At 63.9% G+C, this 57,671-nt stretch carries 49 protein-coding genes and 1 pseudogene (2 of these 50 cut by a window edge); 27 read left to right on the top strand and 23 right to left on the bottom strand.

Going from position 1 to position 57,671, the window contains the following annotated elements; translation table 11 throughout:
* Together AC57B1_RS05885 and AC57B1_RS05880 are read right to left on the bottom strand one after the other, a co-directional pair.
* Positions 1-240 carry the beginning of a sodium:solute symporter family protein gene (locus AC57B1_RS05885; protein WP_091806949.1) on the bottom strand. 1,146 nt of this gene lie to the left of the window's left edge, so the window shows 240 of its 1,386 coding nt (coding positions 1-240); its start codon is at positions 238-240; the stop codon falls past the left edge of the window.
* A gap of 12 nt (positions 241-252) precedes the next feature.
* Complete coding sequence (locus tag AC57B1_RS05880; protein ID WP_091809144.1) at positions 253-462, bottom strand: DUF3311 domain-containing protein; 210 nt, start codon at positions 460-462, stop codon at positions 253-255.
* Between the two features lie 356 nt (positions 463-818).
* On the opposite strand from AC57B1_RS05880, the gene AC57B1_RS05875 reads away from it, so the two are divergent.
* The 5 genes from AC57B1_RS05875 (at position 819) to AC57B1_RS05855 (ending at position 7,183) form a co-directional block, all read left to right on the top strand.
* Positions 819-1,229 carry a nuclear transport factor 2 family protein gene (locus AC57B1_RS05875; RefSeq protein ID WP_091806951.1) on the top strand — a complete coding sequence of 137 codons (411 nt, stop codon included), beginning with the start codon at positions 819-821 and terminating at the stop codon, positions 1,227-1,229.
* Positions 1,230-1,242: 13 nt separating this feature from the next.
* The gene (locus tag AC57B1_RS05870; RefSeq protein ID WP_496416941.1) at positions 1,243-2,658 is read left to right on the top strand and encodes an NAD(P)/FAD-dependent oxidoreductase; all 1,416 of its coding nucleotides are present in this window, start codon (positions 1,243-1,245) and stop codon (positions 2,656-2,658) included.
* A 239-nt stretch (positions 2,659-2,897) separates the two neighbouring features.
* Positions 2,898-4,328 carry an amino acid permease gene (locus AC57B1_RS05865; protein WP_091806954.1) on the top strand — a complete coding sequence of 477 codons (1,431 nt, stop codon included), beginning with the start codon at positions 2,898-2,900 and terminating at the stop codon, positions 4,326-4,328.
* Positions 4,329-4,472: 144 nt separating this feature from the next.
* Positions 4,473-5,462: an AAA family ATPase gene (locus AC57B1_RS05860; RefSeq protein ID WP_496416940.1), complete on the top strand. Its 990-nt coding sequence runs from the start codon at positions 4,473-4,475 to the stop codon at positions 5,460-5,462.
* Entirely contained in the window at positions 5,459-7,183 is a 1,725-nt protein-coding gene (locus tag AC57B1_RS05855) for a cobaltochelatase CobT-related protein (protein WP_496416939.1), read from the top strand. The genes AC57B1_RS05860 and AC57B1_RS05855 overlap by 4 nt, the downstream gene beginning before the upstream one ends.
* A gap of 37 nt (positions 7,184-7,220) precedes the next feature.
* On the opposite strand, the gene AC57B1_RS05850 is transcribed toward AC57B1_RS05855, so the two are convergent.
* The 7 genes from AC57B1_RS05850 to tauA all read right to left on the bottom strand — a co-directional run bounded on the left by AC57B1_RS05850 (position 7,221) and on the right by tauA (position 15,661).
* Positions 7,221-7,982, bottom strand: a complete 762-nt coding sequence (locus AC57B1_RS05850) for a sulfite exporter TauE/SafE family protein (RefSeq protein ID WP_496416938.1) — start codon at positions 7,980-7,982, stop codon at positions 7,221-7,223.
* A complete protein-coding gene (pta, locus tag AC57B1_RS05845; protein ID WP_496416937.1) occupies positions 7,979-9,016 on the bottom strand; it encodes a phosphate acetyltransferase in 1,038 nt (345 codons plus the stop codon). The genes AC57B1_RS05850 and pta overlap by 4 nt, the downstream gene beginning before the upstream one ends.
* Before the next feature lie 141 nt (positions 9,017-9,157).
* Positions 9,158-10,990 carry a sulfoacetaldehyde acetyltransferase gene (xsc, locus tag AC57B1_RS05840; protein WP_496416936.1) on the bottom strand — a complete coding sequence of 611 codons (1,833 nt, stop codon included), beginning with the start codon at positions 10,988-10,990 and terminating at the stop codon, positions 9,158-9,160.
* Positions 10,991-11,193: 203 nt separating this feature from the next.
* Positions 11,194-12,627 carry a phosphonoacetaldehyde dehydrogenase gene (gene phnY, locus AC57B1_RS05835; protein WP_408342737.1) on the bottom strand — a complete coding sequence of 478 codons (1,434 nt, stop codon included), beginning with the start codon at positions 12,625-12,627 and terminating at the stop codon, positions 11,194-11,196.
* A gap of 216 nt (positions 12,628-12,843) precedes the next feature.
* Positions 12,844-13,764 (bottom strand): ABC transporter permease subunit, encoded by a 921-nt coding sequence (locus tag AC57B1_RS05830; protein ID WP_496416935.1) that lies wholly within the window; start codon positions 13,762-13,764, stop codon positions 12,844-12,846.
* Positions 13,757-14,572: a taurine ABC transporter ATP-binding protein gene (locus tag AC57B1_RS05825; RefSeq protein ID WP_408300119.1), complete on the bottom strand. Its 816-nt coding sequence runs from the start codon at positions 14,570-14,572 to the stop codon at positions 13,757-13,759. The genes AC57B1_RS05830 and AC57B1_RS05825 overlap by 8 nt, the downstream gene beginning before the upstream one ends.
* A gap of 30 nt (positions 14,573-14,602) precedes the next feature.
* Positions 14,603-15,661, bottom strand: coding sequence for a taurine ABC transporter substrate-binding protein (gene tauA / locus AC57B1_RS05820; RefSeq protein ID WP_177205152.1), 1,059 nt, complete (start codon positions 15,659-15,661; stop codon positions 14,603-14,605).
* A gap of 353 nt (positions 15,662-16,014) precedes the next feature.
* On the opposite strand from tauA, the gene pdxR reads away from it, so the two are divergent.
* Entirely contained in the window at positions 16,015-17,541 is a 1,527-nt protein-coding gene (pdxR, locus tag AC57B1_RS05815; protein WP_408300115.1) for a MocR-like pyridoxine biosynthesis transcription factor PdxR, read from the top strand.
* A gap of 40 nt (positions 17,542-17,581) precedes the next feature.
* On the opposite strand, the gene AC57B1_RS05810 is transcribed toward pdxR, so the two are convergent.
* Both AC57B1_RS05810 and AC57B1_RS05805 read right to left on the bottom strand, forming a co-directional pair.
* Complete coding sequence (locus AC57B1_RS05810; RefSeq protein ID WP_091809149.1) at positions 17,582-18,334, bottom strand: IclR family transcriptional regulator; 753 nt, start codon at positions 18,332-18,334, stop codon at positions 17,582-17,584.
* A gap of 130 nt (positions 18,335-18,464) precedes the next feature.
* On the bottom strand, positions 18,465-19,301 hold the full coding sequence (locus AC57B1_RS05805) for an IclR family transcriptional regulator (protein WP_408342304.1): 837 nt from the start codon (positions 19,299-19,301) through the stop codon (positions 18,465-18,467).
* A 205-nt stretch (positions 19,302-19,506) separates the two neighbouring features.
* On the opposite strand from AC57B1_RS05805, the gene AC57B1_RS05800 reads away from it, so the two are divergent.
* Positions 19,507-21,162 (top strand): GMC family oxidoreductase, encoded by a 1,656-nt coding sequence (locus AC57B1_RS05800; protein ID WP_408342306.1) that lies wholly within the window; start codon positions 19,507-19,509, stop codon positions 21,160-21,162.
* Between the two features lie 171 nt (positions 21,163-21,333).
* Entirely contained in the window at positions 21,334-22,644 is a 1,311-nt protein-coding gene (locus AC57B1_RS05795; RefSeq protein ID WP_091806976.1) for an MFS transporter, read from the top strand.
* An 11-nt stretch (positions 22,645-22,655) separates the two neighbouring features.
* Here the strand turns inward: AC57B1_RS05795 and AC57B1_RS05790 are convergent, their stop codons facing one another.
* Positions 22,656-23,420, bottom strand: a complete 765-nt coding sequence (locus tag AC57B1_RS05790; protein ID WP_091806977.1) for an IclR family transcriptional regulator — start codon at positions 23,418-23,420, stop codon at positions 22,656-22,658.
* 204 nt (positions 23,421-23,624) lie between these two features.
* Here AC57B1_RS05790 and sauS point away from each other — a divergent pair, with 204 nt between their 5' ends.
* From sauS to AC57B1_RS05775, 3 genes are all read left to right on the top strand, one after another.
* Positions 23,625-25,070, top strand: a complete 1,446-nt coding sequence (gene sauS / locus AC57B1_RS05785) for an acylating sulfoacetaldehyde dehydrogenase (RefSeq protein ID WP_496416934.1) — start codon at positions 23,625-23,627, stop codon at positions 25,068-25,070.
* Positions 25,067-26,728 (top strand): AMP-binding protein, encoded by a 1,662-nt coding sequence (locus AC57B1_RS05780; protein WP_496416933.1) that lies wholly within the window; start codon positions 25,067-25,069, stop codon positions 26,726-26,728. The genes sauS and AC57B1_RS05780 overlap by 4 nt, the downstream gene beginning before the upstream one ends.
* Positions 26,729-26,901: 173 nt before the next feature.
* A complete protein-coding gene (locus tag AC57B1_RS05775) occupies positions 26,902-28,284 on the top strand; it encodes an MFS transporter (RefSeq protein ID WP_496416932.1) in 1,383 nt (460 codons plus the stop codon).
* Positions 28,285-28,357: 73 nt separating this feature from the next.
* Here the strand turns inward: AC57B1_RS05775 and AC57B1_RS05770 are convergent, their stop codons facing one another.
* On the bottom strand, positions 28,358-29,275 hold the full coding sequence (locus AC57B1_RS05770; RefSeq protein WP_496416931.1) for an NAD(P)-dependent oxidoreductase: 918 nt from the start codon (positions 29,273-29,275) through the stop codon (positions 28,358-28,360).
* 161 nt (positions 29,276-29,436) lie between these two features.
* Here AC57B1_RS05770 and AC57B1_RS05765 point away from each other — a divergent pair, with 161 nt between their 5' ends.
* From AC57B1_RS05765 to AC57B1_RS05745, 5 genes and pseudogenes are all read left to right on the top strand, one after another.
* Complete coding sequence (locus AC57B1_RS05765) at positions 29,437-30,768, top strand: TolC family protein (RefSeq protein ID WP_496416930.1); 1,332 nt, start codon at positions 29,437-29,439, stop codon at positions 30,766-30,768.
* Positions 30,769-30,778: 10 nt separating this feature from the next.
* Positions 30,779-32,254, top strand: a complete 1,476-nt coding sequence (locus AC57B1_RS05760; protein WP_496416929.1) for an efflux RND transporter periplasmic adaptor subunit — start codon at positions 30,779-30,781, stop codon at positions 32,252-32,254.
* A 79-nt stretch (positions 32,255-32,333) separates the two neighbouring features.
* Positions 32,334-35,598: pseudogene (locus AC57B1_RS05755) on the top strand (efflux RND transporter permease subunit).
* 11 nt (positions 35,599-35,609) lie between these two features.
* On the top strand, positions 35,610-36,290 hold the full coding sequence (gene irlR, locus AC57B1_RS05750; RefSeq protein ID WP_091806989.1) for a heavy metal response regulator transcription factor IrlR: 681 nt from the start codon (positions 35,610-35,612) through the stop codon (positions 36,288-36,290).
* A complete protein-coding gene (locus tag AC57B1_RS05745) occupies positions 36,290-37,720 on the top strand; it encodes a heavy metal sensor histidine kinase (RefSeq protein ID WP_496416928.1) in 1,431 nt (476 codons plus the stop codon). Before irlR ends, AC57B1_RS05745 begins: the two co-directional genes overlap by 1 nt.
* Positions 37,721-37,790: 70 nt before the next feature.
* Here the strand turns inward: AC57B1_RS05745 and AC57B1_RS05740 are convergent, their stop codons facing one another.
* Positions 37,791-38,060 carry a DUF4148 domain-containing protein gene (locus tag AC57B1_RS05740; RefSeq protein WP_496416927.1) on the bottom strand — a complete coding sequence of 90 codons (270 nt, stop codon included), beginning with the start codon at positions 38,058-38,060 and terminating at the stop codon, positions 37,791-37,793.
* Positions 38,061-38,294: 234 nt separating this feature from the next.
* Here AC57B1_RS05740 and AC57B1_RS05735 point away from each other — a divergent pair, with 234 nt between their 5' ends.
* Both AC57B1_RS05735 and AC57B1_RS05730 read left to right on the top strand, forming a co-directional pair.
* Positions 38,295-38,525, top strand: a complete 231-nt coding sequence (locus AC57B1_RS05735; protein WP_408342322.1) for a hypothetical protein — start codon at positions 38,295-38,297, stop codon at positions 38,523-38,525.
* A 287-nt stretch (positions 38,526-38,812) separates the two neighbouring features.
* Entirely contained in the window at positions 38,813-39,121 is a 309-nt protein-coding gene (locus AC57B1_RS05730; RefSeq protein WP_408342324.1) for a DUF4148 domain-containing protein, read from the top strand.
* A 75-nt stretch (positions 39,122-39,196) separates the two neighbouring features.
* Here AC57B1_RS05730 and AC57B1_RS05725 read toward each other — a convergent pair whose 3' ends face one another.
* The 4 genes from AC57B1_RS05725 to AC57B1_RS05710 form a co-directional block, all read right to left on the bottom strand.
* Positions 39,197-39,781 (bottom strand): hypothetical protein, encoded by a 585-nt coding sequence (locus AC57B1_RS05725; RefSeq protein ID WP_496416926.1) that lies wholly within the window; start codon positions 39,779-39,781, stop codon positions 39,197-39,199.
* A gap of 33 nt (positions 39,782-39,814) precedes the next feature.
* Positions 39,815-40,579: a hypothetical protein gene (locus AC57B1_RS05720; protein WP_496416925.1), complete on the bottom strand. Its 765-nt coding sequence runs from the start codon at positions 40,577-40,579 to the stop codon at positions 39,815-39,817.
* 157 nt (positions 40,580-40,736) lie between these two features.
* The gene (locus AC57B1_RS05715) at positions 40,737-42,104 is read right to left on the bottom strand and encodes a sigma-54-dependent transcriptional regulator (protein ID WP_496416924.1); all 1,368 of its coding nucleotides are present in this window, start codon (positions 42,102-42,104) and stop codon (positions 40,737-40,739) included.
* Positions 42,089-43,636, bottom strand: coding sequence for a sensor histidine kinase (locus AC57B1_RS05710; RefSeq protein ID WP_496416923.1), 1,548 nt, complete (start codon positions 43,634-43,636; stop codon positions 42,089-42,091). Before AC57B1_RS05710 ends, AC57B1_RS05715 begins: the two co-directional genes overlap by 16 nt.
* Before the next feature lie 336 nt (positions 43,637-43,972).
* Between AC57B1_RS05710 and AC57B1_RS05705 the strand changes: the two genes are divergently transcribed.
* On the top strand, positions 43,973-45,232 hold the full coding sequence (locus AC57B1_RS05705; protein ID WP_408342334.1) for an MFS transporter: 1,260 nt from the start codon (positions 43,973-43,975) through the stop codon (positions 45,230-45,232).
* Between the two features lie 81 nt (positions 45,233-45,313).
* On the top strand, positions 45,314-45,745 hold the full coding sequence (locus AC57B1_RS05700; protein ID WP_177205154.1) for a response regulator: 432 nt from the start codon (positions 45,314-45,316) through the stop codon (positions 45,743-45,745).
* A gap of 161 nt (positions 45,746-45,906) precedes the next feature.
* On the opposite strand, the gene AC57B1_RS05695 is transcribed toward AC57B1_RS05700, so the two are convergent.
* Complete coding sequence (locus AC57B1_RS05695) at positions 45,907-46,236, bottom strand: ArsR/SmtB family transcription factor (RefSeq protein ID WP_408342336.1); 330 nt, start codon at positions 46,234-46,236, stop codon at positions 45,907-45,909.
* Between the two features lie 87 nt (positions 46,237-46,323).
* Between AC57B1_RS05695 and AC57B1_RS05690 the strand changes: the two genes are divergently transcribed.
* From AC57B1_RS05690 to AC57B1_RS05675, 4 genes are all read left to right on the top strand, one after another.
* Entirely contained in the window at positions 46,324-47,421 is a 1,098-nt protein-coding gene (locus tag AC57B1_RS05690) for an NADH:flavin oxidoreductase/NADH oxidase (RefSeq protein WP_408342338.1), read from the top strand.
* A 404-nt stretch (positions 47,422-47,825) separates the two neighbouring features.
* Positions 47,826-48,851 (top strand): MerR family transcriptional regulator, encoded by a 1,026-nt coding sequence (locus AC57B1_RS05685; protein WP_408342340.1) that lies wholly within the window; start codon positions 47,826-47,828, stop codon positions 48,849-48,851.
* Between the two features lie 29 nt (positions 48,852-48,880).
* Positions 48,881-49,504, top strand: coding sequence for an RNA polymerase sigma factor (locus tag AC57B1_RS05680; RefSeq protein WP_496416922.1), 624 nt, complete (start codon positions 48,881-48,883; stop codon positions 49,502-49,504).
* 71 nt (positions 49,505-49,575) lie between these two features.
* The gene (locus AC57B1_RS05675; RefSeq protein ID WP_408342344.1) at positions 49,576-50,253 is read left to right on the top strand and encodes a RibD family protein; all 678 of its coding nucleotides are present in this window, start codon (positions 49,576-49,578) and stop codon (positions 50,251-50,253) included.
* Between the two features lie 80 nt (positions 50,254-50,333).
* Here AC57B1_RS05675 and AC57B1_RS05670 read toward each other — a convergent pair whose 3' ends face one another.
* Positions 50,334-51,101: a DUF4410 domain-containing protein gene (locus tag AC57B1_RS05670; protein ID WP_496416921.1), complete on the bottom strand. Its 768-nt coding sequence runs from the start codon at positions 51,099-51,101 to the stop codon at positions 50,334-50,336.
* Between the two features lie 320 nt (positions 51,102-51,421).
* The gene (locus AC57B1_RS05665) at positions 51,422-51,577 is read right to left on the bottom strand and encodes a hypothetical protein (protein ID WP_408300075.1); all 156 of its coding nucleotides are present in this window, start codon (positions 51,575-51,577) and stop codon (positions 51,422-51,424) included.
* Between the two features lie 435 nt (positions 51,578-52,012).
* Here AC57B1_RS05665 and AC57B1_RS05660 point away from each other — a divergent pair, with 435 nt between their 5' ends.
* From AC57B1_RS05660 to AC57B1_RS05650, 3 genes are all read left to right on the top strand, one after another.
* On the top strand, positions 52,013-52,438 hold the full coding sequence (locus AC57B1_RS05660; protein WP_091807016.1) for a phasin family protein: 426 nt from the start codon (positions 52,013-52,015) through the stop codon (positions 52,436-52,438).
* 612 nt (positions 52,439-53,050) lie between these two features.
* Positions 53,051-53,500 (top strand): DUF2844 domain-containing protein, encoded by a 450-nt coding sequence (locus AC57B1_RS05655; RefSeq protein WP_496417038.1) that lies wholly within the window; start codon positions 53,051-53,053, stop codon positions 53,498-53,500.
* A gap of 11 nt (positions 53,501-53,511) precedes the next feature.
* Complete coding sequence (locus AC57B1_RS05650; protein WP_496416920.1) at positions 53,512-54,774, top strand: DUF3443 domain-containing protein; 1,263 nt, start codon at positions 53,512-53,514, stop codon at positions 54,772-54,774.
* Positions 54,775-54,900: 126 nt separating this feature from the next.
* Here the strand turns inward: AC57B1_RS05650 and AC57B1_RS05645 are convergent, their stop codons facing one another.
* The gene (locus AC57B1_RS05645) at positions 54,901-56,763 is read right to left on the bottom strand and encodes an adhesin (RefSeq protein ID WP_496416919.1); all 1,863 of its coding nucleotides are present in this window, start codon (positions 56,761-56,763) and stop codon (positions 54,901-54,903) included.
* 270 nt (positions 56,764-57,033) lie between these two features.
* Positions 57,034-57,671: the 3' portion of a zinc-binding metallopeptidase family protein gene (locus tag AC57B1_RS05640; RefSeq protein WP_408342352.1), read on the bottom strand. 598 nt of this gene lie beyond the right edge of the window; 638 of the gene's 1,236 nt are visible here — the last part of the coding sequence; its start codon lies off the right edge, out of view; its stop codon occupies positions 57,034-57,036.

The raw sequence follows: 57,671 nt of genomic DNA, 5'->3' as shown, positions 1-57,671 counted from the left end.
AATGTAGCCGAGAAACCAGACGCCGTATGTCGGCCCTTTCGCATAGATGCCGCCCGGAAAGCCGACCATCGTGCCGATGCTGTAGATCTCGCCGGCTGCGAGAAAGAAGACGAGGTACGCACCGAACTGCCGCGATGCGACGAAGAAATCATGCACGCTCTGCGGACCGCGTCCCTTGTTCGAACGGATCGCGAGGTAAAGCGAGAAAGCGAGGAAGCCGAGAAAGACTGCGGTGGCCATCCGGACACTCCTTTAGCGGTTTTGCGGGTGGGACTCGTCGTGGCGGCTGTCGAACACGCGCCAGCAGATCATCAGGCAGCCGGAGGTGAGGATGAACCACGCGAAGATCCACGCATAGATGAACGGCACGCCCAATACGAAGCGGTCGACGGAAGCCACCCACGGCAGCAGTCCGATCACGCCCAGATAGGGAATGCCGAGTCCGATAAATAGTTTGAGCACCTCAACTCCTAGCAGCGTGAAGTCATGGACACGCGCGGCCATCAGCTCTGGCAGTCGCGCAAGGACAGGCAATCGGTACAGGTAACGGCCAGTACCCGCAGTGTTGCCGAACAAAAAACCAGAACCATAGAGCCAGTTCACGGGAGTCGATGAGTCCAATTCAGCGGGCGCCGCAAAGAGGGCGCCGCGCGTGTCGAGATCCGCTTCATGGGCCACGTTTGCGCCTGCTGCACCAGGCGAAAGCACCGCACTGGACCTACCGGCCGGGCACCCCCCCTGCCTACAATTTCCTCACGGATCGCCAGCCGATGGCGGCGTCTCATGCCTTATCGAAAGTCATCCAGGAGGAGAGAGCAATGGCTCAAACACAGACCCCACTGCAGCACGTCACGGCCGACACGCTGGCCGCGTTTTCCGATGCGTTCAATCGTCATGACGCCAACGCGTTGATGACCTTCATGACCGACGATTGCGTGTTCGATGCAGCAGGCGGTCCGGAAGTCTTCGGCACGCGTTTCGTCGGCCGCGACGCCACACGTGCGGCGTTCGAAGCGGTGTTCAAGACCTTTCCCGACGCACATTGGGGCAAGGGACGCCACTACGTGAGCGGCGAACGCGGCGTGTCCGAGTGGGTGTTCACGGGAACGCACGCGGAGGGCTGGCGTATCGAGGCGGAAGGATGCGACCTGTTCGAGTTCCGCGACGGCCTCATCGCGGTGAAGCGGGCGTTTCGCAAGGAACGTCCGAAGCAGAACCTCGTACGCTGATCGGGAGCTTCACATGGAGCACAGTGAAATCGAACGCGTCGCGCAAGGCATGCCGTCCGCCCGCGAAGACGATACGCGCTACGATCCGGCGTACGACCCGCTGGTGTCGCCCGGACCGGGATGGGGCAAGCAATACGCGCCGACCTACTGGGTCGCGACCGCGGGCACGCCACCCGAAGACGACGGCCCGATCACGGCGGACGTCGACGTGGATGTGGCGATTATCGGCGGCGGCTATACCGGGCTCGCCACCGCGCTCTGTCTCGCACGGGAGCACGGCATCAAGGCGGTCGTGCTGGAAGCCAACAAGACGAGCTGGGGTTGCAGCAGCCGCAACGGTGGGCAAGGTCAGAACGCCTCGGGCCGTCTGTCGCGTTCCCAATGGATCGAGCGCTGGGGTAAAGATGTCGCGTTGAAAATGCACGACGAGATTCAGGAAGGGTTCGATAACTTCAAGTCGCTGATCGCGGAGATCGATTGCGATCCGCAACCCGGTGGCCATTTTCTGATCGCGCACCGTCCGCGCATCATGCAAAAGCTGGCCGCCGAGGCCAAGGTATGGAAGGACGTGTTCGGCTATCCGTCCGAACTGATCGACAAGCGCACCTTCCAGCGCGAGTATGTCAACGACGCGGAAGCGGCCGGCGCGCTTCACGAGCCGGAAGGGATCGGCATTCATGCGTTGAAGCTCGCCTTTGGTTATCTGCGGCTTGCCCGTGAAGCGGGCGCCAGGGTGCATCCGGCGAGCCCCGTGCTCGGGTGGGAAACCATCAATGGCGTGCATCATCTGCGCACACCCGGCGGCACCGTGCGCGCGCGTGCGGTCGGTATTGCGACCGGGGCGTATACGGCACAGACGCTGCACGCTTCGCTGCGCAGCCGCATCATGCCGATCCTGTCGAATTCGATGGTCACGCGTCCGCTCACGAAGCAGGAAATCGCCGCGTGCAACTTTCGCACGACCCAGGTGCTCACGGATACGCGCACGTTGCGCTTCTATTACCGTTTCCTGCCGGACAACCGCTTGCAGATCGGCAGCCGTTCCGCGATCACCGGCGCCGACGCGCCCAATTCGCGCCATTACGATCTGCTGGTGGAAGGCATGGTCCGCAAGTTTCCGGCCTTGCGTGGCGTCACGATCGACTACTCGTGGTGGGGCTGGGTGGACGTCAGTCACGACATGATGCCGCGCGTGTATCAGCCGGATCCGATGCAGACCGTGTACTACGCGCTCGGTTACGGCGGCAACGGCGTGTCGTATTCGCAGCAGGCGGGGCGCCGGCTCGCCGAACGCATTGCGGGAAAGGGCGCGAAGCAGACACTGCCGATTTTCACGTCGCCATTGCCCGGGCACCCGTTCGCGCCGTTCCGGCGGATCGGCCAGCGGATGCTGTATCAACTGTATTTCCGCCGCGACGAGAAACCCTGATACGGCGAGCGGCGGCTAGCCCTCGCTCATGCCGCCCTCGGCTCGAAACTTGCCGCCCGCAGGGCGCAAACGGTGCACACTGGCACCATGCGCCGGTGCAGTGCGGTGCTTCATAAAAAATCATATGGCGAGACGCCGAAGCGTCCTCGCCCCATCCGTGATTGAAGACGCCGGGACTCGGGCGGCTGCTCTTGCAGAGCCGTTCCGCCCGCGATCGGATGACGGAACGTGGAGGTGACATGCAGCAATCAACAGATACAACGGAATTGAAGGCGGGCCTCAAGCAGCGCCACATGACGATGATCGCGCTAGGCGGCGTGATCGGCGCAGGGCTCTTCGTCGGCAGCGGTGTGGTGGTGCAGCAGGCCGGCCCCGCGGCGGTGTTGTCGTTTCTGATCACCGGCGCACTGGTCGTGCTGGTCATGCGGATGCTTGGCGAAATGGCCTGCGCGATGCCGGCCGTCGGCTCGTTCTACGAATACGCGCGGCTGGCATTCGGCGGCAAGCGTGCCTCCGGCAACCTGGCCGGCTTTCTGACCGGCTGGATGTACTGGTATTTCTGGGTCATCGTCGTGGCGGTCGAGGCGGTTGCGGGTGCGAAGCTTGTGCAGTTCTGGTTGCCCGACGTGCCCGCATGGGCGATCAGTCTCGTGTTGCTGGTGACGCTCACGGCGACCAACCTCGTCTCGGTCGGCAGTTACGGTGAATTCGAGTTCTGGTTCGCATCGATCAAGGTCGCGGCGATCATGGTGTTTCTGTTTCTCGGCGGCATGTACGTGCTGGGGCTGTGGCCCGCGTCGAAGCACGTTACCGAAGTGCTGCCGACGCTGCTCTCGCACGGTGGGCTGATGCCCAAAGGCATTGGACCGGTGCTGAGCGGTGCGGTCGCCGCCACGGGTTTTTACTTCGGCGCGGAAATCGTCACCATCGCGGCGGCCGAAGCGCAGGAGCCCGCGAAGGCAGTCGCCAAAGCGACCAACTCGGTGATTACGCGCGTGCTGGTCTTTTATGTGGGCTCGATTCTGCTCGTCGTTGCGCTCGTGCCGTGGAACTCGCCGAAGATGGCGACGCCCTATGTCAGCGCGCTCGATGCGATGGGTATCCCGGCCGCCGCCAGCGTCATGAACGCCATCGTGCTCACGGCGGTACTGTCAGCGCTCAATTCCGGTCTCTACGCGGCGTCGCGGATGATCTTCGCGCTGACGCGCCACGGCGACGCGCCCGCCGCGCTCGCCAAGGTCAATCGCCGTGGCGTGCCGGTGCGCGCGATTCTGATCGGTACCGTATTCGGCTACGCGTCGGTCGTCATGTCGTACGTCTCGCCGGATACCGTGTTCGCGTTTCTCGTGAATTCGTACGGCACGGTGGCGATTTTCGTCTACGTGCTGATTGCGATCTCGCAACTGAAACTGCGTGCCCGCATCGAGCGGGATGCGCCGCAGAAGCTGCGAGTGAGGATGTGGTGCTATCCGTACCTCACGTGGGTCGCGATCCTCGGCATGGTGGGCATTCTGGTCGCGATGGCCTTTATTCCGGAGCAACGTCAGCCGCTCTGGTTCGGTGTCGCGAGTCTCGGCGTGCTGCTGCTCGCTTATCTGCTGCGCGTGCGCAAAACCGACGAACTCTTTCGCGAGCCGGAGACGGTCGAATACCGGCATCGTCACCGCTGATACTTACGGTCCAAAATCGCAGCTATAAAAAACGAGATGATTTGTATCGAAAAAAGAAAGTGCGTATGATGACCCGGCAAGGCCGTGTGCGGCTGCTGAGCGCCGCACCGCCCGCCGTTCAGACATAGCGCGAAGGAGACCGTAGTGACCGATATCGTGACAGGCAAACCGGACCGGATGGTCTCAGTGCGTACGTTGTTCGGCATCGATTCAGGCTTGATGGTGCCGGCTTTTAGCGACCGTGACGACCACGTTCCGGAAGTTGACGAGGCGTACCGCTTCAATGCTGAAGTGACACTGGCGATTCTCGCCGGCTTCATGCGCGAGCGCCGCGTGATGGTGCAGGGCCTGCATGGCACGGGTAAGTCGACCCACATCGAACAGGTCGCGGCCCGGCTGAACTGGCCGTGCGTGCGCGTGAATCTGGACGGGCATATCAGCCGTCTCGATCTGGTGGGCAAAGACGCCATCATCGTGCGCGACGACCTGCAGGTGACCGAGTTCCAGGAAGGCATCGTGCCTTGGGCACTGCAACGGCCCATGGCGCTGATCTTCGACGAATACGACGCCGGCCGTCCCGACGTCATGTTCGTGATCCAGCGCATTCTGGAGCGCGACGGCAAATTCACGCTGCTCGATCAGAATCGCGTGATTCACCCGCACCCGTATTTCCGGCTGTTCGCCACGACCAATACCGTCGGCCTGGGCAATCTGAACGGCATGTATCACGGCACGCAGTTGCTGAATCACGCGCAGATGGACCGCTGGAACGTCGTGGCCACGCTCAACTATCTGCCTCGCGCCGAGGAGGCCGGCATCGTGCTCGCACGTGTGCCGGAACTCGCCGACGCTGCCGGCCGCGCACTGATCGAGTCGATGATCAGTGTCGCGGAACTGACGCGCAAGGGCTTTGCCGCCGGCGATCTGTCCACGCTGATGTCGCCGCGCACGGTGATCGACTGGGCGGAGAACTGCCAGATTTTCCGCGATCCCGCCATGGCGTTTCGCCTCACCTTCGTCAACAAGTGCGACGAAGCGGAACGGCCCATCGTGGCCGAGTATTTCCAGCGCTGCTTCGACAGTGAGCTGGAAAGCGCGCCTGAGCGCGAGGCCCATTCGATGGTGGCGCAATGAGCGCTGCCGAGCGGCAAGCCACGCGCCGCGCGGAGCAGCGTCAGAACCTGTGTGCGGCGGCGGTGCGCGCGTTGACCGGCGACGCCGCGCTGCATTACCGTGCCGGCTGTCTGTATCGTGGCTTGCGTGCGCTGCCGCTTCATGCGCCGCATCTGCGCACTGACCCGCGGGTTGATGATCTGCTTTCCTTGCGTGGAGCAGCGGATGGCGCCGCGCTGCGTTTGACGCATTCCGATGCGGCTCTCCACGCGAGCCTGTGCCCCGTCGAGCCCGTTGAGCGCCTCATGTTCGAACTCTTCGAGCAGCTGCGTTGCGAAGCGCTCGCGCCTGCCGGCATGCCGGGGCTCGCGCGGAATCTGCGGCATCGCTTCGAAACATGGTCGAGGGCTTTTTATCGCACCGGACTTGCCGACGGCCACTTGGGCATTCTGCTTTATACGGTCTCCCAGATCGTCTGGTCGCGTTTGTCGGGCTGGCCCGTGCTGGAAGAGACCGAAGGCCTGATCGAAGCCACCCGCGCCGCGATCACGCCGACGCTGGGCGTGCCGCTCGCGGCGCTGCGGCGGTATCGGACGGAGCAGGGCACGTTCGCGATTCATGCGCTCGAACTAGCTCGTCTCGTCAGCCAGATGATGCGTGAAGCACGCGCGCAGTCCCTTGAAGAAAACGAGCAGGCGCCGGAAGACGACGAAGCCGTGCGCGCCATGTTCGCGCTGTGGTTCGATACCGACGAAGGCGAGCAGGTCGACATGGGTCTCGCGGCCACCGGCGACAGCCGTGTTCTGCGCGACGCCGGGCAACGCTACCTCGCGTACACCACGCGCTACGACCGCGAATTGATGCCCGGCTCGCGGATTCGGCGCGAGTTACTCGCCGAGTATCGCGACCGGCTCGACAAGCGGATCGCCGCGCAGCGCATCAACGTGCCGCGGCTCGCGTATGCGCTGAAGGCCGCGCTCGCCGTGCCGCAACGCGATGGCTGGTCGTTCGGTGAAGAGCACGGGCGTATCGACGGCCGGCGTCTCGCGCAACTGGTCTGCTCGCCGGCCGAGCGGCGCTTGTTCGTGCTGGAGCGGCACAAACCGCTCGCCGATTGCGTGGTGAGCTTTCTCATCGATTGTTCGGGGTCCATGCGAACCTATATCGAGCCGGTGGCGATGCTGGTGGATGTGCTCACGCGCGCGCTCGATCAGGCCGGTGTGTCCAGCGAGGTGCTGGGGTTTTCGACCGGCGCATGGAATGGCGGCCGCGCGCGGCTCGACTGGCTTGCCGGCGGCCGGCCGCATCATCCGGGGCGGCTCAACGAGGTCGCCCACCTGGTCTTCAAAGATGCCGCGACAAGCTGGCGGCGCGCTCGCGCCGACATCGCCGCACTGTTCAAGGCCGATCTGTTCCGCGAGGGCGTGGACGGCGAAGCGGTCGATTGGGCCTGCACGCGGCTGCGTGCGCGCGCCGAGGCGCGGCGCATCCTCGTCGTGATCTCGGACGGCAGTCCGATGGATACCGCGACCGCACAGGTCAACGATACCTATTACCTCGACAATCACCTGAAGCAGGTAGTGGCGCGCAATGAAGCCGCGCGCGACGTCGAATTGCTCGGTCTTGGCGTGGGACTCGATCTGAGTCCATATTACCGCCGTTGCCTTGCTGTCGATCTGTCCGCGCCGCCTGACATGTCGCTGTTCGCCGAACTCGTCGGCTGGATCGGCGCGCGGCGGTAACGGGACTGTGAAGCTCGGGAACGGTCTGGCTCGCGCGTCAGCGCACCAACTGCTGCAGCGCATGCAGGATCAACGAAGCGCCGATCACCATCAGAATCGCGAACGCGATGCGGCGCGTCATCACGCCCGATAGCGGCGGCGGGTACTGCCGCGCCACCATCGTCATGAGTGCGACGACCGGGACCGCGAAGGCGGCCTGCATCCAGAGGTCGGCGTCGAGTTGGCCCTCGTACGCGCTAAACAACGTGCGGGTGATCGAAGTCACCGTGAAGATCAGAATCAGCGCGTAGCGGATCTGCATGAGCGAGAGCGGCTGACGATAGAACTGAAAAATCAACGGTGGCCCGGATACGCCGAACATGCCGCTCAGCAGACCGCCGAACAGTCCGCTGACGAAGAAACTCCTATCGGCCGAGCGGCACGCGAGCGGCGCCGGACGCAGTGCCGCACTCAGGCCGCCGTACAGCACCACGGCGCCCAGCAGCAGTTGCAATACGCTGGAGGCCGCGTTGCTCAGCAGATTCAGCACCAGCACGCCCGCCACCACGGAGGGCAGGACGCCCAGCGTGGCGGCGCCCACCGCGCGCCAGTCGATGTGATGGAATTTGCCGGGCAAGGCGGTCGCGCTATTGGCGAGTGTCACGAGGCTGAGCAGGGCGGCGAGACTCGTGACCGGCGCCAGTTCGAAGCCGCTGGCCGCGCCGATGACGATCATGCTCAGGCCGAAGCCGGTGATGGTTTGAAAATAGCTCGCAAAGCCCATCAGCACGAGGAGAGGCAGCAACTTCTGAACGATCATGAAAGAGACGGTGTGAGGAGGACGTCGGGATGTGTGAGCGCGGCTTGCGCCTGGACCGCGGTGACGGCGGTCACGTAGTAGATGTCGTCCGCGCTGCAGCCGCGCGACAGGTCGTTGGCCGGCTTGCGCAGGCCTTGCAGCAGCGGGCCGATCGCCTTCGCACCGCCGATCCGCTCGGCCAGCTTGTAGCCGATGTTGCCCGCTTCCAGACTTGGAAACACCAGCACGTTGGCGTGGCCCTCCACCTGCGAGTGCTTGACTTTGCGCAGCGCGATTTCGGAAACGATGGCCGCGTCGAGTTGCACATCGCCGTCGATCGCGAGATGCGGGCGGCGTTCCTGCACGATGCGGGTCGCATTGACCACTTTGTCGACGGCCGCATGGTGAGCGCTGCCGCTGGTCGAAAACGACAGCATCGCCACGCGCGGCTCGTCCATCAGAAGGCTTTGCGCGCTGTCCGCGGCGGCGATCGCGATTTCGGCGAGCTGGCCGGCATCGGGCTCCACCACGAGTGCGCAGTCCGAGAAAATCAGGCCGCCCTTGAGCGTGTGGAACGGCTCGCACAGCATCATCAGGAAGAAGCTCGATACGAGCCTGAAGGAAGGCGCGATGCCGATGATCTGGATCGCGGTGCGCACCACGTCGGCGGTGGTGTTGACCGCGCCGGACACGGAGCCGTCCGCATGGCCGAGTCGCACCATCAGGTTCGCGAAGCAGAGTGGGTTGAGGATTTCTTTGCGTGCCTGTTCGAGCGTCATGCCTTTTTTGCCGCGCAGAGCGAACAGTTCCTCGGCATATAACGGTGCGAGCGCGGAAGCTACGGGGTCCACCAACTCCATTGCCGACAGATCGACGTCGAAGCGGGCTGCGGCCTCGCGAATGCGCGTGGCGTCGCCCACGAGCAGAATGCGGGCAATGCCTTCGCGGCTCGCGCGCTGTGCGGCCTGCAACACGCGCGGATCTTCGGCCTCGCTCAGCACGATACGCATGGGTGAACGACGCGCTTGTTCAATGATGCGGTTGATGGCTTTCATGGAAATGGCCGTTTGGAGAGACAGCGAGACGCGCAACGAAGAAGCCGGAGACAGAGCGCCCGCGAGGGCGCGCCTGTTTCCGGCCTGTGAGCACTGCGGGCTCCGTCTGCCTGTGCACGGTGCCCGCGCGCGCCCGAACCGTTAAACGTAGTCCTTGTACTTGTCGAGCATGCGCACAGGCTTGGAGAGCGCGTCGCGGCGGAACGGATCGCCCAGTTCACGGGTGCACATGATCTCGATGATGGTGGTCTTGCCGCTGTTCATCTGCGCGTCGATCGCTCGCTTGAGCGCGGGGCCGACATCTTCGAGACGATCCACCACGATGCCTTCGGCGCCCATCGCGCGGGCAATGGCCGCGAAGCTCTGGTTATCGAGTTCGCCCGCCACGAAGCGGCGATTGTAGAAGTCCACCTGGTTCTTCTTCTCTGCGCCCCATTGGCGGTTGTGGAACACCACTGCCGTCACCGGAATGTTATGACGCACGCAGGTCATGGTTTCCATCAGGCTCATGCCCCATGCGCCGTCGCCCGCATATGAAACGGCCGGGCGGTGCGGCGCGGCGACCTTGGCGCCGATGATGGTCGGAAACGCGTAGCCGCAATTGCCCCAGCTCATCGCCGCGAAGAAGCTGCGCGGCTTGTTGAAGCGCAGATAGCTGTTGGCCACCGAGTTGATGTTGCCAATGTCGGTCGACACCATCACGTCTTCCGGCATGGCCTTTTCCAGCTCGCGCAGCACCTGGCGCGGATGCAGATAGGTGCCGCCGCCAGGCGTGCGTTCGTGCTTCTGCTCTTCGATCATGTCGAGGCTGTAGGCGTCGCGCTCGTGTGTCCAATCGTCGAGCTCTTTCTCCCATGCCGCTTTTTCTGCGGCGATCTGAGCGCAGCGTTCTTCGCGCGTGGCGTCGCAGGCAATCTTGCGTCCGGCAAGGCGCTCGGTCAGCGCGACGGCGGCGGCCTTCGCGTCGCCGCAAATGCCGACCGAGATCTTCTTCACGAGACCGAGCATCTTGTGATCGGCATCGATCTGGATGATCTTCGCGTTGGTCGGCCAGTAGTCCAGGCCGTGCTGCGGCAGCGTGCCGAACGGTCCGAGACGCGAGCCGAGCGCGATCACGACGTCGGCGCGCGAAAGCAGCTTCATGGCGGCCTTCGAGCCCTGATAGCCGAGCGGGCCGCACCACAGCGGATGGCTGGCCGGGAACGAATCGTTGTGCAGGTAGCTGTTCACGACCGGCGCGTTCAGTCGCTCGGCGAGCGCCTTGCATTCTTCGATCGCGTCGGCCATCACCACGCCGCCGCCTGAAATGATCACCGGGAACTTCGCTTGCGCGAGCAGTTCTGCCGCTTCGTTCAGGCGTTGCTCACCGCCTGCGCCGCGATCGAGACGCTGCGGCTGGGGGATTTCCACTTTGACCTGGCCGTAGAAGTAATCGCGCGGGATATTGAGCTGGGTCGGTCCCATCTCCGCCATGGCGCGGTCGAAACAGCGGCCGGTGAATTCCGCCATGCGTGCCGGATGGGTGACATGGCCTTGATACTTGGTGAATTCCTGGAACATGGGCAGTTGCTTGGCTTCCTGGAAGCCGCCCAGACCGATCCCCATGGTGCCCGCTTCCGGTGTGACGATCACGACCGGGCTGTGCGCCCAGTAGGCTGCCGCAATGGCTGTGACGCAGTTGCTGATGCCAGGGCCGTTCTGGCCGATCACCACGCCGTGGCGTCCCGACACGCGCGAGTAGCCGTCGGCCATATGGCCGGCGCCTTGCTCATGCACCACCGGAATCAGACGGATGCCGGCGGGCGCAAAAATGTCCATGGCGTCCATGAACGCCGAACCCATGATGCCGAACATATCGGTCACGCCGTTGGCCGCCAGGGTTTCGACGAACGCTTCCGACGGCGTCATGGCCTGCGGGCCGCTGACACGGTTGTCGGCGGTAGCGTCGCGTTGGGAAGGATTCTGCTCGCTCATGGGTGTCTCCGATTCGTCGAAATAAATGGAACAAAAAATACCGAAAAATGATTGGTGTTTGAAATGTAGGTCAGTCGCTTCGGTGCGTCAACCTAAATTCAAATAAATGGAACGTTTTGTATCAAAATCGGTTGGCATTTGGTTTGGGGCGGCTGTTTGGCGGGTTGGGCTCGCGCCGGTGGCAAATGGCCGTGGCAGCGCTGTCACAGCCACGGCAACGAGTACGTCTTCACGTTGGTGAAGCTCTTGATCGCTTCCTGAACGCCTTCCTTGTAGCCGAGCCCCGAGTCCTTGATGCCGCCGAACGGCGTCAGTTCGAGGCGGTAGCCGGGCACCTCGCGCACGTTCACGCTGCCCACCTGCAACTCCGTGATAAATCGCGTGATGTAATCGAGCCGGTTCGTGCAGACGGAAGAGGACAGGCCGTAGTCCGTCGAGTTGGAAATCCGGATCGCTTCGTCGATATCGCGGAAGCGGATGACCGGCGAAACCGGACCGAAAGTTTCATATCGCACGAGCGGCATATCCGGCGTGACGCGATCGACCACGGTCGGCGAATAAAGCGCGCCGCGGCGCACGTTGCCGAGCAGCAGCTTCGCGCCGCGATTGACGGCGTCGTTGACCTGCGCTTCGAAGAAGATCGCGGCGTCCTCGTCGATCACGGTGCCCATGTCGGTAGTGGGATCGGCCGGATCGCCGTAACGTATCGCGCGACTCTTTTCCACCAGAAATTCAACGAAGCGATCCGCCACCGCTTCGTGCACGAGCATCCGCTTGATGGCGGTGCAGCGCTGCCCGGAGTTCTTGTACGAGCCGGAAACGGCCAACGTGCTCGCCTCGTCGAGGTCCGCGTCTTCCATCACGATGAGCGGATCGTTGCCGCCCAGTTCGAGCACCGCGCGCCGATAACCCATCCTGTTCGCGATGTGTTTGCCGATGGCGACCCCGCCCGTGAACGTAATGAGGTCGACGTGCCGGTTTGTAATGAGTTCGTCCGCAATGTCTTTCGGGTCGCCCGTGACCACCTGGAGCATCTGTGGCGGCAGGCCGGCGCTGTAGAGAATGTCGGCGAGCAGGCAGGTGGACAGCGGCACTTTCTCGGACGGTTTGACGACGATCCGGTTATTGGTGGCGATGGATGGCACGATCTTGTGCGCCACCTGGTTCATAGGATGATTGAACGGCGTGATCGCGCAGATCACGCCGAGCAGCGGCTCGCGCTGCGTATAGACGCGGCGCTGTTTGCCGTGCGGCGTCAGATCGCAGGAGAAAATCTGGCCGTCGTCCTTCAGCGCCTCGGCGGCGCCGAAGATCAATACGTCGCTGACGCGGCCCGCTTCGTATAGCGAATCTTTCTTGCAGAGCCCGGATTCGGCGGTGATCAGAGCGGCGATTTCGCCGGTCCGCTCGCGCACCATATCCGCCGCGCGCCGCAGGATCTGCGCGCGCTCATAGCGTGTGAGGCTGGCGCGATATGCGTGCGCGTAGTCGAAAGCGTGCCGCACGTCGTCTACCGTGGCTTTCGGAACCGTGCCGACGAGCTCGCGCGTATAGGGATTGAATACGTCGATGACTTCCGCGCGCGTGATCTTTTCACCGCCGATGCGCATGGTCTCGTGTCGAACCCCAAAAGACATGCCTGGTTTGACGATGGCGTTCACGTGGCCCCCTGACTGGATTAACGATCGCGGAAGACAACTGCCTTACCGTTGCGACCGATATTGCCGTTGCGCACGGCAACGGGGTAGAGCCAGCTTGGGGGAGTCGCTGAGTCCAGCGCCGTATCACTGCGACGCTGAAGCGAAAGAGAAAGGGCCCGCAGGCCCTTGTGAGTGAAGCACGGCGACGCCTTGTCAGACCCTGCCTTTCCAGGGCACCAGCACGCGCTCGATATAACGCATCAGCAGATCGAAGCAGAGCGCGAAGAAACCAATCACGATAATTCCCATGATGACCACGTCGCTCGCCAGAAATTCCGCTGCGTTGAGCACCATGAAGCCGAGGCCGCTGGTCGAAGCGACCATTTCGGCGGCCACCAGTGTCGTCCAGCCGACGCCGATGCCGATTCTCATGCCGGTGAAGATCTCCGGCATCGCCGACTTCAGGATCACGTACAGGACCACCTGTGTGCGCGAGGCGCCCATCGAATACGCGGCGTGAATCTGTTCGATCGAAACCGAGCGCACGCCTGCACGGGCCGCAATGGCGAGCGGCGCGAAAATGGCGAGGTAAATCAGCAGCACCTTCGAAAATTCGCCGATGCCGAACCAGATGATGATGAGCGGCAAATAGGCGAGAGGCGGCAACGGGCGGTAGAACTCGATCGGCGGATCGAACGCGCCGCGCGCGAAGCGCGACACGCCCATCATCACGCCGACGGGGATCGCGCTCACGCAGGCGAGCAGGAATGCGCCGAAGACCCGCAACAGGCTGATACCCGTGTGCTGCGCGAGCGTGGAATTGGCGAAACCTTCGGTGGCGACAAAGATGAACTTCGCGTAGACGGCCTGCGGCGACGGCAGAAAGAGCGGCTTGATCCAGTGCAGATTGGTCGCCGCGAACCAGAGTCCGACAAATGCGGCCACCGTGATGAGGCTCGTGGCGACGCTGCTGCCTTGCCCCGGCACGCCGAACGTATCGCCGGGCCGGGCGGGTTTCTTCGCGAGCATGCGAGGCCCGCGCCCCGGTTGCCGAGGCGGCCGTGCCGGCGTGTTCGTCTCCATGGGGGCGGCCTCGCCGTGCAGAACGGCCTGAGCGGATTTTGAACTAAACATGAGCGACTCCGGCCTCGGCGGCGTGCATCTTCTCGTCGCCGTAAATGATGTTGAGGACACGCTCGCGCATGGCGATGAAATCGGGACTCGATTTGATCGCCCGTGCGTCGCGCGTTTCGAGAAAACGGCGATTGAAGTCCAGTTCGTAGGTATGGGTGATACGGCCGGGACGCGGCGACATCACGATCAGACGGCTCGCTAGGAAGAGTGCCTCCTCCACGCTGTGCGTGATAAAGAAAAACATCTTGTTGGTCTTCTTCCAGACATCGAGCAGCAATTCCTGAATGGTTTCGCGGGTGAGCGCGTCGAGCGCGGCCATCGGCTCGTCCATCAGCAGCATTGCCGGATCGCAGGTGAGCGCGCGGGCAATGCCGACACGCTGCTGCATCCCGCCCGAGAGCTGATAGATCATGTGCTTGTGGAAGTCCTGCAAGCCGACCAGCGCGAGGTTGCGCACGGCGATTTCGCGCCGCTGCGCGCGCGGCACGCCTTGCAGTTTGAGACCGAATTCCGCGTTGTCGATCACGTTGAGCCACGGCAATAGCGCGTGCTTCTGGAACACCACGCCGCGGTCCGCGCCCGGCCCCGCAATCGGTTCGCCGCCGAGCAGCAACTCGCCCCGGCTCGGCGCGATGAAGCCGGCCATGAGCGACAACAGCGTGGTCTTGCCGCATCCGGACGCCCCCAGTGCGACGACGAAGTCGCCTGAGCGGATAGTCAGGTTGATATCGTCGAGCGCCTGCACGGTCTGACCTGGCCGGCGCCCCGGGAACACCACGCTCACGTTCCTGACAGTCATGTTTTCCATGTTGCCTCCTGATTCCGGATCACGGTTACGTCATTTGAGTTGCGCGGCGGCTTCGGCGTAAGCCGGCGTCACGAATTTCGAGTAGTCCGGCAGGACGGCGCCAATCTGCTTCTGGCTTTTCAGGAACTCCGAGGTGTCCTTCAGCGCGAGCGCGGCGCGGCTCGCCGTGCCGCCACCCAGCCATTGCGCGGACGCCTGCTCGCCGAGCGTGGGGAAGGCGTACAGCGACAGCGACCCCGGCACGTCCGCTGGCGAGCCGCCGATCATCTTCGCGATGGCGGCGGCTTGCGGCGAGGTCGCGCTCCATTGCGACGGATTGCTGCGGTACTGCTGGTCGGCGTCGGCGATTGCCTTGACGAGTTTGGCCATGAAGTCTTTATGGTCCTCGCCCCATTTGCGATCGACGGCAATGCCGTCGAAGGTCGGCTTGCCGAGTTTCGAGAGGTCGCCGGACGTGATCAGCACCTTGCCGCTTTTCTTCAGCTCCGCGAGTGCCGGATCCCACACGTAGGCGGCGTCGATGTCGCCGCGAGCCCAGGCCGCGACGATCTGATTGGGCTGCATGTTGAGAATCTTCAGGTCAGACGGATTGATGCCCCAGTGCTGCAGCGCGAACATGGTGTGATAGTGAGTCGTCGACACGAACGGCACGCCGATGGTCTTGCCCTTCAGATCCGCGGGTTTCGCCACGCCGGAGCCATTGCGCACCACCATCGCTTCAGCCTGGTTGATGTTGTCGAGAATCCAGAAGAGCTGCAGGTCGAGACCCTGGCTCACGGCGGCGGCAAGCGGGCTCGAACCGATCACGCCGACCTTGACGTCACCGGATGCCAGCGCGGTCGCGACTTTCGCGCCTGATTCGAATTGCCGCCAGTTGATCTTGTAGCCGGTGGCCTTTTCGATCGACCCGTTCGCGATGCCGACCACCCACGGGTCGACGATCTGCTGATAGGCGATCGTGATTTCCTTTTCTTGCGCATGGCTGGGCGTCGCCACGAGGCTCGCCGTGGCGGCGAAAACCAGCGACAGGACGCAGCGTGCCGTCCATTGGAACCACGGTCGTGAGGTCGGGCTTTTATGGCGTTTCATAATAGGTCTCAAAAGTGGCTGTCTATGGAGCATGGAAGTCGTGTGGATACGACCGGTGCTTGTCCCGATCGCGGTGGACGGGGTGAGTCGAGTATCGTCAGTAAAAAATCGGGCAAGTTAGTGCCAGACGGCGCCGATCGTTGAGTCCACATGGCAATCGGGGATCGCTCAGGGACTGCTCGGGGACCTCTCAGGACCCGATCGCAAGCCAGATCGGGAACCGACCCGGACCCAACGCGGACCCGATCCGAAGCCGCTCTGGCCGGCCCGCGCCATGACTGCTATCGCGACGGACGGCTATGCCGAAGAGCGACGCGATGGCCGGCGCGGCCTGTTCACTTTCAGGAGGAAGCATGTCTAGCCGTACAGCGACGGCCCTTTGGACGCAGCGTTTTCAGCGTCCCAGCGACTCGAACATGAGCCTGCAAGGGCAGATTCGCCAGATGCTGGTGGCCGCGATTCTGGACGGCCAACTGCCGCCGCAAACCGCGCTGCCGTCCAGCCGCGAACTGGCCGATCAATTGAGCGTCGCGAGAAATACGGTCGTGCTGGCGTACCAGCAACTCGTGGAAGAGGGCTATCTGATTTCGCGCGAGCGCAGCGGGCACTTCGTCAATCCGGCGATGCTGGAGGGGCGCCACGGTTTCAAGCCGTCGCAGTCGGTCCCCGGCGGCGAGCATGGCACCGCGCCCGCGCGGCCCGATTGGGCGCACCGTGTGCAGCGGCGGCCCTCCGCGCAGCGCAACATTGTCAAGCCGGGCAACTGGCAGGACTACGAATATCCATTTATCTACGGGCAGTTCGACCAGTCGCTCTTTCCGACCAACGACTGGCGCGAGTGCTGCATGAAGGCGCTTTCGGTGATGGAGATTCGCAACTGGGCGCCGGATCTGATCGGCCGCGACGACGACACGCTGATCCAGCAGATCCGCACGCGTGTGCTGCCGCGACGTGGCGTGTTCGCGATGCCGGATGAAATCGTCATCACGATCGGCTGTCAGCAGGCGTTATATCTGGTGGCCGATCTGCTTGCGCGCGAGCGCACCACGGTGGGATTCGAAAACCCCGGCTATCCGGACGCGCGCAATATCTTCGAGAACCGCAATGCGCAACTGGTGCCGTTGCCGGTCGATGCGGGCGGCGTGCGCCCCGTCGAGGACGCGCAGCTTTTTGCTCAATGCGATTACGTCTACGTGACGCCGAGCCACCAGTGCCCGACCACGGCCACCATGCCGATCGATCGCCGGCATGCGTTGCTCGAACTCGCGCAAGAGCACGATTTCGTGCTGATCGAAGACGACTACGAAAGCGAGAATAATTTTTCAGGCATGCCGCACCCGGCGCTCAAGAGTTTGGACAAGGCTGATCGCGTGATCTACATCGGCAGTCTGTCGAAGACGTTCGCGCCCGGCTTGCGGCTCGGCTATATCGTGGGTCCGCGCGAACTGGTGCATGAGTTGCGCGCGTTACGCCGTCTGATGGTGCGGCATCCGGCGGCATACATTCAGCGTGCGTTCGCGACGTTTCTCGCGCTCGGCCATCATGACGCGCTGCTGCGCAGGCTCGCCCACGCTTATCGCGAGCGTGCGCTGGCGTTGATGGCGGCGCTCGACACATACATGCCCGAAGCGCGCTACATCCCGATTACGGGCGGCGCGTCGTGCTGGGTGGAAGGGCCGCCGTGGCTCGACGCCGTGCGCCTCGCCGCCGACGCCGAACAGCACGGCATTCTGATCGAATCAGGCGGTGTGTTCTTCATGACCGGACTGGAGCAGAAGCACTGCTTCCGGATGGGCTTCTCGGCGATCAAGCTCGACAAGATCGAGGCGGGCGTGCGCCTGCTGGCCGAACTCGTGCGCCAGCAGAAGCCTGCGTCATGAACATACCCGGCAGCGGGTATGGCGCAGAAAGGGGCGCGCGTCAGAAGGTGGCCGCGAGTTCCCGAGCGGCTTCCTGAAGACGCGGCACGAATTCGAGCGCGCGCGACAGCGGCGCGCGCGAGACCGGCGCATGCACGGCGACCGCCGCGATACAGGTGCCGTTCTCATCGACGACCGGCGCCGCCACGCATACGATGCCGGCCAGAAACTCCTCGTTATCGATCGCAATGCGCTTGTGCGCGGTCCGGTCGAGTTCCGCCTCGAGCAGTTCCGGATCGGTGATGGTGTTCTGCGTGAAGCGTTCGAGTTTCAGTGCGCGCACGAGCGCCGAGCGCTGTTCGCGCGGCAGCATGGCCAGCAGCAGTTTGCCGCTCGCACTGCAATACGCGGGGACGTGCGAGCCGGGTTTGAGATCGAGGCGCAAGGGCCACGGCGCTTCCATCCGGTCGAGATACAGCACCTCGGTTTCATGCAGCATGGTGAGGTTGCAGGTCTCGCCGAGATCGGCCACCAGACGCGCGAGAATCGCGTGACGCAGGCGCCGCGCGCCGGAATGCATCACCACGCCTAACGCGAGCTGCGCGAGTCGTGGTCCGATTACATAGGCGTTTTTCTGGCCGGGCTCGCGGATCACGAGACCGCCGGCTTCCAGCGAAGCGAGCATGCGATGCAGCGACGCCTTGGGCAACGCGACGTCCTGCGCAATATCGGCGAGCGATACCGGGCCGTCCGAGTTGACGAGGTGTTCGAGCAGCGCAAACGCGCGCAGCGTCGGAGTATCCGCTTTGGTCATGCCTGCCGTTCCGGAAAATGGATCGGCGTCATTGTACAACTCCGCTTTGGGCCGCCCGGCCTTCACGCCGCCGGGCCGGACAGCTGCGGCGGAGTCCTGCGGATCGAATGGATCGCTCATGGGGAAAGCCTCAGCGCTCATGGTGCGCATGCTCCGCAGAAGGCCCTGCGGATAAGAGTGGGGCGAGCTTCAGCGCCGCGTCCTTGAGTCGGGGCACGGCCTTCAGCAGGTCGTTCAGACTCGCGCGCGCGGTCGGCGCGTGAATCGCCAGCGAAGCGAGCACGTGCCCGTCGGTGGTATCTCGCACCGGCACCGCGACCGCCACCATGCCGCGCACCAGTTCCTCGTTGTCGATGCCGATACCGCGCACGGCGAGGCGGTCGAGTTCCGCCTCCAGCAGATTCAATTCCGTCAGCGTGCCTTGCGTTCGTCGCTCCAGCGTCAGCCGCGCGAGCACGAGGCGGCGTTCGGCCGGCGGCATCTGCGAGAGGAACAGTTTGCCGCTGGCGGTGCAGTGCAACGGCACCCGCGTGCCGGGCTGCAAATGCAGCCGCAGCGGTTCAGTGGTCTCCACGCGCTCCAGATAGAGCACGGTGTCGCGATCGAGCGCGGTGAGGTTGCAGGTCTCGCCGAGCGCATCCACCAGCGAGCGCAGCAGCGAACGGCAGGCCCGCCCAAACGTGTTGTTGGACAGCGTGGTGAGCGCGAGTTGCGCCGCTTTCGGCCCCAGCGTGATGCCGCGATCCGTGCCGCGCGAGTCGGGCAGATGCGTGACGTAGCCTTGAGCTTCGAGCGATTCGATCAGCCGCATCAGCGTCGCTTTGGGAATGTGCAGGCGCAGCGAGAGTTGCGATAGCGAAAACGGCTGCCCCGCAGCCGCGAGTTGTTCGAGCACGGCCAAGGCGCGCAAAGCCCGTGAGTCCTCGGCCACGGATTCGCTGCGCGGCGACGGGCAGTGTGCTTGCATACGCTTCCTTGCTCCCGATCAGTAACTGTCCAGCGTCCGCGTGCGCTGCGCACGCCGGTCGGCAATTTCTAAAAGTGAAACAAAAACAGCTGTTTCTGTTTCACATGCGCCGATATTAGCGGGAATCTCTTGAACAGGAAACCGGCTGAACATAAATTTCAACGAAACATACCGGTTTTTATAAAAGATGCAGGAGACACTTCACATGGCAGACCGATTCGACTTTGTGGTCGTCGGCGCGGGATCGGCGGGTTGCGTGCTGGCCAACCGGCTTTCCGAAGGCGGCCGCTACTCGGTATGTCTACTCGAAGCCGGCCCCGCCGATCGCTTCATGTGGATTCATATCCCTATCGGTTATGGCAAGACGATGTTTCACCCGGTCTACAACTGGGGCTTCTATACCGATCCCGATCCGAACATGCACAATCGCCGGCTCTACTGGCCGCGCGGCCGCACGCTGGGCGGCAGCAGTTCGATCAATGGTCTGATCTATGTGCGCGGGCAGAAGGACGATTACGATCACTGGGCCAGGCTCGGCAATCGTGGCTGGAGTTGGAAAGACTGCCTGCCGTATTTCAGGCGGCTGGAACACAACGAATTGGGCGAAGGCCCGACGCGCGGTGTGGACGGCCCGCTGTGGGCCTCGACGATCAAGCAGCGGCACGAACTGGTCGACGCGTTTATCGCGGCCTCGAATTCGTTAGGCGTGGCAACCATCGACGACTTCAATACGGGCGATCAGGAAGGCGTCGGCTACTATCAGCTGACTACCCGTCGCGGCTTCAGGTGCTCGACCGCCGTGGCTTATCTGAAGCCCGCGCGGCAGCGCAAGAACCTGCGTGTGGAAACCGACGCGATGGCGTCGAAGATTCTGTTCGAGGGAACCCGCGCCTGTGGCGTGCAGTATCGGCAACACGGCGAGTTGCGGGAAGTGCGCGCCAGTCGCGAAGTCATCCTGACCGCGGGGGCGCTCCAATCTCCGCAATTGCTGCAACTGTCCGGCGTGGGACCGGCCGCGCTGCTGCGCGAGTTCGGCATTCCTGTGGTCGCGAATCGCGCGGGCGTCGGCGAGAACCTGCAGGACCATCTGCAAATCCGCCTGATCTATGAAGTGACGAAACCGATCACGACCAACGATCTACTGCGCTCGTGGACGGGGCGCGCCAGGATGGGGCTGCAATGGGCGCTGATGCGCGGCGGTCCGCTCGCGGTCGGCATCAACCAGGGTGGCATGTTCTGCCGGGCATTGCCGGAGGAATCGGCGACACCGGACATTCAGTTCCATTTCTCGACCTTGTCGGCTGATTCCGCCGGCGGCAATGTTCACGACTTTCCTGGCTGCACTTACTCGATCTGCCAGTTGCGCCCCGAATCGCGCGGCGTGGTGCGCATTCGCAGCGCGGATCCGCGCGAAGCGCCGTCCATCCAGCCGAACTATCTGGACACCGATCTGGACCGGCGCACGACGATCGCCGGCGTGCGTTTCGCGCGCCGCGTCGCGGCCGCGGAGCCGATGGCGTCGCTGATGAAACGCGAGGTGCGGCCGGGCGCGCACGCGCAGACCGACGATGAACTGCTGGACTTCTGCCGCGAGTACGGACAGACAATTTTCCATCCATCTGGTACAGCAAAGATGGGCGCGGCCGGCGATCCGCTCGCGGTGGTCGACGAGCGCCTGCGCGTGTACGGCACGCAGGGGCTGCGCGTGGTCGATTGCTCGATCATGCCGACGCTCGTATCGGGCAATACGAATGTGCCGATCGTGATGGTGGCCGAAAAAGCGTCGGACATGATTCTGCATGACGCAAGCGGCGTTGATCGTGGTGTGGCGACGACGCCGGCGGCGAAAGTGGCCGCGTAGCAGGTGCAACACGACGGCGGGCATGGTCCGCCGCAATACGCAGCCGCGAGCCGTCCGGTGAATGGGCGCTTTGCGGTCTGCACATAAACCGCCCCGGAGGAGACAACTGGGGTTATCGGCCGGCCGCCTGTCGACACAGGCGGGACGGCCCTCCATTGAGGAGCTGCTGCTATGGCAATCGATCCCCGTGCTATCCGCCGCGTTGCGTTCGCCAGCGTGATCGGCGCGACCGTCGAATGGTATGACTTTTTTCTTTACGGCGTTGTCGCCGGCATCGTTTTCAATAAGCTCTATTTTCCGGCTAACGATCCGCTGGTGTCGACGCTGCTTGCGTATTCGACGTTTGCGGTGGGATTCGTGACGCGGCCACTCGGCGGCGTGATATTCGGCCATTTCGGCGACCGCATCGGTCGCAAGTCGGCGCTGATCCTGACACTCATCATCATGGGCATCTCGACGGCAGGCGTCGCGTTCGTGCCGACCTACGCGCAGATCGGCATCTGGGCGCCGATCCTGCTATTGTCGCTGCGCGTGCTGCAAGGCATCGGGCTCGGCGGCGAATGGGGCGGCGCGGTCTTGATGGCGTATGAATATGCCCCTCCGGCACAGCGCGGGTTATACGCGAGTCTGCCGCAGATCGGTCTGTCGATCGGGTTATGCCTTGCATCGGGAATGGTGGCGAGCCTCTCGCGTTTGCTGCCCGAAGCGGCGTTCCTGTCGTGGGGCTGGCGGATCGCGTTCGGCGCGTCGCTCGGTCTGGTTCTGATCGGCCTTTATATTCGCGCCAAGGTGATGGAAACGCCCGAATTCATCGCGCTCAAACGCAATCGGCGCGAAGCGAAGATTCCGTTCGTCGACATGATGACGCGCTATCGCGGTTCCGTGATGCTCGGCATGGGCGCGCGTTATATCGACGGCGTGTTCTTCAATATCTTCGCCGTCTTTTCGATCGGCTACCTCACGCAACATGTCTCGATGAGCCGCACCGACGCGTTGCTCGGCGTAATGATCGCGGCCGGCGTGATGTGCTTTTTCATCCCGCTGTTCGGCAGCATGTCCGACAAGCTCGGCCGTACGCGCGTTTATTTCTGGGGTTCGCTGATTTGCGGCTTATCGGTGTTTCCGGCTTTCTGGCTTATCGAAATGCAGCCGGCCAACACGCTGTTGATCTGGGCTGCGATCGTGGTGCCGTTCGGCATCTTCTACGCGATGGTATACGGTCCGGAGGCGGCATTGTTTGCCGAACTATTCGACGCTGAAGTGCGCTATACGGGTATCTCGTTCGTGTATCAGTTCTCGGGCATTTTCGCGAGTGGGCTCACCCCGATCATTGCGACGATCCTGATGCGACTGAACGGCGGCAAGCCATGGACAGTGTGCGCGTATGTGCTGTTCTCGGCCTTGATATCAGCGCTTTCGGTGCGTGCGATCGAAAGAAAGCGGGCGGGCTCCTTCGACGCGGTCGTCCATGCAAGGTCATAACCCGCGCGGCGTCACTCCCGAAACGTCTTCGCGGTCTCTTCCGCCGCGTAGCGCAGATCGGGCACGAAGGCGAGCAGGTCGTCGAGCGTGACTCTTCCCACCGGCGCCTGCACGGCAATTGCCGCGCAGGCGCGATTGCGATCCAGCATCACGGGCACGGCAATCGCGATCAGCCCTTGCAGATGTTCCTGATTGTTGATTGCAAGCAGCCGGCGCCGGGTGGTGCTCAGTTCCTTGCGCAACGCGTCGCGATCGGTAATCGTTCGCTCGGAATAGCCGCGCAGCGGCAGCGTTTCAATGACGCGCTCGCGTCGGTCCTTCGGCAGAAAGCTGAGCAACAGCTTGCCGCTCGCCGAGCAATGCAGCGGCACATGTGAGCCCGGCTGCAGGTGCATGCGCAGCGGCCACTCGGTTTCGACGCGATCCACGTAGACGACATCGTTGCCGGAGAGCATGGTCAGATTGCAGGTCTCGCCGATTTTCGCCACCAGTTGTTCGAGCAGCACGTGGCGGGCGGCCGCCGGTCCCGCATGCATCAACACGTTGACGGCGAGCATGCGCACGCGCGGCGAACATTCGTAAAGACGGTCGCCCGCGCCACGCGTGACGAGCCACGCATCCATCAGTTGCACGAGGATCCGGTGGACGGTCTGCTTGGGCAGGCCGAGCGCGTTGACGAGTTCCGTCATCGAAAGCGGGCCGCCCGCTTCGGCAAGCGTTTCGAGAACGCGAAACGCGCGCACCGCAGCTGCATTCGACTGGTTTGACGTCGACATTCCACTTCCTCGTCCGCGTGTTCACAGGGTTGATTTTGCATCGACTTCATTGTTTTTCGGGACTATGGAAAGTACCGAATTTTGCGTTTTCCGATGCGGGCAAACGCACTGCAATGGATAGCTCGAAAAACGGGACTTCGCCCAAAGCACCGCTGGCTAGATTGATAGCACTGCGATCAATCTATTCACGCGGAGCGAACCCATATGAACGTCAGAGCCACAGGAATCGAAATCGCGGGGCACCATGCGGACGGCGAAGCCGAGCGCATCGTTGCAGCGCTCGTTGCGAGGGCACGCGCGGCGCAGCGCGCTTTCGAGAATGCGGGGCAACAGGTGCTCGACACCGCCGCCGCAGCCGCCGCATGGGCCATCATGGAGCCGGCGCGCAACCGGCAACTGGCGCAATGCGCCGTAGACGATACGGGTCTCGGCAATGCCGACGACAAATTCCGCAAGAACTATCGCAAAACGCTGGGCCTGCTGCGCGATCTGCACGCACAGAAGACCACCGGCGTGATTGCCGAGGACAAGGAAAACGGTATCGTCGAAATCGCGCGAGCCGTCGGCGTGGTGGCGGCGATCACGCCCTCGACCAATCCGGCGGCGACGCCCGCCAACAAGATCATCAACGCGCTCAAATGCGGCAATGCGGTAATCGTCGCGCCGTCGCCCAAAGGTTACTCCTCCTGCGCGCTGCTGGTTGGGTTCATTCATGCGCAATTCGCCAAAGCGGGTATCGACGCCGACCTCGTGCAGATGCTGCCCGCGCCGATCAGCAAGGCGGCGACGGCCGCGCTGATGCGGCAGTGCGATCTGGTCGTGGCGACCGGCTCGCAGGCGAACGTGCGTATGGCGTATGCAAGCGGGACGCCTGCGTTCGGCGTGGGCGCGGGCAACGTCGCTTCGATCGTGACCGCGTCTGCCGATCTGCATGATGCGGCGCGCAAGATTCTGCACTCGAAAACGTTCGACAACGCAACGAGCTGTTCGTCGGAAAACAGCATCGTGATCGAAGACGCCATCTATGCACCGATGCTCGCCGAACTCGCCGCGTGTGGCGGCGTGCTCCTCGACGCTGCCGGGAAGGCCCGTTTGCAAGCGGTGATGTGGGTCAACGGCAAGCTCTCCGAACAATGCACGGCGAAGTCCGCGGAGGTGATTGCGCGCGTAGCGGGCCTCGACGAAGTGGCGGCGCGCCACCCCAAATTTCTGATGGTGGAAGAAAGCGGCGCGGGCAGCGACTATCCGTTCTCCGGCGAAAAACTCTCGCCGGTTCTTGCGGTGTATCGTGCCGCCGGCTTCGATGCGGCGGCCGAAGTGGTGCGCGGCATCTATACGTATATGGGAGCCGGTCACTCGGTCGGACTGCATTCGAGCGATGCGGCGCAAGCGGTCCAGCTCGGGCTCACATTGCCCGTGGCGCGCGTGATCGTGAATCAGGCGCATTGCCTCGCCACGGGCGGCAACTTCGATAACGGCTTGCCGTTTTCGCTGTCGATGGGCTGCGGCACGTGGGGGCGCAATAACTTCTCCGGCAATCTGGGCTTTCGCCACTATCTGAACACCACGCGGGTCGCCTATCCGATCGAAGAGCGCGTGCCGGAAACGGACGAATTGCTCGGTGACTTCTTCGCGAGGTACGGCCGATGAACACGCCCGCCACGATTCGCGCACTGATCGACGAGCGCGCCGCGCAGCATCCGGACAAGCCATTCCTGCTGGCCGCACTCGACGACGATGAACCGACGGTCCCCGACCGGCGCGCGACTGTGCTGACGTTTCGCGAATTGCGCGACGACTGCCGCGTGCTGGAGACACGCTTCAGTGAAGCCGGACTGCGGCCGGGCGAAGTCATTTCCGTGTTCATGGGCAACGGCATCCAGACCGCCCGTCTTTTGCTCGCGGCCATGTACAGCGGGCTCGTCGCGAATCCGCTCAATCTGCTGTGCCAGCCCTCGCAAGTGCGCTATATCGTCGACCACTCCGATACGCGGATGATCTTCGCCGGACGCGACACGCACGCGGTAATCGATACGGCCGTCGCCGAGTTGCGCACCGCGGGGCTGACCCGCGAGATCGCGTTGATCGAGACCGACCCGGTGCAAGCCGAGCCGCCTTCTCTCGGCAGGCGCGAGCCCGCTCTGGCTGAAACGGGCGCGCCTATGGCGGCCAGGTCCGTTACAGCCGCGCTGGCACCCGCGTCCGCGACGCGCGGTCCACAGTACGCGCCGGACAGCGCGCCGGCGCATGAGCCGGCCGCTGACGACGTCGCGTTGCTGATGTACACCTCGGGCACCACGGGCACGCCCAAAGGCGTTCTGCTGACGCATCGCAACCTGGTTGCCAATGCCCGCAACATCAGCGTCGAACACCGCCTGAGCCCCGACGATCGCGTGCTTGCATCGTTGCCGCTTTATCACATCAACGGACTTGTCGTGACCTTGCTCGCGCCACTGTTCCATGGCGGCTCGGCAGTCATGACAGCGCGCTTCTCCGCGCGGACGTTCTGGCGCGATGTCGCGCTTCATGCCTGCACATGGATCAACGTGGTGCCGACCATCGTCGCCTATCTGCTCAATGCCGACGAAGCGTGCACCTACGATCTGTCGGCGCTGAAGTTTTGCCGCAGCGCGTCGGCGGCTTTGCCCGCCGATCATCATCGCGCGTTCGAAGCGCGCTTCGGGATCGGCGTGATCGAAACCATGGGTATGACGGAAACCGCCGCACCGGTTTTTAGCAATCCGTATGAAATGGCCCGGCGGCGTATCGGGAGCATCGGTCTGCCTTCGGGTGGCGAGGCGCGGGTGATCGACCGGGCAGGCCGTGAGTGCGCCGCCAACGAATGCGGCGAACTGGTGTTGCGCGGCGAGCAGGTGATGGGCGGCTATTACAAGCGGCCCGAGGAGACGGCGGCGGCATTTACCGCGGATGGCTGGCTGCGCACCGGCGACCTCGGTTATCGCGATGCGGACGGTTATTTCTACATCAACGGCCGCGCCAAGGAACTGATCATCAAGGGCGGCGAGAACATCGCGCCGCGCGAAATCGACGAAGCGTTGTTGCGGCATCCCGATGTGCTGGATGCCGCTGCGGTCGGTGTGCCCGATCCGGCCTACGGTCAGGAGATCGTCGCCTTCGTGGTGCCGCGTCTGAGCGGCGGACGGGCCGCACCTGATCCGGCGGACCTGCGCGAACACTGCGTGCGCGAGCTGGGTCGCTACAAGACGCCGAAGGAGTTCCGTTTCGTCGACGAACTGCCGCGCGGCCCTTCGGGCAAGGTGCAGCGCCTCAAGCTGGTGCCCACTTGACGGCGCGCCGCCGGTCGGCGGCGGCAAGCGCGGGCCGGGTCACGGCACCGGGCGCAACGCGGTAGATCGTATGGCCGGCAAGGCCGCGGTCGTTACACATAAAAGAGACAGCCAACCTTTGCATGGGATCAGGGTAAGCGCCCACGCGCCAGCTCTGGTCGACAGGAGACAGCATGGAAACCCGTATCCGGCGTGTCAAGACACGCCATATCATCCTGGCGGTCATGTGCCTGATGTATTTCATCTCGTACATCGATCGCGTGAACATTGCCGTGGCCGGTCCGTTGATCCGTCACGAGATGGGCCTCACGACCGTTCAGCTCGGCCTGGTGTTCTCGGCCTTCGCCTATCCGTATGCGGCGATGCAAATTGTTGGCGGTTGGCTCGCCGACAAGTTCGGTCCGAAACTGGTGCTCACGGTGCTGTCGTTGATCTGGGGCGTGGCCACGCTGGCTACGGGCTTCGCGGGCAGCGTCACGATGCTGGTCCTGATGCGCTTCGCGCTCGGTGTCGGCGAAGGCGGCGCGTTTCCTACCGCGACACGCGCCTTTACTTACTGGATGCCGGTCGCCGAGCGTGGCTTCGCGCAGGGCATTACCCACAGCTTCGCGCGTCTGGGCGGCGCGGTCACGCCGCCTCTCGTACTGGCCGTGGTGGCCACGGGCGGCTGGCGCGATGCGTTCATTCTGCTCGGCATCGCGAGCCTCGCGTGGACCGTACTTTATCTCTTCGTATTCACTAACTCGCCGGAGCAGAACCGGCGCATCACGCCCGAGGAAACTGCGGAAATCGGCTACCGCGCCGGCGATTGCGACCGCGCGAAGCACGCGGCTACACCGTGGCGCAAACTGGTGCGCCGGATGTGGCTCGTCACCTTTGTCGACTTCTGCTATGGCTGGCTGCTGTGGGTCTATCTGACCTGGCTGCCGTCCTATCTGCGCGAGTCGCGCGGATTCGATCTCAAGCAATTGGCGCTTTTCACCGCGCTGCCGCTGCTCGCGGGGGTGGTCGGCGACACGCTCGGCGGCGTGGTGTCGGACAAGCTCTACAAGATCACCGGCCGTTTGCGCTTCGCTCGCTGTGCGGTGCTGGTGGTGGGCATGGGCGGCTCGCTGGTGTTTCTGCTGCCGATGGTCTCCGCCACTGATCCGCTCACGGCCGTGTGGTTCCTGTCGGCTTCGTTCTTCTTCCTTGAAATCACCAACCCCGTGCTGTGGACTTTGCCGCTCGACATTGCCGGCAAGTATGCGGGCACGGCCGGCGGCATGATGAACACGGGCTTCGGCGTGGCGGGGATGGTGTCGCCCGTGGTATTCGGCTATCTGATCGAGAAGACCGGCAGCTACAACGTGCCGTTCAATATCTCTGCCGGCCTGCTGGCGGTCGGTATCGTGGCGGCGCTATTCATCGACACCGGCAAGACCGTCGAGGCCGACGAGGAGCGCGAGCGCGCCGCCGGCGGAGAACTCGGCGGCATGGCGTCGTTCCTGCCGGCGGGGGCGGCGGTGCGGCTGGAGCGCCATCACTTGCGCCGGCCGTTGCGGTGGCGCAAGTGAAGCAAGAAACTGAAGCAGGCAACTGAAGCAGGCAACCGAAGCAAGGCGGCGGCTAGAGGCGCGCCGGCCCGGATCATCTGGCCGGCTTGAGCGCGCGCAAGCGCCAGATCAGGCTCGACGTGTCGAAGCGGTTGCCGCCGAGCGATTGCACGTCGGCATAGAACTGGTCGACGAGCGCCGTCACCGGCAGCGACGCGCCGTTGCGCTTCGCTTCGTCGAGACAGAAGCCGAGGTCCTTGCGCATCCAGTCGACGGCAAAACCGTAGTCGAACTTGCCGTCGATCATGGTCTTGCCGCGATTGTCCATCTGCCAGCTGGCCGCCGCGCCCTTGCCGATCACCTGCAGCACGAGCGGCATGTCGAGGCCCGCGAGCTGGCCAAAGTTGATCGCTTCGGAGAGCCCCTGAACCATGCCGGCGATGCAGATCTGATTGACCATTTTCGCCAGTTGCCCGGCGCCGACGGCACCAATCAGCGTGACGGCCGCCGCGTAGTGCGCGAGCACCGGCGAGGCCTGCTTGAAGATGGCCGGCTCGCCGCCGCACATGATCGTCAGCTTGCCGTTCTGCGCGCCGGACTGACCGCCGGATACAGGCGCGTCGATGAAGTGCAGACCTTTCCGGCCCGCGATCTCAGCCAGTTCGCGCGCGACGTTCGCGGACGCTGTCGTGTGATCGACGAACGCGGACCCTGAGGCCATGCCGGCAAACGCGCCGTCGTCTCCGAGCGTGACGCTGCGCAGATCGTCGTCGTTGCCGACGCACGCGAGCACCAGTTCGGCGCCGTCCGCGGCTTCCCGTGGGGTGCCGGCCGCGCGGCCCCCGTACTCGGACACCCATTGTTGAGCTTTCGACGCGGTCCTGTTGTACACGGTCACGTCGAGGCCCGCTTTCGCGAGATGGCCGGCCATGGGGTAGCCCATTACGCCGAGGCCGAGAAACGCGACACGGCGAACGGTGGATGGGGCGGGCTGTGCGATGGGTTGATTCATTGGGGCTCCATAAGCTGGGCTGGGTTGGGGAGGGTGGGGTAATTATCAGGGTGCGGCCGTCCGGGCAGCCCCGAAGATGACAAAAATCTCATTTTTCCACCATGTTGGCACTGCGGCAGCGCCGTAGCATCGGTCGCACCTGGTCAACGGTTCACCTACCTATGCTCACGCGTCACCTTGCTGCCGTTCTTGCGCTTGCTGCGGTGAGCACGGCTTACGGAGAGCCGGCAACATCCCTTGCGCCGCCCAGTCCACCTGCGCCGTCGACTGCCCAGGCCGCGGCGCGCGAGAGCCCCGCCTTGCCGCTCGACGAGGCGCTCGGGATCGCGGCCGGGAACAACCCGTTGCTTCGCGGCGCGCGCGCCGACGCGGATGCGTCGAGCGGGACGTTCATGCAGGCGGGCGCCCGGCCCAACCCACAGATCTCGCTGCTGCAGGAGGGGTTCGGCGGCACCGATCGCACATCGACGGCGCTGTTCAACCAGACCGTCGAACTCGGCGGCAAGCGTCAGGCTCGGCTCGACGTCGCGTCCTATGGGCGCGAAGTGGCGCTGGCATCGCTCGACGCGCGCGGCGCGGCCCTGCGCGCGGACGTCATCGCCGCGTTTTACGGATTGCTCGCGGCTCAACGTCAGCTGCGGGTCGCGCAGGAGTCCGCCGAAATCGCGGCGCGCTCGGCGGAACTGGCGGAAAAACGCGCGCGGGCCGGCAAGGTGTCGCCGGTGGAGGCGACGAAGGCGCGGGTCGCCGCGACCGGCGTGCAGATCGAACAGGCCAACGCCGCCACGCGGCTGACGATCGCAGCGGAGAAGCTCGCGAACGTGACGGGCAGCCCGCTCGTGCGAGGACGCCCGGTGAGTGGCGACATTGAAAGCGTGCCGGCGATCGGGGCGCTTTCGCAACTCCTGCCTCACCTGTCCGACGCGCCGCTTGCGCGCGCCGCAAAGGCGGAGACGCTGCGGGCCAACGCCGCGATTTCCGTGGAGCGCGCAAAGCGCATCCCCGATGTCACGTTCAGCGTGGGCATGAAGCGCGTCGTCACGGGCGGCGTTCCCGGCAACCAGGCGGTGGTCGGCGTGTCGATTCCGCTTCCGATTTTCGACACCAACAAAGGCGCGCTGCTCGAATCGGTTCACAAAGCCGGGAAGGCGAGCGCCGACTTCGACAGCGAAACCGCCCGCTTGCAGCTGGAGCTGACGCAGGCCTACGCCAACTACGAGAGATCGAATCTGGAAGCACGGCGCCTGAAAACCGACGTGCTGCCAGCCGCGCGTGAGGCGCTCGACGCAATGTCGCGCGGCTACGAACTCGGCAAGTTCGCCTTTCTGGATGTGCTGGACGCGCAGCGCACGTTGTTCCAGAGCCAGTCGCAATACGTGCAGGCACTGGCCGACGCGCACTTTGCCTACGCCGACATCGGCCGGATTGTCGGCGTGCCGCTCGCCGACGTCTCCTCGCGCAACACCGCGGACCCATCGCCACGCTTACCGTGAAGGACTTGTCATGCCGCGCAGAAAACTCATCATCGCCATTGTGGCGACCTTCGGCAGTGTGAGCATCGCGCTCGCCGCCTTCGCGTTGACGCGCGAGTCGTCGAATGCTGAAGGCGCTTCGGGGGCCGCGCACACTTCAGCGGCAGCGCAGGCTTCGCCCGGCCGCAACGGAGGCACGGTTCTCGGCAACGGCGCACTATCCGTCGAAATCGTGCTCTCCGAGAAGCCGGGGGACGCGCGCCTCGTCGTCTATCCTCTTATCGACGGCCAGCCGGCGCACAAAGGCGTCGCCGTGTCGGGCTCCATCACTCGCTACGACGGCTCGAAGCTGCCACTCCCGTTCGTGCCGGCAGGCCAGAAGTGGACCTCCGCCGAACCGATCGGCAAGCCTCACGTATTCGACGCAACCATCGACCTGAAGTGGCGCGGGCAATCCGCGTCGTTCGTTTTTTCCCAGGCCGATGGCGCGATCGCGCTCAGTGCGGCGCAAATCGAGGCGGCCCAGATTCGCCTCGGCGAAGTCGGTCCTGCCCAGATTCTCACGACATTCCAGCTGCCCGGCGAAATCCGCTTCAACGAGGATCGCACCGCCCACGTCGTGCCGCGTGTGGCGGGCATCGTGGAACGGGTGGGTGTGTCGACCGGCGAGCAAGTCGTGCGAGGGCAAGTGCTGGCGGTCATTGCCAGCACCGATCTTGCCGATCGCAGAAGTGAGCTGCTCAGCGCGGAGCGCCGACTTGCCGCGGCGAGAACTTCGTACGCACGCGAAAAGACCTTGTGGCAAGAGCGTATCTCGGCCGAGCAGGACTATCTGCAGGCGCAGGTGCAATTGCGCGAAGCCGAGATCGCCACGCAGAACGCCCGCGCGAAACTCGCCGCGCTGAATGCGCCGGCGTCGGCGGACGCATTGAATCGCTACGAGTTGCGCGCGCCGTTTGCCGGCACCGTAGTCGAAAAGCATGCGACGCCCGGCGAAGCGATCGCGGCGGACGCCAGGCTCTTCGTTCTGTCCGACCTCTCCTCCGTGTGGGCCGAGATGGCGGTGCCGGCCCAGCGTTTGAACGATGTGCGCGTCGGTCGCGACGCCACCGTCAGCGCCACCGCATTCGAGTCGACATCGAGCGGTCCGGTGGCCTATGTCGGCGCGCTGCTCGGCGAGCAAACCCGTACCGCGCCGGCGCGCGTGGTACTGCCCAATCCCGACGGAGCGTGGCGGCCGGGCATGTTCGTCAATGTGTCGGTGGACGCCGGCCGGCAAAGCGTGCCGCTTGCCGTGGCGGCCGATGCGTTGCAAGACATCGACGGCTCGCCCGCCGTTTTCGTGCAATCGCGCGGTGGCTTCGTCGCTCAGACCGTTCAGACCGGACGCCGCGACGACAAGGTCGTCGAAGTCGTGAGCGGACTTCGGCCGGGTCAAAAGTACGCCGCTTCGAACAGTTTCGTCCTCAAGGCTGAACTCGGAAAAGGCAGTGTCGAGGGACATTGACGCCCTGACGCCATGATGCGCCTCGCACCCGCCCTGGGCAGGCCGCGCTCCCGTCACCCGGTTCCAAAGGACCATCTCCATGTTCGAGAGACTGATTCGCTTCGCCATCGCGCACCGTTGGTTAGTCATGCTGGCCATTGCCGCTGTTGCGGCGGTCGGCGTGTACAGCTATCAGAAGTTGCCTATCGACGCCGTGCCCGACATTACCAATGTTCAGGTTCAGATCAATACCTCCGCGCCGGGTTATTCGCCGCTCGAAGCCGAGCAACGCATCACGTACCCGGTGGAGACCGCGATGGCCGGTCTTCCCAATCTGGCGCAGACGCGTTCCATCTCGCGCTATGGGCTGTCGCAGGTCACCGTGATCTTCGAGGACGGCACCGACATTTACTTCGCACGTCAGCTCGTCAACGAAAGGATTCAGGAAGCCAAAGACAAGCTGCCGCCGGGAGCCACGCCAGCAATGGGTCCGACTTCCACGGGGCTCGGCGAGATCTATCTGTGGACAGTCGAGGCTGACGCGTCGGCTGTCAAGCCTGACGGAACCCGTTACACGCCCGCGGACCTGCGCGAGCTTCAGGACTGGGTCATCAAGCCACAACTGCGCAATGTGCCGGGTGTCACCGAGGTGAATTCCATCGGCGGTTTCGTGAAGGAGTTCCGGGTCGCGCCGAATCCCGCCAAGCTCATGTCCTATGGCTTGACGCTGGCGGACGTGGTGCGCTCGCTCGAGCGCAACAACGACAACGTCGGCGCCGGCTACATCGAAAAACGCGGTGAACAGTATCTCGTGCGGGTGCCAGGCCAGGCGCGCTCGGTGGACGACATTTCCAATGTCGTACTGACCAACGTGGGCGGCGTGCCGGTTCGCATCAAGGATGTCGGACAGGTGGATATCGGCCGTGAATTGCGGACGGGCGCCGCGACCTCGAACGGCGAAGAGGTGGTGCTCGGCACCGTATTCATGCTGATGGGAGAAAACAGCCGCACCGTTTCGAAGGCCGTCGCGAGCCGGATGGACGACGTGAATCGCACACTGCCCGCGGGTGTGCGCGCGATTCCGGTGTACGACCGCACCGTTCTCGTTGAGAAGGCGGTGCAGACGGTGAAGAAGAACCTGCTCGAAGGCGCGGTGCTCGTGATCGCCGTGCTGTTTCTTTTCCTCGGCAACCTGCGCGCCGCGCTGATTACAGCGCTCGTCATTCCGCTTTCCATGCTGATCACGTTCACCGGCATGGTCAACGCGAAGGTGAGTGCCAACCTCATGAGCCTGGGCGCGCTCGACTTCGGCATCATCGTCGACGGCGCGGTGGTGATCGTGGAAAACTGCGTCAGGCGGCTCGCGCATGCGCAGAAGCTCGCCGGCCGGCCGCTGACCCGCGAGGAGCGTTTCGCCGAAGTGTTCGGTGCGTCGCAGGAAGCGAGGCGCGCGTTGATATTCGGTCAACTGATCATCATGGTGGTCTACTTGCCCATCTTCGCGCTCACAGGCGTTGAAGCGAAAATGTTTCACCCCATGGCGATCACCGTCGTGATGGCGCTGGCCGCCGCGATGGTGTTGACAGTCACCTTCATTCCTGCTGCTATTGCACTGTTTATCGGCAAGCGCGTCGAAGAAAAGGAAAACCGCTTGATGGGCTGGGCGAGGCGGCTCTAACGAACCGCTGCTCGCCGCCTTCATGACGCGTCCGAAACGGGTGTTTGTCGGCGCGGTGGTGATCGTCACGTTGAGTACCGGGCTGGCGGTGCGCCTTGGCAGCGAATTCGTCCCGAGTCTGAACGAGGGCGACCTCGCCGTCGCCGCGCTGCGCATTCCGGGCACGAGTCTCTCCCAGTCGGTCAGCATGCAAAAGGCCATTGAGAACACGTTGAAGCAACGGTTTCCGGAAATCGAACGCGTGTTTGCCCGCACGGGCACGGCCGAAATCGCAGCGGACCCGATGCCGCCCAACCTGTCGGACGGCTACATCATGCTCAAGCCGACGGACCAGTGGCCCGATCCGAACAAGCCGCGCGAGAAGCTGGTGGAGGAGATCGAAGCGGTGCTCGCAGAGCTGCCAGGGAATGCGTATGAATTCTCTCAACCCATTCAGCTTCGCTTTAACGAATTGATCTCGGGGGTGCGCAGCGACTTGGCGGTGAAGCTCTTTGGCGACGAGATGGCGGTGCTCAACGGCACGGGCGAGCAGATCGCGGCGGCATTGCAGAAAGTGCCGGGCGCCGCCGAAGTCAAGGTGGAGCAAACCACAGGCTTGCCGGTTCTGACCATCAACGTCGAGCGCGACAAATTGGCGCGCTATGGCGTCACGGTCGGCGACATTCAGGACACGGTCGCGGCGGCGGTGGGCGGCAAGAAGGCCGGTACGCTGTTCCAGGGCGACCGGCGCTTTGATATCGTGGTGCGGTTGCCGGACGAACTGCGTTCGGACATCGCGGCGATCAAGCGGCTGCCGATTGCGTTGCCGTCTGCGTTGCCGTCTGCGTTCCCGTTTGCGTTCCCGTTTGCGCCGTCGTCCGCGTCGGCGGCAGGCGGTGGCGTGCCCGTCGTCCACGCGCCGTACGTGCCGCTCGCCGAACTGGCCACGGTCGAGCTCGCGCCGGGTCCGAACCAGATCAGCCGGGAAGACGGCAAGCGGCGCGTCGTGGTGAGTGCGAATGTCCGGGGCCGCGATGTCGGCTCGTTCGTGGCGGATGCGCGCGAGCAGATACGGCAGGACGTGCAGGTGCCGGCGGGCTACTGGTTGTCGTGGGGCGGACAGTTCGAGCAGTTGCAAAGTGCGAGCGAGCGCCTGAAGCTGGTCGTGCCGCTGTCGCTCTTCATGGTGTTTGTCCTGCTCTTCATCATGTTCAATAATGTTAAGGATGGCTTGCTGGTCTTCACCGGTATTCCATTTGCATTGAGTGGCGGCGTGCTGTCGCTCTGGTTAAGGGACATTCCGCTTTCCATTACCGCAGCGGTCGGGTTCATTGCGCTATCGGGCGTCGCGGTGCTGAACGGGCTCGTCATGATTGCCTTCATCAGAAATCTGCGGGAGCAGGGCGTGGAGCTGGACGCGGCGGTTCGTGAGGGCGCCGTGACGCGTCTGCGGCCCGTCTTGATGACGGCCCTCGTCGCCTCGCTCGGGTTCTTGCCCATGGCCTTCGCAACCGGCACGGGTTCGGAAGTGCAGCGCCCTCTGGCAACGGTGGTGATTGGCGGCATCCTGTCGTCCACGGCGCTGACACTGCTGGTTTTACCCGTGCTGTACCGAACCGCTCACGCGTCGTCGTGGCGCGCCGTTGCCGTGAGCCGGCTGGCGCAAGCCACGCCGGGTCGGATACTGCGCCGGCTTGGCTTTTTCTAGAGGTGGTTCGCATGCGGATTCTGTTAGTGGAAGACGAGCCGAAGACCGGCGCCTATCTTCGCAAAGGCTTGTCGGAGGCGGGATACGTCGTCGATTGGGCCGAAGACGGCGTCACGGGTCAGCACCAGGCGGAGTCGGAAGACTACGACCTGCTGATCCTCGACGTGATGCTGCCGGGACAGGACGGCTGGACGCTACTGAAGAATCTTCGCCGCACACGGTCCACGCCGGTGCTGTTTCTCACCGCACGCGACGACGTGGGGGACCGCGTCAAGGGGCTGGAACTCGGTGCCGACGACTATCTCGCGAAGCCGTTCGACTTCGTCGAACTGGTGGCGCGCGTCAGATCGATCCTCAGGCGCGGAAAGCCACGGGAATCCATGTCGCTGCAGGTCGCCGATCTTGAACTGGACCTGACGCGGCGCAAGGCGACCCGTCAGGGCGACGTGATCCTGCTGACCGCGAAGGAGTTCACGCTGCTGTGGCTGCTCATGCGCAAGGAAGGGGAGATCCTGCCCCGCGCGACGATCGCCTCGCAGGTGTGGGACATGAACTTCAACAGCGATACGAACGTGGTGGATTCGGCAATCAGGAGGCTGCGCTCCAAGGTCGACGACGCCTATGAACCCAAGCTCATTCATACGGTGAGAGGCATGGGATACGTGCTGGAAGTCAGAGGCGGTAGCAATTAATGAGAGGCGCGGTGTCAAGAACGCTCCAGTCGCGGCTGACTGTCCTGATCATTCTGTCGACATCGGTCATTCTCGCGTTGAGCGGCCTCGCGCTGTATGGCGCGCTGCGCAGCCGCCTGGAGTCCACCTCGACGGAGCTGATGTCCGGCACGTTGGCGGCGCTGGAGTCGCATCTGGCCGGCAGTCAGAACATCGAGGATATCGTCCGCGACGCACAGACGTGGATCGACTTGCTGCACGGCCACCAGAACATGGCGATCGCTGTCTACGATACGGCGGGCCAACGCCTCGTCAGCACGCCTGGGTTTCAGTCGTACGCGCCGATTCTCGCAACCCGCGCGAGCGAGGCCAGCACCGAACTGACACGCGCCGACCTGAATCTTCGCTACCTCGTCGCCATGGTGCCGCTCGACGCCGCGACGGGGCGGTGGGTGCGCATTGCCGTTCAGTACGATAGAACCAATGACCGGGCGCTGTTGCGGGCGCACGCCTATACGGCGGTCATCATCGAAGTGTTCGGTGTGATTCTCGCCGCCGGGTTCGCCTACGGGATCGCCACGCTGGGCTTGCTCCCGCTGCGCAGGCTGGCGGCCCAGGCGGAGGCGATGTCGACCAGCCGCCTCGCGCAGCCTTTGCCGGAACTCGATGCGTCGGGAGAATTGAAGGAGCTGGAGCAGGCCTTCAACGGCATGCTGGCGCGGCTCGACGAGTCGTTCACCCGGCTCAGTCAGTTCTCCTCCAATCTGGCGCACGATATGCGCACGCCGCTAACCAATCTGCTCGCCGCCGCTCAGGTGGCGCTGTCGCAACCTCGGACCGCGGAGGACTACCGCGACGTGATCGAATCGAGCGTGGATGAGTATCAACGACTGTCGCGCATGATCGAGGACATGCTGTTCCTCGCGCGCTCGGAGCAGGCTGATGCGGCCTTGTCCCTGCGCGCGCTCGACGCAGCCGCGGAAGCCGAACGCGTCGCCGGCTATTACGAGCCGATGGCCGAAGACGCGCAGGTGAGGATCGAGGTGACGGGGCAGGGTACGGTGCATGCCGATCTGCTTCTCTTTCAACGGGCGCTCAGCAATCTGCTGTCGAACGCGCTCGTGCAGGCGCCGAAGGGCAGCACCATCACTATCGACTGCAAGGAAGAGCCGAATTCAACCACGCTGACCGTGTCGGACTCGGGACCTGGTATCGAGGCGCATCATCTCAAGCGCATCTTCGAGCGGTTTTATCGTGTCGACCCTTCGCGGCAAGGCTCGGCCTCGGGTACGGGGCTTGGTCTTGCGATCGTGAAATCGATCATGAACAGTCACGCGGGACACTGCGGGTGCGAGAGCCAGCCCTACGTTCGAACCCGCTTCTGGTTGCGTTTTCCCCGGCGTCACGACCTGAGCATGCCGGTGACCCGCGGCGCCGTGCGCAAGGATTGAGAGAACGCGTTCGGCGGCACACTCGCAATCAGACGCGCCGCCGGGTCACTGCTCCCGGCGGCGCGCGCGGCTATCGGGCCGCGATGCTGTCGTGATGATCCACCGGCGGTGTCGTTTCGCCCGCATGCCAGGTGATGGCGTGCAACTCCTTGTTGCGGGCAATCCTGTCGGCACTGGGCGGATATTGGGTCTTGCTGTTTGGAATCACACCGTCATGCTGAGCCTGAACCAGTTCCTGGTTCACCTGAGCGCGGGACTTGCCTTGTGCCTGCGCAACCTGAGAGGCCGCGCCGATCATCGTCACGACGACGACGCATAGGGTGTAGAGCTTGGCGTTCATATTGAAAACCTCCTTAGTGATGACCACCGGTCGGCGATCCATGAGCGCAGTATGGATCGCAGGCGGTGTGCCATCGTGACCGCGACATGAGAAAACTGTCACGTGCCGGCATATCGAAGCAGTGATAACTGCTGCGGCCCGCATGAGATTTTTGTCATGTCGGCGTGAGACTGGCGGCGACCTTCGTGGAGCACGATGACACGTCTTCTGTCACGAGCGTCCGGGCGGCGAAACATGCGTGCATTCACGTTGAAGTATTCCCTCGCGGCCTTCCTTGCCGCGAGTCTCGCCGGATGTGCGAGTAACAGTGGCAAGTCGCCGGCATCCGCGAGCATATCGACCTCGACACAAACGGCGGAGCCGCCGAATCTCGCGCCGGGCGAGCAGATCGACTATGCGGGCCATCGCTGCGGCAATCCGAATCTGTATGTGAAGACGCATCTGTGTATCTTCCCGCGTCGATAGTGCTGTCGGCGTGACTGGCCTCGTATGGCAGCCGTCGCGTTCACGCACGCCGCCGTTTTCACGCATGCCGCGCGGATCTTGTCGGAGGAGTGCGGATACAGGCCTTCGGCAAATTCGCCGATCTCATGGCGCGAAACTCGACCCACCACCGTTTCTCCAGATTCGGAAACAATCCTCCCCACTGGCGGCCCTTACTCTCGAGGGCTCACCTTTCTAGACTGTCATCACCGAGTTGCGAACAGGGTTGTTCGTAGCAGGACAAAGCAAAGTCTGGAGGTAGAGTCATCATGAAGTCGCTTATTCAAGCCGTTGTAGTTGCCGCTGCTCTTGCCGCGCCGGTTGCCGTGTTCGCTCAATCGAACCAGCCGCTCACGCGTGCGCAGGTGCGCGCCGAACTGATCGAACTGGAGCAGGCGGGTTACAACCCGGCGCGCGGTGAAGATCCGACCTATCCGGCCGATATTCAGGCCGCTGAAGCCAAGGTGGCGGCACGTCATGCCGCGACAGGTTTCGGCGGTAGCACGAGCGGCTCGTCGGACGCGGGACGTCCGGCTGTTTCCAAAGCGGACTGGAATGCGATGTACGACCATCCGTGATGTGCGTGATGCGTGAGACTGCGAGCCCGCGCTGCTAACGGCGGGATCGCAGTCATGCCGAAACGCATGCTGTTTCTAGAGGCCTGCGTGCCCGGCAACTTCGTCGACCAGTTCGGCGATGTCGTGAACGTCCACCGTGCACCCATCCTTGTTTGTGACGCCACGCCCCCACGCCTGTACATGCACGCCCGGCGTCAGATACTCGACGAGTTCGCTGGCGGCATGCGGCGGCATACGCAGCGAGGTGCCGTCTTCCAGCAGCGCGCCGCGCAGTTCGCCCTTCGGCCCATAGAGCGGCATGATGACTTCGCCTTGCACGTCCATCGGTTCGCCGTGGTGTTCGTGGCCGTGTTCATGCTTCGGGCCATGATCGTGAGGCGCGGGGCCTTCGTCGACGATCTCGGCGCCTTGCCGGGTTGTCAGTGAGACCGCGGCGATCAGATCGGCGCCGCGCGGTTTCACGCCGCGTACGCGCACTGTGTCGCCCGGTGTGACGTGGCGTGTGATCTGTTTGCCGAGATGCGGCGGAAAATGCACCTGTTGTTGCACACCGTCCGCGTGCTGAAGAATGAAGCCGTCGGCATCGCCGTGCGGGTTGAGCAGAAACAGCACGACTTTGCCGCGCGTTTCGGGCAGGCAGGCGGGATCGATCCAATGCATGGTGAAGCTCCTCGTTCGAATGATGGATTGGGATTACCTGGGCAGGTCGCCGTAAAGCACCGTGAGATTGCCCGGCGTACCGAACGCGGTCGCCTGCAGCGATTCACCGTAGCGATTACGTGTGCCATAGCCTTGCGCCGCGACCATTGCGCCCGGTTGCAACAGGTTCGTGAATCGCGCGGCCGCGGCCGGCGTGAGCTTGATGACCGTACCGTCGATGAGAAGCACACCGTCGGGCTCGCCGCGCGGCGCGCTGGTGACGCGCAGCACGCGGCCCGCGGCGTCGAGCTTCACCAGTCCGACACCGGCGAGCGATTTCGGCAGCCGTTGCGCATCGGGCGGCGGCGGTTGATCGACAATGCTGCGGCCGCTTTTCGTGTCGGCGATCTGGCCGGCGCGCAGCGTTCCGCTCGCCTGCGCGAAGCCATTCACATTGACGCTCGCGCCGGGCGCGATCGCGGCAGCCACCTGAGTGCCCAGATGCGGCGGGAACCGGACGAGCGTGTTGTCAGCGAGCAGCATGCCGTCGACATCGCCCTCCGGATTGATCACGAAACGCCGCACTACGCCGCTTACTGTTGTGGGAACGCCATCACGCGGGCCGGCGAGTGGTGGCGGTGGCATGGGTGCGTCGGCGGCAGGCGCGGGTGGCGGCATCGGTGCGTCGGATCTCGGCGCGGGTGGCGGCATCGGCGCACCGTCCTGGGCTCGCGGCACGGGTTGGGCAGCGCAAGCTGCGGTCGCCGCAATGACAGCGAGCGCGGCCGCTGCGCGCGCGATCGGGTTGAGATGGTTCATCGTTGGCTCCTTCGACTGCAATGTCGTACAGGAGTATTCGCAACCACTGTGCCATGCCGCTAAGGCTTGTTGCATAAGGCTTTGCGCTGTGCCATGCCAGCGTTGCCGTCGTCTCGCTGGACAGCCGGTGTCAGCCGGCTGGACACCGGCGAGCGCTTCAGCCGAGCTTGTAGGCGGCGATCTTCGTATAGAGCGACTGACGGCTGATGCCGAGGCGGCGCGCCGCCTCAGCGCGATTGCCCACGGTCTGCTGCAATGCGCGTTCGATCGCGGCGCGCTCCAGCCATTCGATCGCCTGCGGCAGCGGCAAATCGAGCAGCGCGGTCGGAATCTCGCTCACGCCGGCGCGCGGCGCATTGAGAAAAGCCAGATCGTCCGCGGTGACGAGCGGACCGCGCGCGAGTGCGGCGACTCGCTCCATCGCGTTCTTCAACTCGCGGACGTTGCCGGGCCATGCATAGGCGAGAAGCCGCCGCTCGGCATCGCCGCTCAAGGTCCGCGCCGGACCGGCAAGATGCGCGGCGGCTACGAGAAAATGCGCGGCGAGCGGGAGAATGTCGTCGGGACGATCTCGCAACGGCGGCAGGTGAATCGGAATCACGTTGAGCCGGTAGAACAGGTCCTCGCGAAAGGTGCGCGCCGCCACTTCCGCTGCGAGGTCGCGGTGCGTCGCGGCTACGATCCGCACGTCGATAGCGACGCTTGCGTTGCTGCCGACCGGCGTGAGCGTGCGTTCCTGAATCACGCGCAACAGCTTGGCCTGCATCGGCAACGGCAGGTCGCCGATTTCGTCGAGAAACAGCGTGCCGCCGTTCGCCTCGGCGATGCGGCCGGCTCGCTGCGTCACCGCGCCCGTGAACGCGCCTTTGGCGTGGCCGAATAGTTCGCTCTCCAGAAGTTCGGCGGGAATCGCCGCGCAGTTGATCGCAACGAACGGCGCATGCCGGCGCCGCGACGCATCGTGCAGCACGCGTGCCGCGACCTCCTTGCCGGTGCCGGTTTCGCCCGTGATCAGAACGGTCGACTCCGTGGCGGCAGCGCGGCCGATCTGCTTTTGCGCGTCGCGCAACGCTTCGCTGTTGCCCAGCAGGCGAGGCGTGCCGGCGTCGCCGGTTTCCTCGTGCGACAGCGGCAATGCCGGGCCCGGCGAGCCGCGATTCGAGGCTTCGATCTTGCCGAGCAGGGATGCGATGGCGTCGCGCCCCACCGGCTTGGTCAGGTGCTCGAAGGCGCCGAGCCGCATCGCGTGAATGGTGTTGTCGCTGGTGGCGAAGGCGGTCAGCACGACTACCGGCAATGTCTCGCGCGCCGGCATCGCGCGCAGACGTTCGAGTACTTCGATGCCGCTCAGGTCCGCCATTCTGATGTCGAGAAACATGCAGTCCACGCGCGCGTTGCCTGCTAACACGGCGAGCGCGTCGTGGCCGCTGCCGGCTTGCGCGACGACATGGCCAAGGTCGCCCAGCGTTTCAGCCAGGCTTTCGCGGAAGGCGTCGTCGTCGTCGACGATCAGGATGTGCGCCATGGGATCTCGATCACAAAACAGGCTCCGCGCTCGCGCGCTTCGTAAAAGGCGCTGCCGCCATGCGCGGCAGCGATCTCGCGTACCACCGCAAGGCCGAGCCCCGAGCCGGCGACGTGGCCGGTCACGAACGGCTCGAAGATGCGCTCGCGCTCGGCGGGAGGCACGCCGGGACCGTCGTCGGCGACTTCGATTCGCAGCGTGTCGGCCGCGCGCGCCGCGCTCAGCGTTACATGGCCGCCGGATGGCGTGTGGCGCAGAGCGTTGAGGATCAGATTATCGATCGCGCGCGCCAGTTGATCGGCATCGAAAGTAGCTTGCGCGGGAAGGCCGTCCGCGTAAGCCAGCGCCAGTGCGATGCCGGCCCGCGCCGCCGCGTCATGATGCCATTCCACGCGTTCGGCGAGCCATAGGCGCAAGTCGACACTATGGGCTTCGATCCGCACGGGCTGGGTCAACGCCAGCAGACCGGAAAGCTGGCGCTCCACGCGCTGAATCTGTTCGAGGATCGTGCCGAGGGCGCGCTGTTTGCGTTCGACGTCGCCGTTCAGCGCGTTTTCCGCCTTGAGCCGCATCGCGCCGATCGGATTGCGGATCTCGTGCGCCATTTGCGCGGAGAAGCGGCCGATCGCCGCGAAGCGTTCCGCGGCCGCGAGCTGCGTATGCAGTTCGCCGGCTTGCTGCTGCAACGACGTGGCACGCGCGCCATAGGCGTTGAACGCCTGGACGATCTTGTCGAGGTCCGGCTCGCCCGTCGGCGCGATCGGCGTGAACAAGTCGGCGGGCCGGCTCAGGCTGGCTTCGATGCGCGCGAGGTTGGCGCGCCAGCGACGCAGCAGAACGCCGAGCGTGATCGCAATCCCGACGATCACCGCCAGCAGCACCGCGAGCGTCGTGACGAGCGTCTTGCCCGAGGACCCAAGCGGTGGATGCACGCGCGACAGCGTCCAGGCGAAGAGGCCTTCCCGATGCGGCACCGGACAGGCGGTGACGATCACGGCGTCCTGCTGGCCTTCGACGAAATCGGATGCCGCCGCGCGGCTGGTGGACGCCGCGCGCAGCGTGCGCAGGATCAGCGGCGTCTCGGCATCGGGGATGTCGCGTTTGATGCCGCTGCCCTGATAGGTCGGAAACGCGTAAGCATCGAAGCTGCCGCGTGCCGCGTTGTCCGGCCGCCAGAAGCCGCCTTCCACGCCCTCCATCTGCGCGAGCACGATGTCGAGGATCGCGTGCATCAGGTCCGTGTTCGGCGGGGCGAGCGGGACGGGCGGCGTGGCGGCGGGCAGAGTCCCGGTTTGACCGGCGCGCGGCGCGGCGGGCGGCTGGGATGTGCGGTCGATCGACAGGTCGTAGCGCGACCCGATCGTCTCGCAGCCGGCCAGCCCCTGCTGCCGCGCAAGCCCGATCTGGCGGCCGAGATTGGCCTGCGCCATGAACCAGACGAGCCCGATCAGGACCGCGCACATTATCGCGACCAGCAACCAGAAAACCACCAACTGACTGGCGAACGATAAGCGTCGGGGAACTGCGGTCATGAGTGCGCCGGGAGGGATGGGAGCTAAACAGTAGCAAGAATTCAGCCTGTGTTGCGCGTTGCGCGGCAGACGAGTCGCGTTTCGATGGAACGGGGCGGCGGTTGGTCATCTGTTGCGCCGCTGGACAGCGTTTGTCCACGAAACGGACGGCGCCCGGGGAGCGTCGAGCGGCATGCTCCACTCGCGGCGGCGCGTGCACCAATGGCATATGAGTTGCGTACGGCTGGCCGCCATCCCGGCATTTCTCGCCAACGGAGTCGTCCCCATGATCAAGCCGATACGGTCGAGCCGTTCACCATGCGTCGCACGCAATGCGTCCACCGCACGAGGTGCGTTGTGAAAGGCCGGCGCGCGCTCGAAGCGCTGAATTTTTTCGTGGCCGACGTGCAGGCGGGCATCGGACCATTTCTCGGCGTGTTCCTGCAAGCGCGCGGCTGGGGCGCAGATCAGATCGGCACGGTCATGACCATCGGCGGCATCGCCGGCATGCTCGCCACTTCGCCGGCAGGCGCGCTGGTGGATGCGACGCGGCATAAGCGCAGTCTCGTCGTGATCGCGGGGCTGATGACCATGCTCGCTTCCGGCCTGCTGTGGATCTCGCACGGCTACTGGATGGTGGCGGCGTCGCAGGTGGCGACCGCGATCACCGGCGCGGCAATCGGCCCGGCGCTGGCCGGCATGACGCTCGGCATGGTCAGGCAGCACGGTTTCGACCGGCAATTCGGCCGCAACCAGGTGGCCAATCATGGCGGCAATGTCGTCGCGGCGGCGCTGTCCGGCTGGCTGGGCTGGCGTTACGGCTTCGGCGCGGTGTTCGTGCTGAGCGCGCTGTTCGGCCTGCTGTCGATCGTGGCCGTGTCGTCGATTCCGGCTGACGCGATCGATCACGATGCCGCGCGGGGCGCCGAAGCAAAGGCGACCGTCAGCGAGCCTGCCGCTGCTGGCGCACCGGCGAGCGGCTTGCGGGTTCTGTTGCAATCGCGGCCGTTGTTGCTGCTGGCCGCCGCGCTCGGCCTGTTCCACCTGGGCAACGCGGCCATGTTGCCGCTCTACGGCCTCGCGATCGTCGCCGCCCATCAGGGCGAGCCGAGCGCGTTCACCGCGCAGACCATCGTGATCGCGCAACTCGTGATGGTCGCCGCCGCGATGCTGGCGACCCGGCTGATCCGCTGGCGCGGCTACTGGTGGGTGATCCTGCTGACCTTCCTTGCACTGCCGGTACGCGGGCTGATCGCCGCGTCGGTGATTCACGCGTGGGGCGTGTGGCCGGTGCAAGCGCTCGACGGCATCGGCGCGGGATTGCAGAGCGTCGCGGTGCCGGCGCTGGTGGTCCGCTTGCTGGAAGGCAGCGGTCGCGTGAACGTGGGGCAGGGCGTGGTGATGACCGTGCAGGCCGCCGGCGCTGCGTTGAGTCCGGCTTTGGGCGGGATTCTCGCGCACCGTTTCGGTTATCCCGCCGCGTTCATCGCGCTCGGCGCGGTGTCGACCGGCTCGCTGGTGTTGTGGCTGAGTTTCGGGGCGACGCTCAGGCACGCCTGCGCGGCTGATGGTGGAGCAGCGCGCGACGCGATCGAGGCAGCCTCGCCCGCGTCGTGACAGTTACATCCGCGGGTGACTGAGTCGTCTGATGGTACGCAGCTTGCTGGGCGAGGGAGTTCTTTTCGCAAGTTGCCGCATATGCCTCGAACTTCCTCTACTTGCCAACGGTGGAGCGCCCGCGAGATCCGGATACTGCACGAAGTGCCGCGCGTCCTGGTCGTGGACGACAACGTCGGCGCCGCCGAAGCGCTCGCCACCTATCTCTCCTACGAAGGCGTCGAAGCCCGCGCCGCAAACGGCTGCGAGCAGGCGTTGCGTTGCGTGCGCGACTGGGTGCCCGACGTAGTGGTGCTCGACATCATGATGCCGGAGCGCGACGGTTATGAAACCGCGAGCGCTCTGCGCAGTTATTTGCCGACGCACAGTCTGGGCATTGTCGCGTTCACTTCCCTCGATGAGGATCACGTCAAGGAAACCGGTAAGGCACGTCACAATTTCGACGGCTATTGTCAAAAAGGCACGTCCCCGAGCGCGCTGCTGGCGCTGATGCGCAAGTTCTGGCGCGAATAGCGGCGGCGGATCGAGGCGCTTTAGTTGAGCGGTTTCGGGAGGGGCGATGCTGGGCCGGCGCGGTGCGCGCGTCGCTTTGAAAACCCGCGGACGATCTTTGAGGCAGTAACGGCGCCGTATGAAGCCGGCCGGCCTCAGCGACAGGCGTCAACCCGAACCGGTCAAGCCGGCTCGCTCAACGCCGGCTCCGCGACGATCTGCCGGAGAATCGCCTCCATCAAGCCCGGAAACCGGCTGTCCAGTTCCGCGCGCCGCAGCGAATTCTGATGCACGGTGCCGGCCACGCGCGTGCGCACGAGGCCCGCCTCACGCAGGATCCGGAAGTGATGGGACACGCTCGATTTGGGGCGGCCCCCGTCGAGTTCGCCGCAAGTGGCTTCTTCGACCGACGACAGCCGGCGGACGATCTCCAGGCGAACCGGATCGCTCAAGGCATGAAACAGCCGTCCGAGCGTGAAGTCCTCAGCGGCGGGATGGTTATAAGTGCGCATCCTGCAAATGATAAAGGTTTCTGAGATACTTGGTTATTCGATGTTTATCGAACTACCGTACAAGCAAGTCCAAAGGAGTTTTGCACAATGTCCGCCTTGTTTCAGCCGTACAAGCTCAAAGACGTTTCACTGCGCAACCGGATCGCCATTCCGCCGATGTGCCAGTACACGGCCGAGGACGGCCTGATCAACGACTGGCACCGCGTCCACCTGGCCGGTCTTGCGCGCGGCGGCGCCGGGCTGGTGATCGTCGAGGCGACGGCCGTGTCGCCTGAAGGCCGCATCACGCCGGGCTGCGCCGGTATCTGGACTGACGAGCAGGCACAGGCTTTCGCGCCGGTGGTTGCGTCGATCAAGGCGGCCGGTTCGGTGCCGGGCATCCAGATCGGCCATGCGGGCCGCAAAGCCAGCGCCAATCGTCCGTGGGAAGGCGACGATCACATCGCCGACGATGACAGCCGCGGCTGGCAAACCATCGCACCGTCGGCAATCGCGTTCGGCGGCAATTTGCCCAAGGTGCCGAAGGCCATGACGCTCGACGACATTGCGCGCGTTCGCGAGGATTTCGTCGCCGCCGCGAGGCGGGCGCGTGACGCGGGCTTCGAGTGGCTCGAACTGCATTTTGCGCATGGCTATCTCGGCCAGAGCTTTTTCTCGACCCACTCGAATCAGCGTGACGACGCTTACGGCGGCAGTCTCGACAACCGCAGCCGCTTCCTGCTGGAAACGCTGGCGGCGGTGCGCAAGGTGTGGCCGGAGCATCTGCCGTTGACGGCGCGTTTCGGCGTGATCGAGTACGACGGCCACGACGAGCAGACTCTCGCGGAGTCGATTGAACTCGCGAAGAATTTCAAGCGCGAAGGGCTGGACATGCTGAGCGTCAGCGTGGGCTTCTCCACGCCGAAAGCGGCGATTCCGTGGGCGCCGGCGTTTCTCGCGCCGATCGCGGAACGTGTGCGCCGCGAAGCCGGCATCCCGGTTTCGTCGGCATGGGGCATCGATACGCCGGAACTGGCGGACCGTTCGGTGAAGAACGGGCAACTGGATCTGGTGATGGTCGGCCGCGCGCATCTGGCCGATCCGCACTGGCCGTACCATGCGGCGAAGAAGCTAGGTATCGAGCGTGCGTCGTGGACCCTGCCGGCGCCTTACGCGCATTGGCTCGAACGCTACGCTGTCGCCTGAGTTTCTGTTTCGCGTCGCGTCGTATCGATGTGCTGTTTGCCCCGGCGGTTCATGTGCCGGGGCAGGCGGGATAACCTATATTCCGCCTTTCCGCCTTTCCGCCTTTCCGCCTTTCCGCCTTTCCGCCTTTCCGCCGCCCGTCCGATCCGCCACCCGTCCACCAGTCAGTCGCAAGTCGCCAGCCCGCCCGCGCCCCAACTCGGCAGTCCGCCGCGCAGACCACGCCCCATCCACGTCACGCCCCTCACCAGCCACCGTATTCCGTGTCGCGGCTAATCGAGCGACGCGGAAATGCCAGTAAGTGCATCAAAAATCCGTTTCAAGATATTGTCATGAGTCGATAAATCGTTTCAAGATGGCTCAAATACGCGTATGCTTGTTTCAATTGGACCATCAAGGGTGTCATGGTGACTTCATCCGACGAGCAAACCACGGGTCAGCAGGGTTACAGAAGCGGCGAAGCGGCGCGTTTGGCAAAAATGCCGGTCACGACGTTGCGGATCTGGGAGCGTCGTTACGGCGTGGTCGGACCGGCGAAAACCGCGTCAGGCCAGCGTCTGTACACGGAAGACGACGTCAGGCGACTCAGCCTGATCAAACTGCTGGTGAGTCGCGGCCACGCGATCGGCGCGATCGCGCGGCTCGATCGCGAGCAACTGCAGTTTCTGGCCGCGCGCAGCGGGCGTGAAAGCGGCGGCGCGACCGACATGCCGTTCGCCGAGTCCGCCGATCTCCGGCTGGCTCTCGTGGGCGGCAACCTCGCGCAGCGACTGGAAGCATCGGGTGTCGATTTGCGGCCTTACGGCGTGAACGAACTCGTCACTTTCGCCGACCTCGATCTCGCCAGCGCCGGTACGACCAACGAGCGCCGCGAGCCGATCGACGCACTGCTCGTCAGCGTCGATTCATTGCAGGAGGAAGTCGCGTCGCAGATCATCGCGCTCGGCGACGCGGTCCGCGCGAAAGCGATCGCGGTCGTCTACGGCTTCGGCACCGGCCCGGCGGCGGAGATTTTGCGCGTGGCGGGCGTGCGTCTCTATCGCGAGCCCGACAGCCGGACGGAATTCCGTCAGATGCTCGGGGACCTCTGCGAACGAACCCGCATTCAGGAGCGCACCGGCGACGACGCCGTTTGGGCGCGCGTGCGCCGTCGCTACGACGACCGCGAACTGGAAGCCATTGCCAGCCGTTCTTCGACGATTTCGTGCGAATGTCCGCGCCACCTGGCAGAACTGGTCATGAAACTGTCGGCGTTCGAGCGCTACAGCGACGCGTGTACGTCGCGCTCGGCGCAGGACGCCGCGTTGCACCGCTATCTGGGCGACGTCAGCAACCGGGCTTGCGCGATGGTTGAAGCGGCGCTCGAGCGAGTCGCGCGGGAAGAAGGCTGGTTTGCCGGCGCGCAGCCGCCGCAAGCCGTTCAGGACTAGCACGCGCACACCGTTTCGGAGGATGTGCCATGTCACATGATGCTTCGACGGACGCGACCGTCAGCGCGCCCGCACTGGACGAAAAGAGCGCGCATCTCGCGGCGCTCCTCGAGCGTGTTTCACGGCGCGACGCGAGAGCGTTCGAGACGCTCTACCGGACGTCCGCGCCGTCGCTTTTCGGCCTCGCCGTGCGCGTGACCCGCACCAGCGAATCCGCGGAAGAAGTGCTGCAGGACGGCTTCATCAAGATCTGGCGCTTCGCAGGCTCATACGATCCCGGCAAGGCCTCGCCGTCTACCTGGATGTCGAGCATCGTGAAGAACCAGGCGCTCGATTACTTGCGGCGCAATCCCTACGGGGGCGTATACGTCGAAGAACTGGACGAACGCATTGCCGCGGGCGAGGCCGAGCCGGACCTCTCGCACGAGTTTTCGCTCGACGCCGAGCGCCTGTCGTCCTACCTGGGCCGATTGACGCCGGTTCAGCGCCAGGCGATTGCGCTCGCCTATTTTCGCGGGCAGTCGCAATCGGAAATCGCGCACACGCTGGACGCGCCGATCGGTACGGTCAAAACCTGGATCAGCCGCGGGCTGGAGTCGCTGCGCAGCATGGCCGAGGCTCGCCACGCGCCGCATCGCCGCGGCATCTACTGATACAGGGCAGGATTTGCGGAATGCCTCTTGCTGCAAGGTCTTCTCATTGACCTGACACGGAGGCTTCACGCATGAAACCCTATATCGTCGCGCACATGATGTCCTCGCTCGACGGGCGCAGTTTGACCGACGGCTGGCACCTCGACTATGCGTCCGACCTGTACGAAAACACCGCCGCCACTTTTGAAGCCGACGGTTGGATTTGCGGGCGAGTGACCATGCAGGAAATTTCGCACGGCGAGGACTATCCGAAGGGGCTCGCCAGGGGCCCGGTGCCGCGCACCGATCACTTCGTCGAGCGCAAAGCGGATCAATACGCGATATCAATCGATCCGCAGGGGCGCGTGGCGTGGAAGAGCAACACCGCGCTCAAGTCGCACGTGATCGAAGTACTGACCGAGCAGGTCGCCGACGACTACCTCGCTTACCTGCAATCGATCGGCGTCTCATACGTTTTCGGTGGCGAGTCCGAGCTCGATCTCGACGCGGTGGTGCAGACACTGGCGCGCGAACTCGGCGTGAAAAAGCTGATCGTGGAGGGCGGTTCGCACGTGAGCGGGGCGTTCGTGAACGCGGGTCTGGTCGACGAAGTGAGCGTGTTGATTCTGCCGCTGGTGGACGGCCGCAGCGAACATCCTTCTTCGTTCGAAGTGGCGATGCAGAAGTGGCAAGCGCCCGCCTATCTGAAACTCACGTCCGTTGAAAAGACGGAACACGACGCTGTCTGGTTGCGCTATACGAAAGCCTGAAAGCGCGCGGCAGAGTGAAATCGAAGTCACTCTGCCGCTGGCCGTTAGCATTATTTTCAGTACACAGGGATAAGCGGTTATCAGCCTTGCGTGTGTGCGGTCGAGAGCCAGCCGCCGCTCACGCCAATCTCACCGATCTGTTTGGCGACGGCGTCCGCGAGGCGCTTCGCGTCCGCCGACACACCGGCGCGTTGGGTTTCGGTTACGGCATGCAAGCCGCCACCCGCCGCCGCCGAAGTCGCGATACTGCCGGCCGCCGCACCCACACCCGCCGTCTCGACCATGCCCGGCGCCTTGCCGCTGTCCGCGTTGGCATTGAAGGTTTGCACCAGTCGCGGCGCACCGCCCGCGGGCTTATACAGAATCTGCACCGAACTCGTCACTTCGCTCTTGCCCGCACCGAGGCCGATCAGCATGCGGCGGCGACGGTTGCCCGAGTCGATCGTATCGAAGCTGCCTTGCACGAGCAGCACGTTCTGATCGGCTGGCGCGGGAACGTCGGAGCGGATCGCACGCAGACCCATCGATTGCAATTGATGCACGATTTCGTTGGCGACCTGCTCGCGGACTGCGGCGGCGTCCGCGGCCTGCTTTTGCGCAGCGGACGAACCTTCGAGTTGCGTCTTCACTTTCTGCATCATGCCGCCATCCAGTTTGACCTGGTCGGGGCTGGCGTCGAAAGTGTAGACATAAATGTTGTCCGGCCGCACATGGACCGGCGTGTTCGTCTCGCTTGCATGGTCGATGCTGCCGCTCGCGCAGCCGGTCAGCAGAGCGCCGCAGCAGACCATCGCCATGCAGGCAAAACGGGTGGCATTTCTTTTGAGGAATTTCACTGAAGTCAACATGTTCATCCTGTCGTCGGCACGCGGTGCCGGTATGGTCGAGCCGTTCTTCCGATGATCGGGCAACCGTAGGATCGTTGATCATCGGCGAGTCGTCTCGCACGTGAAGCACCCTTGATCTCATGCGTTCTGTTTCATCCGCACCGGCAGCGTAACGAAGTATGGGTGAGTCACTTCCCGAACTCCATCCAACAATTATTTCGTCCTGTGTCACGGCGGCAAGAGGCGCCGCGCGGGGCTTTCGCGCGTCGCAAGCGTTATTGGACGTGGCAGGAAAAGAGGGGGTGGGGTGAGGATCGACCGCGCTGGTCAGCGCCGTGAAGTCATGCAATGGCGCGTGCGGCGCCGCGAGTATCGGGCGTCAGCTCAAGGCGAGTTTGATGATGCAGCCAAGGACAAAAATCAGCAGGAAGGCGGCGACTGCCATGTTCAGCGGATAGCGCATTCTTCACCAGGACACCAGCGTTTGCAGTGCTCATATCCTAATCACCTGACGGAAGATGAACAGTGGCCAAAGAAGCGGCAATGTGGGAAAGCCAACGCAACATGCTGAATGGCTGGGCAGCTTGCTGGCGGGAACGCTTCCAGTCGCGGACCGGATGCGGGAGTTGCCGCACGGCCGCTGACTGACGGAAAAAATGCCCGCGTGCAAAGCGCCGCTTCGCCGGTTATCGGGCCGGCCGTGCAGCGTGGCCGATGCCCTTCAACTCCCGCCGACGGCGCGCGTCCAGGGTGCGCCCGCTGGCGCATTGTTTCCGGATGGCGCATGATTGAAGCGATGTGCCGTCCGACCCCAGAAGCCGCGTGCTTCTATGGGACGCGTGGCGCACGCGAAGCCGCTGGTGCATGCGTCACGGAAACACAACGCGGCGATGCACCGCCGGCGGGTACTCAACCGTTAAGGAGGATTTCGCATGGACCGACCTGACGCCGCCAATCCGTTTGGCGATTTCACCAAAATGCTGGAGCAGTTCAAGCTCCCCGGCTTCGACGTACCCGCCATCATGGAAGCGCGACGCAAGGACATGGAAGCACTGGTTCAGGCGAATCAGACGGCTTTCCAGGGGATGCAGTCGCTCGCGCAGAAGCAGGCTGACATGTTGCGCACGACCCTGAGCGAATTGCAGTCGCTGACGGGCCAGTTATCGGCCGGCGGCGCCGCGCCTTCGGGCAAGGCGGCCGAGTTGATCCAGCAGAGCCTGCACAAGTCGCTTGCCGATATGCAACAACTGGCGCAAGCGGCCTATCAGACGCAAGCCGAGTCGTATGCGGTGATCGCAAAACGCGTAGAAGAGAATGTCGAGGAGCTTAAATCGCTCCTGCAGCAGCACAAAAAGTAGCGGGCGCTGCGCGTCGAATCGATCGACTCTGCGGAATCGATCGAGCCAGATGCGTCACGTTCGAACGACCGATGCCGTGGTTGACTTTCGAGTCATCCGCGGCATTTTTTTGTTTTGCGAAGTGCGATGGCGTCGCCGCTTCGTCCTCACGCGACCGGTCTTTTGACGCGTCCTATCGTCAGAGGAAAACGGGCCTTCCTGGCGTTTTTTTCAGCGTTCACTTACATCGATCCCGCAATGCTGCGCGCATGAATTTTTTTCTGCGCGCGATGCGGACAATGTGCACTGTCGTTTGCTTTAAACGAGCCGTGCAACGAAAACAGGCGCTCAAGCGCCGTCACTTGGTGATCTGGTCCCGAAACATCAAACAGACTCGAACGTTGCCGCGCGGGAGAAAGGTTTAAATCGTTGCGCAAACGATTGCAGCGCCTCACCGCGATGCCTAAAGTTTCGCGCCACCACTCCGTAGACGCATTCACGCAGCACGCAGCTCAACCAGTGTGAATGCAACACCAGCACCACCGGCGAAGCGTGCGCCCCTAGTTTCCCGTTCGTGACCGGCTGGACGCGTGGTCGTGAGCGTTTCACCTCGAAGGAATTCTCTTGAAACCGATGCTCTATTCCCGCATTGCTCGCGCAATGCTCGGGGCAAGCTGCGCGCTGTCGTTTGCCGCGCACGCGACGCTCGGCCAGAACGTAAGCACTGTCGACAGCGATCAATCCCGCTTGCGCGCAGTGGCTCACACGGCGACTACGCAAAGCGCGTATTCGGTCCATCTGATGACTCTGCCGTCCGGCACGCTGGTGCGCGAGTACGTCGCGCCCAACGGCATCGTGTTCGGTGTCGCATGGGAAGGCCCCACGTTGCCGGATCTGAAATCCATGCTGGGGACGTCGTTCGACGCCTACGTCGTCGCCGCCGCGACGCGTCGCGGCACGCCACTCGCTCTCTCCAGCGGCGATCTGGTGGTCTACTCCGGCGGGCATCTTCGCGCGTTCGCCGGCCACGCGTATTTGCCGCCAGCGGTGCCTGCGGGCGTCGATGTCGGCGTCATTCAATAACGGTGCGGATCATGCGTCATATGTCTTCCTTCAGGATCCTGCTGTGCGCGGCGCTGCTTGCACTGCTCGTCAGTGCTTGCGGCGGCGGGGGCGGCGGTTCCAGCAGCACGGCCAATTCCAGCAGTTCGAATTCGGCCGGTCCCACCGTGATCAACACCGCGCCGTCGTCGCAAGTGCTGGCCGCGAACGCGGTGCGCGTGACGGTCGACTCCGGCGTGAGCGACGTGCCGAACATGCCGTTCGTCAGCCTCACGATTTGTGCGCCGGGTACGGCTCAATGCCAAACCATCGACCACATACTGGTCGATACCGGGTCGTGGGGCGTGCGCATCTTTGCTTCCCAGTTGCCCGCGACAATGACCCTGCCGCAACAGAAGGACGCCGCGGGCAATCAGGTCGCCGAATGCATGCAGTTCTTCGACGGTTACACGTGGGGCGCGGTGAAGCTCGCTGATTTGCAGATTGCCGGTGAAAAAGCCGCCTCGCTGCCGATCCAGGTGATCGACCCGAACTACGCTTCACTGCCGGCCGATTGCGCGAGCGTCGGCGCATCGCGTAACACGCCGGCCGCGTTGCAGGCCAACGGCATTCTCGGCATCGGCGTGTTCAAGCACGACTGCGGCGCGAACTGCGTGCAGCAGGCGCTGGCCGGCACGTATTACGGCTGCAACGGTACGACATGCACGTCGATTCCGCTTGCCGAAGAACTCCAGGTCGCCAATCCGATTCCGTATTTCGCCACCGACAACAACGGTTCGATGCTGAGCCTGCCGACGGTCTCGGGTGCCGCGCAGTCGGTCACGGGGCAACTGGTGTTCGGCATCGGCACGCAGACCAACAATACGTTGGGCGGCGCGCAGGTGATCGGCGTGAGTCCGTCGAACGGCACCTTTACCACCGTGCAGAACGGCACGACCTATTCGCGCAGCATTCTGGACAGCGGTTCGACCGGCCTGTTCTTTCAGACCAGCTCTTTGCCGGTATGCGCGAGCCCGAATAATTCGTACTACTGCCCGGTGTCGACCGCGCAAATGAGCGCGATGATCCAGGGGGTGAACGGGACCACGAGCGCGGTGAATTTCAGCGTCGGCAATGCTACGACGATTGCACAGACCTATAGCGGCGATTCGGCGCTGCCGCTGCTGGCGGGACCGGCGTTCGTTCAGTCCACGATCTTCGATTGGGGTTTGCCGTTCTTCTACGGTCGCAATGTGTATGCCGCCGTCGAGCAGCAGGCGACACCTGGCGGTACGGGGCCTTACGTCGCGTATTGAGTTCGGAAGACAGCTTGTCTGGTCTGCGCTTTTTGGCGAGCGCTTTGGCGAGACTCGTCAGATATGAAAACGGGCCGCGACGGGACATGTTCCGTCGCGGCCCGTCAGTTGATAAGGGATTCGTCGTTACGTCTTGTCGAGACTGTTGAGCACCGCCAACACGGCCTCGCCGAACGCCTCGGGACGTCCCGCGAAGATACGCTCGACGGCTTTCCCGTCGATCAGGCGCCGGCGCAGCGCCTCCCGCTCATCGTGCTGCTCGGCGAGCCGCGCGGCGGCGCGCACGTACTCGTCGGTCGAGTGGGCCGTCAGCCACGACGGCAAGCCGGCGCGCCCGAACAGGCCGCTGTCGATATGCTCGAATACTTCGCGCCCGCACAGATTGACACCGGGCAGGCCCATGGTGAACGAATCGACGATGCCGTTGGTGTTGCCGAACGGGAACGGGCTAACGAACATGTCCATCGTGTTGAGGACTTTCAGATACGTCGGGTAGTCGAGCGAACCGTACACGTCCACGCTCGATTGCGGCAGCGTCGCGTGAATCGACTTTCTGACGTACGCCAGATCGATGCCTTCGCTCCAGCATGTCATGAAATGGAATTTGACCGGCACACGAGCGGTGTGAACGATCGCCTTGCAGGTTTCGAGAAAGTGCGGATTGATCTTCATCGCACTGGCCGTCACCCCGATGTTGACGATGTCGCCTCGCGCCGGAATTGACGGCACGATTTCGGTGAGCAGTTTCGACGGCACGTACGGTTGGCCATCCTTCGGCAAACGCATCATTTTTTCGCTGAAGCACGCCGGGTCGCCGACGAAATCTTCTTCGACGCTCACGTAGTCCATATGCGCCGCGTGCATCGTTGCCGGATGACCGAGACCCGCGATCTGCAGTGGCGCGACGCGCAGGTTCGACAGAAAGATCGTGTGCGAGAACATGCCGACACTCGGCATATAGAGCACGTCCGGTTGCTCGCGCGCGGCGAATGCCTGGATCTGGCGGATACAGTCGCCGATGTATTCCGGATGCTCGAATTCGACGAAGCGATCGAAAGTCGCACGCCCTGTTTCGTCCACATGCTGCGCCTCGCCGAACGCGACGACTTCGAAATGCTCGCGCGCGGCGCGCATTGTGCGTGAATGGGTGCGGTAGATCGAGTGGCCGCCAGTGAACCATTCGAGAACCACCAGCATCACCGGCTTGCGGTTCTTATCGTGCCGTTTGGCCGGCGTGCGTGCGACGTTGGCTTCATGGTCCAGCAGGCCGAGCGTCGCCAGTTTTTTGCGAACCAGCTTGTTGATGCTGCGCTTGATCGCATGCCGATCGGGCGAGCTGGAATAGCTGCAATGCATGTAAGCGCCGCACACGGCGGCGGTCGGCAAGTCGTCGAGGTCTTCGATACTCTCCAGCGCGCCCGGCAACCAGCCGAGCAGCCGCTCGCGTTTTTCGTGCGCGGCGGGCGAGATGTGCACGGCCGCGCTGACGATAGAAACGCCGAGGCTGGTCGCGAGCACCGGGTCACATCGATGAAGATCCGCGAAATCGATATCGTATTGCGAACCCGACGTGTAGAGCACCAGTTGCTTGCGGGTCAATACGTCGCGCGTGGCGTTGTTGTCGTTGTTGTCGTGCGCGGCGTCGAGCAGCGTGCGGACGATGTGATCGGTCGATCCATACGACGACACGGCGAAGATCATGTTGATCCATGGCCGCCCCCAAAACAGGATGTTCATCTTATCCGCGGCGAGCGTGTACTCGGGCGCCGAAAACAGCGCGGTGAATCCATCGGCGATGCGCTGCAAGGTGCGCTGCGACGCTTCGTCGCCGGGCGAGTTCGGGCTGCTACGGGCAAAGCGTTCGCTGCCGAGCGTGCCGCGCTTTTCGCAAAGCGTTTTGAGCAGCGCGCAGAACTCCTCGTGCGCGGCATCGTAGTCACGGGACTGGATCTGGGATTCGAATCGATCGAGGGAGAATTCTGTGCTCATGGTGACGGTCGAGAGTGAACGGCATGCGGTGTTCCGCATGCGCGTCGTGTTCAATGACAGGAAGGCGGGCGACGGGGCGTGAGACCCACTGCGGGGCGCGATGCGTGATGGGACGCGCGTCGTGCCGAGTGCGGGCGATGTCCACCGACTGCGGGTGTCGCCAGCGGAATCCGATTGTCAAAGAATTCGACCGGGATGCATCTAGGAAGAGTCTTATTTTGAGAAGGGCTTTTGAAGAGGCCTTTGAGCCGATGCGGTGCGAGAGCGCGCCTAGCGCCGCCGCGTGGCCCGCTTTGCCGGGGTCGGTTGGACCGCGGCGGGCTCCGGCTGCAACGGTGGCTCGGATGCCACTGGTTCTAACTGCGGCGGCGCATCCACCGGTTGTGCCGGCGCCTGCGATGCTGCGGCCTGCCCCGGCGGCGTTGCCGCTTCGCGCGGCACGGATTTGTCGCCGGCCGCCTCGATCACGCGATGCACGAAACGCAACTTCTCCACCACCGGCGCGGCGAGCGTGAACGGATAGCCGTCCGGCATGCCGAGACTCCGGTTCAGGCTGTTCAGCGCATAGGTGAGCGGAAACCAGCGCTTCATCAGATTCTCGAAGCTGGCGTCTTCCACCGGCGTGCGATCGGTCAGCGTCGGCTCGCTCGGATCGTCGGGCAGCAGCGCAACGCCGTACGAGGTCGACGTATCCAGCACGTCGACGATCAGCATGTAATGCGCCCACGTCTCGGCCCAATCTTCCCAAGGATGCATCGTGGCATACGCGCTAATAAACGACGCCTGCCAGTCGGCCGGCGCGCCGTCCCGATAGTAGGCGTTCAACGCCTCGCCATAGTCGATGCTTTCGTCGCCGAACAGTTTGCGGAACGGTTCGAGCCAGCGCGGGTTGTTCTCGACGAGCTGGC

The sequence above is a fragment of the Paraburkholderia sp. BGA-UO-ETr-F21 genome, assembly GCF_059567925.1.
This window is presented reverse-complemented; position numbering and strand designations above follow the sequence as displayed.

Coding starts and splice junctions, on each gene's coding strand:
- AC57B1_RS05875 (WP_091806951.1), top strand. CDS start 819: ATGGCTCAAACACAGACCCCACTGCAGCACGTCACGGCCGACACGCTG.
- AC57B1_RS05870 (WP_496416941.1), top strand. CDS start 1,243: ATGGAGCACAGTGAAATCGAACGCGTCGCGCAAGGCATGCCGTCCGCC.
- AC57B1_RS05865 (WP_091806954.1), top strand. CDS start 2,898: ATGCAGCAATCAACAGATACAACGGAATTGAAGGCGGGCCTCAAGCAG.
- AC57B1_RS05855 (WP_496416939.1), top strand. CDS start 5,459: ATGAGCGCTGCCGAGCGGCAAGCCACGCGCCGCGCGGAGCAGCGTCAG.
- AC57B1_RS05850 (WP_496416938.1), bottom strand. CDS start 7,982: ATGATCGTTCAGAAGTTGCTGCCTCTCCTCGTGCTGATGGGCTTTGCG.
- pta (WP_496416937.1), bottom strand. CDS start 9,016: ATGAAAGCCATCAACCGCATCATTGAACAAGCGCGTCGTTCACCCATG.
- xsc (WP_496416936.1), bottom strand. CDS start 10,990: ATGAGCGAGCAGAATCCTTCCCAACGCGACGCTACCGCCGACAACCGT.
- phnY (WP_408342737.1), bottom strand. CDS start 12,627: ATGTCTTTTGGGGTTCGACACGAGACCATGCGCATCGGCGGTGAAAAG.
- AC57B1_RS05830 (WP_496416935.1), bottom strand. CDS start 13,764: ATGTTTAGTTCAAAATCCGCTCAGGCCGTTCTGCACGGCGAGGCCGCC.
- AC57B1_RS05825 (WP_408300119.1), bottom strand. CDS start 14,572: ATGGAAAACATGACTGTCAGGAACGTGAGCGTGGTGTTCCCGGGGCGC.
- tauA (WP_177205152.1), bottom strand. CDS start 15,661: ATGAAACGCCATAAAAGCCCGACCTCACGACCGTGGTTCCAATGGACG.
- pdxR (WP_408300115.1), top strand. CDS start 16,015: ATGTCTAGCCGTACAGCGACGGCCCTTTGGACGCAGCGTTTTCAGCGT.
- AC57B1_RS05810 (WP_091809149.1), bottom strand. CDS start 18,334: ATGACCAAAGCGGATACTCCGACGCTGCGCGCGTTTGCGCTGCTCGAA.
- AC57B1_RS05805 (WP_408342304.1), bottom strand. CDS start 19,301: ATGCAAGCACACTGCCCGTCGCCGCGCAGCGAATCCGTGGCCGAGGAC.
- AC57B1_RS05800 (WP_408342306.1), top strand. CDS start 19,507: ATGGCAGACCGATTCGACTTTGTGGTCGTCGGCGCGGGATCGGCGGGT.
- AC57B1_RS05795 (WP_091806976.1), top strand. CDS start 21,334: ATGGCAATCGATCCCCGTGCTATCCGCCGCGTTGCGTTCGCCAGCGTG.
- AC57B1_RS05790 (WP_091806977.1), bottom strand. CDS start 23,420: ATGTCGACGTCAAACCAGTCGAATGCAGCTGCGGTGCGCGCGTTTCGC.
- sauS (WP_496416934.1), top strand. CDS start 23,625: ATGAACGTCAGAGCCACAGGAATCGAAATCGCGGGGCACCATGCGGAC.
- AC57B1_RS05780 (WP_496416933.1), top strand. CDS start 25,067: ATGAACACGCCCGCCACGATTCGCGCACTGATCGACGAGCGCGCCGCG.
- AC57B1_RS05775 (WP_496416932.1), top strand. CDS start 26,902: ATGGAAACCCGTATCCGGCGTGTCAAGACACGCCATATCATCCTGGCG.
- AC57B1_RS05770 (WP_496416931.1), bottom strand. CDS start 29,275: ATGAATCAACCCATCGCACAGCCCGCCCCATCCACCGTTCGCCGTGTC.
- AC57B1_RS05765 (WP_496416930.1), top strand. CDS start 29,437: ATGCTCACGCGTCACCTTGCTGCCGTTCTTGCGCTTGCTGCGGTGAGC.
- AC57B1_RS05760 (WP_496416929.1), top strand. CDS start 30,779: ATGCCGCGCAGAAAACTCATCATCGCCATTGTGGCGACCTTCGGCAGT.
- irlR (WP_091806989.1), top strand. CDS start 35,610: ATGCGGATTCTGTTAGTGGAAGACGAGCCGAAGACCGGCGCCTATCTT.
- AC57B1_RS05745 (WP_496416928.1), top strand. CDS start 36,290: ATGAGAGGCGCGGTGTCAAGAACGCTCCAGTCGCGGCTGACTGTCCTG.
- AC57B1_RS05740 (WP_496416927.1), bottom strand. CDS start 38,060: ATGAACGCCAAGCTCTACACCCTATGCGTCGTCGTCGTGACGATGATC.
- AC57B1_RS05735 (WP_408342322.1), top strand. CDS start 38,295: ATGCGTGCATTCACGTTGAAGTATTCCCTCGCGGCCTTCCTTGCCGCG.
- AC57B1_RS05730 (WP_408342324.1), top strand. CDS start 38,813: ATGAAGTCGCTTATTCAAGCCGTTGTAGTTGCCGCTGCTCTTGCCGCG.
- AC57B1_RS05725 (WP_496416926.1), bottom strand. CDS start 39,781: ATGCATTGGATCGATCCCGCCTGCCTGCCCGAAACGCGCGGCAAAGTC.
- AC57B1_RS05720 (WP_496416925.1), bottom strand. CDS start 40,579: ATGAACCATCTCAACCCGATCGCGCGCGCAGCGGCCGCGCTCGCTGTC.
- AC57B1_RS05715 (WP_496416924.1), bottom strand. CDS start 42,104: ATGGCGCACATCCTGATCGTCGACGACGACGACGCCTTCCGCGAAAGC.
- AC57B1_RS05710 (WP_496416923.1), bottom strand. CDS start 43,636: ATGACCGCAGTTCCCCGACGCTTATCGTTCGCCAGTCAGTTGGTGGTT.
- AC57B1_RS05700 (WP_177205154.1), top strand. CDS start 45,314: ATGCCTCGAACTTCCTCTACTTGCCAACGGTGGAGCGCCCGCGAGATC.
- AC57B1_RS05695 (WP_408342336.1), bottom strand. CDS start 46,236: ATGCGCACTTATAACCATCCCGCCGCTGAGGACTTCACGCTCGGACGG.
- AC57B1_RS05690 (WP_408342338.1), top strand. CDS start 46,324: ATGTCCGCCTTGTTTCAGCCGTACAAGCTCAAAGACGTTTCACTGCGC.
- AC57B1_RS05685 (WP_408342340.1), top strand. CDS start 47,826: ATGGTGACTTCATCCGACGAGCAAACCACGGGTCAGCAGGGTTACAGA.
- AC57B1_RS05680 (WP_496416922.1), top strand. CDS start 48,881: ATGTCACATGATGCTTCGACGGACGCGACCGTCAGCGCGCCCGCACTG.
- AC57B1_RS05675 (WP_408342344.1), top strand. CDS start 49,576: ATGAAACCCTATATCGTCGCGCACATGATGTCCTCGCTCGACGGGCGC.
- AC57B1_RS05670 (WP_496416921.1), bottom strand. CDS start 51,101: ATGTTGACTTCAGTGAAATTCCTCAAAAGAAATGCCACCCGTTTTGCC.
- AC57B1_RS05665 (WP_408300075.1), bottom strand. CDS start 51,577: ATGAGCACTGCAAACGCTGGTGTCCTGGTGAAGAATGCGCTATCCGCT.
- AC57B1_RS05660 (WP_091807016.1), top strand. CDS start 52,013: ATGGACCGACCTGACGCCGCCAATCCGTTTGGCGATTTCACCAAAATG.
- AC57B1_RS05655 (WP_496417038.1), top strand. CDS start 53,051: ATGCTCTATTCCCGCATTGCTCGCGCAATGCTCGGGGCAAGCTGCGCG.
- AC57B1_RS05650 (WP_496416920.1), top strand. CDS start 53,512: ATGCGTCATATGTCTTCCTTCAGGATCCTGCTGTGCGCGGCGCTGCTT.
- AC57B1_RS05645 (WP_496416919.1), bottom strand. CDS start 56,763: ATGAGCACAGAATTCTCCCTCGATCGATTCGAATCCCAGATCCAGTCC.